Annotated in this window: 64 protein-coding genes and 2 tRNA genes (2 of these 66 only partly in view); 41 read left to right on the top strand and 25 right to left on the bottom strand. The window is 53.7% G+C overall.

Annotation, left to right across the window (positions count from 1 at the left end):
* Positions 1-132 carry the beginning of a phosphodiesterase gene (locus tag QZ383_RS02920; protein ID WP_291442862.1) on the bottom strand. 687 nt of this gene lie to the left of the window's left edge, so 132 of the gene's 819 nt are visible here — the first part of the coding sequence; it begins with the start codon at positions 130-132; the stop codon falls past the left edge of the window.
* A gap of 256 nt (positions 133-388) precedes the next feature.
* Here QZ383_RS02920 and QZ383_RS02915 point away from each other — a divergent pair, with 256 nt between their 5' ends.
* From QZ383_RS02915 to QZ383_RS02900, 4 genes are all read left to right on the top strand, one after another.
* Positions 389-1,441: an ABC transporter ATP-binding protein gene (locus QZ383_RS02915; protein ID WP_291442860.1), complete on the top strand. Its 1,053-nt coding sequence runs from the start codon at positions 389-391 to the stop codon at positions 1,439-1,441.
* Between the two features lie 156 nt (positions 1,442-1,597).
* Entirely contained in the window at positions 1,598-2,881 is a 1,284-nt protein-coding gene (locus tag QZ383_RS02910) for an ABC transporter substrate-binding protein (RefSeq protein ID WP_291442859.1), read from the top strand.
* Between the two features lie 76 nt (positions 2,882-2,957).
* Positions 2,958-3,842 (top strand): sugar ABC transporter permease, encoded by an 885-nt coding sequence (locus QZ383_RS02905; RefSeq protein WP_022660115.1) that lies wholly within the window; start codon positions 2,958-2,960, stop codon positions 3,840-3,842.
* Entirely contained in the window at positions 3,839-4,675 is an 837-nt protein-coding gene (locus tag QZ383_RS02900) for a carbohydrate ABC transporter permease (protein WP_192111709.1), read from the top strand. Before QZ383_RS02905 ends, QZ383_RS02900 begins: the two co-directional genes overlap by 4 nt.
* Before the next feature lie 93 nt (positions 4,676-4,768).
* Here QZ383_RS02900 and QZ383_RS02895 read toward each other — a convergent pair whose 3' ends face one another.
* Genes QZ383_RS02895 through dsrO form a run of 3 tightly spaced genes read right to left on the bottom strand, consistent with a single transcriptional unit; the run spans position 4,769 to position 9,612 of the window.
* A complete protein-coding gene (locus QZ383_RS02895) occupies positions 4,769-7,891 on the bottom strand; it encodes a molybdopterin dinucleotide binding domain-containing protein (RefSeq protein ID WP_291442856.1) in 3,123 nt (1,040 codons plus the stop codon).
* A 22-nt stretch (positions 7,892-7,913) separates the two neighbouring features.
* Positions 7,914-8,897 (bottom strand): polysulfide reductase NrfD, encoded by a 984-nt coding sequence (locus QZ383_RS02890; RefSeq protein ID WP_291442854.1) that lies wholly within the window; start codon positions 8,895-8,897, stop codon positions 7,914-7,916.
* Position 8,898: 1 nt separating this feature from the next.
* A complete protein-coding gene (dsrO, locus tag QZ383_RS02885; protein ID WP_365860870.1) occupies positions 8,899-9,612 on the bottom strand; it encodes a sulfate reduction electron transfer complex DsrMKJOP subunit DsrO in 714 nt (237 codons plus the stop codon).
* A gap of 501 nt (positions 9,613-10,113) precedes the next feature.
* Between dsrO and QZ383_RS02880 the strand changes: the two genes are divergently transcribed.
* Together QZ383_RS02880 and QZ383_RS02875 are read left to right on the top strand one after the other, a co-directional pair.
* The gene (locus QZ383_RS02880; protein WP_291442853.1) at positions 10,114-10,422 is read left to right on the top strand and encodes a cytochrome C; all 309 of its coding nucleotides are present in this window, start codon (positions 10,114-10,116) and stop codon (positions 10,420-10,422) included.
* Positions 10,423-10,559: 137 nt separating this feature from the next.
* Positions 10,560-10,635: transfer RNA gene (locus tag QZ383_RS02875), tRNA-Val, on the top strand.
* Positions 10,636-10,671: 36 nt separating this feature from the next.
* On the opposite strand, the gene QZ383_RS02870 is transcribed toward QZ383_RS02875, so the two are convergent.
* The 4 genes from QZ383_RS02870 to QZ383_RS02855 are packed head-to-tail and all read right to left on the bottom strand — an operon-like array spanning position 10,672 to position 12,792.
* Positions 10,672-11,751, bottom strand: coding sequence for a site-specific integrase (locus QZ383_RS02870; protein WP_291442852.1), 1,080 nt, complete (start codon positions 11,749-11,751; stop codon positions 10,672-10,674).
* An 8-nt stretch (positions 11,752-11,759) separates the two neighbouring features.
* Entirely contained in the window at positions 11,760-12,053 is a 294-nt protein-coding gene (locus QZ383_RS02865) for a hypothetical protein (RefSeq protein ID WP_291442851.1), read from the bottom strand.
* Between the two features lie 44 nt (positions 12,054-12,097).
* On the bottom strand, positions 12,098-12,364 hold the full coding sequence (locus tag QZ383_RS02860) for a hypothetical protein (protein WP_291442849.1): 267 nt from the start codon (positions 12,362-12,364) through the stop codon (positions 12,098-12,100).
* The gene (locus QZ383_RS02855; protein WP_291442847.1) at positions 12,361-12,792 is read right to left on the bottom strand and encodes an ASCH domain-containing protein; all 432 of its coding nucleotides are present in this window, start codon (positions 12,790-12,792) and stop codon (positions 12,361-12,363) included. The genes QZ383_RS02860 and QZ383_RS02855 overlap by 4 nt, the downstream gene beginning before the upstream one ends.
* A 143-nt stretch (positions 12,793-12,935) precedes the next feature.
* Here QZ383_RS02855 and QZ383_RS02850 point away from each other — a divergent pair, with 143 nt between their 5' ends.
* Both QZ383_RS02850 and QZ383_RS02845 read left to right on the top strand, forming a co-directional pair.
* Complete coding sequence (locus QZ383_RS02850) at positions 12,936-13,859, top strand: hypothetical protein (protein WP_291442845.1); 924 nt, start codon at positions 12,936-12,938, stop codon at positions 13,857-13,859.
* A 106-nt stretch (positions 13,860-13,965) separates the two neighbouring features.
* Positions 13,966-14,283, top strand: coding sequence for a BrnT family toxin (locus QZ383_RS02845; protein WP_291442843.1), 318 nt, complete (start codon positions 13,966-13,968; stop codon positions 14,281-14,283).
* Positions 14,284-14,548: 265 nt separating this feature from the next.
* On the opposite strand, the gene QZ383_RS02840 is transcribed toward QZ383_RS02845, so the two are convergent.
* From QZ383_RS02840 to QZ383_RS02810, 7 genes are all read right to left on the bottom strand, one after another.
* Positions 14,549-15,979: a hypothetical protein gene (locus tag QZ383_RS02840; RefSeq protein WP_291442841.1), complete on the bottom strand. Its 1,431-nt coding sequence runs from the start codon at positions 15,977-15,979 to the stop codon at positions 14,549-14,551.
* Positions 15,980-16,014: 35 nt separating this feature from the next.
* Positions 16,015-17,004 carry a phage recombination protein Bet gene (gene bet / locus QZ383_RS02835; RefSeq protein WP_291442839.1) on the bottom strand — a complete coding sequence of 330 codons (990 nt, stop codon included), beginning with the start codon at positions 17,002-17,004 and terminating at the stop codon, positions 16,015-16,017.
* 10 nt (positions 17,005-17,014) lie between these two features.
* Positions 17,015-17,776 carry a hypothetical protein gene (locus QZ383_RS02830; protein WP_291442837.1) on the bottom strand — a complete coding sequence of 254 codons (762 nt, stop codon included), beginning with the start codon at positions 17,774-17,776 and terminating at the stop codon, positions 17,015-17,017.
* A complete protein-coding gene (locus QZ383_RS02825; RefSeq protein WP_291442835.1) occupies positions 17,773-18,330 on the bottom strand; it encodes a PD-(D/E)XK nuclease family protein in 558 nt (185 codons plus the stop codon). Before QZ383_RS02825 ends, QZ383_RS02830 begins: the two co-directional genes overlap by 4 nt.
* A gap of 1 nt (position 18,331) precedes the next feature.
* The gene (locus QZ383_RS02820) at positions 18,332-18,466 is read right to left on the bottom strand and encodes a hypothetical protein (RefSeq protein ID WP_291442833.1); all 135 of its coding nucleotides are present in this window, start codon (positions 18,464-18,466) and stop codon (positions 18,332-18,334) included.
* Between the two features lie 364 nt (positions 18,467-18,830).
* Positions 18,831-18,907: transfer RNA gene (locus tag QZ383_RS02815), tRNA-Pro, on the bottom strand.
* Positions 18,908-19,702: 795 nt separating this feature from the next.
* On the bottom strand, positions 19,703-19,915 hold the full coding sequence (locus tag QZ383_RS02810; RefSeq protein ID WP_291442831.1) for a hypothetical protein: 213 nt from the start codon (positions 19,913-19,915) through the stop codon (positions 19,703-19,705).
* 122 nt (positions 19,916-20,037) lie between these two features.
* On the opposite strand from QZ383_RS02810, the gene QZ383_RS02805 reads away from it, so the two are divergent.
* A complete protein-coding gene (locus tag QZ383_RS02805) occupies positions 20,038-20,310 on the top strand; it encodes a hypothetical protein (RefSeq protein WP_291442829.1) in 273 nt (90 codons plus the stop codon).
* Positions 20,311-20,521: 211 nt separating this feature from the next.
* On the opposite strand, the gene QZ383_RS02800 is transcribed toward QZ383_RS02805, so the two are convergent.
* On the bottom strand, positions 20,522-20,788 hold the full coding sequence (locus QZ383_RS02800) for a hypothetical protein (RefSeq protein ID WP_291442827.1): 267 nt from the start codon (positions 20,786-20,788) through the stop codon (positions 20,522-20,524).
* 419 nt (positions 20,789-21,207) lie between these two features.
* Here QZ383_RS02800 and QZ383_RS02795 point away from each other — a divergent pair, with 419 nt between their 5' ends.
* Positions 21,208-22,110, top strand: coding sequence for a DNA adenine methylase (locus tag QZ383_RS02795; protein ID WP_291442826.1), 903 nt, complete (start codon positions 21,208-21,210; stop codon positions 22,108-22,110).
* Here QZ383_RS02795 and QZ383_RS02790 read toward each other — a convergent pair.
* The 7 genes from QZ383_RS02790 to QZ383_RS02760 form a co-directional block, all read right to left on the bottom strand.
* Entirely contained in the window at positions 22,071-23,462 is a 1,392-nt protein-coding gene (locus QZ383_RS02790; RefSeq protein WP_291442824.1) for a hypothetical protein, read from the bottom strand. The genes QZ383_RS02795 and QZ383_RS02790 overlap by 40 nt on opposite strands.
* Before the next feature lie 7 nt (positions 23,463-23,469).
* Entirely contained in the window at positions 23,470-23,916 is a 447-nt protein-coding gene (locus tag QZ383_RS02785) for a nucleoside 2-deoxyribosyltransferase (protein ID WP_291442822.1), read from the bottom strand.
* 54 nt (positions 23,917-23,970) lie between these two features.
* The gene (locus QZ383_RS02780; protein ID WP_291442820.1) at positions 23,971-24,696 is read right to left on the bottom strand and encodes a GIY-YIG nuclease family protein; all 726 of its coding nucleotides are present in this window, start codon (positions 24,694-24,696) and stop codon (positions 23,971-23,973) included.
* Positions 24,697-24,726: 30 nt separating this feature from the next.
* A complete protein-coding gene (locus QZ383_RS02775; protein ID WP_291442818.1) occupies positions 24,727-25,449 on the bottom strand; it encodes a S24 family peptidase in 723 nt (240 codons plus the stop codon).
* Positions 25,450-25,897: 448 nt separating this feature from the next.
* Positions 25,898-26,359, bottom strand: a complete 462-nt coding sequence (locus QZ383_RS02770) for a hypothetical protein (protein WP_291442817.1) — start codon at positions 26,357-26,359, stop codon at positions 25,898-25,900.
* 91 nt (positions 26,360-26,450) lie between these two features.
* Positions 26,451-26,681, bottom strand: coding sequence for a hypothetical protein (locus QZ383_RS02765; RefSeq protein ID WP_291442815.1), 231 nt, complete (start codon positions 26,679-26,681; stop codon positions 26,451-26,453).
* 272 nt (positions 26,682-26,953) lie between these two features.
* Positions 26,954-27,175 carry a hypothetical protein gene (locus tag QZ383_RS02760; RefSeq protein WP_291442813.1) on the bottom strand — a complete coding sequence of 74 codons (222 nt, stop codon included), beginning with the start codon at positions 27,173-27,175 and terminating at the stop codon, positions 26,954-26,956.
* 107 nt (positions 27,176-27,282) lie between these two features.
* Here QZ383_RS02760 and QZ383_RS02755 point away from each other — a divergent pair, with 107 nt between their 5' ends.
* A complete protein-coding gene (locus QZ383_RS02755; RefSeq protein ID WP_291442811.1) occupies positions 27,283-27,828 on the top strand; it encodes an XRE family transcriptional regulator in 546 nt (181 codons plus the stop codon).
* A gap of 85 nt (positions 27,829-27,913) precedes the next feature.
* On the top strand, positions 27,914-28,192 hold the full coding sequence (locus QZ383_RS02750) for a hypothetical protein (protein ID WP_291442809.1): 279 nt from the start codon (positions 27,914-27,916) through the stop codon (positions 28,190-28,192).
* Positions 28,193-28,492: 300 nt separating this feature from the next.
* Here the strand turns inward: QZ383_RS02750 and QZ383_RS02745 are convergent, their stop codons facing one another.
* Positions 28,493-28,666 (bottom strand): hypothetical protein, encoded by a 174-nt coding sequence (locus tag QZ383_RS02745; protein WP_291442808.1) that lies wholly within the window; start codon positions 28,664-28,666, stop codon positions 28,493-28,495.
* Between the two features lie 44 nt (positions 28,667-28,710).
* Between QZ383_RS02745 and QZ383_RS02740 the strand changes: the two genes are divergently transcribed.
* The 8 genes from QZ383_RS02740 to QZ383_RS02705 are packed head-to-tail and all read left to right on the top strand — an operon-like array spanning position 28,711 to position 33,755.
* Entirely contained in the window at positions 28,711-29,865 is a 1,155-nt protein-coding gene (locus QZ383_RS02740; protein WP_291442806.1) for a hypothetical protein, read from the top strand.
* On the top strand, positions 29,831-30,166 hold the full coding sequence (locus tag QZ383_RS02735) for a hypothetical protein (protein ID WP_291442804.1): 336 nt from the start codon (positions 29,831-29,833) through the stop codon (positions 30,164-30,166). The genes QZ383_RS02740 and QZ383_RS02735 overlap by 35 nt, the downstream gene beginning before the upstream one ends.
* Positions 30,163-30,708, top strand: a complete 546-nt coding sequence (locus QZ383_RS02730; protein WP_291442803.1) for a RusA family crossover junction endodeoxyribonuclease — start codon at positions 30,163-30,165, stop codon at positions 30,706-30,708. Before QZ383_RS02735 ends, QZ383_RS02730 begins: the two co-directional genes overlap by 4 nt.
* Positions 30,702-30,851, top strand: a complete 150-nt coding sequence (locus tag QZ383_RS02725; RefSeq protein WP_291442802.1) for a hypothetical protein — start codon at positions 30,702-30,704, stop codon at positions 30,849-30,851. Before QZ383_RS02730 ends, QZ383_RS02725 begins: the two co-directional genes overlap by 7 nt.
* The gene (locus QZ383_RS02720; protein WP_291442800.1) at positions 30,844-31,407 is read left to right on the top strand and encodes a hypothetical protein; all 564 of its coding nucleotides are present in this window, start codon (positions 30,844-30,846) and stop codon (positions 31,405-31,407) included. The genes QZ383_RS02725 and QZ383_RS02720 overlap by 8 nt, the downstream gene beginning before the upstream one ends.
* Positions 31,407-32,876, top strand: a complete 1,470-nt coding sequence (gene terL, locus QZ383_RS02715) for a phage terminase large subunit (RefSeq protein ID WP_291442799.1) — start codon at positions 31,407-31,409, stop codon at positions 32,874-32,876. The genes QZ383_RS02720 and terL overlap by 1 nt, the downstream gene beginning before the upstream one ends.
* A 13-nt stretch (positions 32,877-32,889) precedes the next feature.
* Positions 32,890-33,546 (top strand): hypothetical protein, encoded by a 657-nt coding sequence (locus QZ383_RS02710; RefSeq protein ID WP_291442798.1) that lies wholly within the window; start codon positions 32,890-32,892, stop codon positions 33,544-33,546.
* Positions 33,547-33,548: 2 nt separating this feature from the next.
* Positions 33,549-33,755, top strand: coding sequence for a MerR family transcriptional regulator (locus tag QZ383_RS02705; protein ID WP_291442796.1), 207 nt, complete (start codon positions 33,549-33,551; stop codon positions 33,753-33,755).
* Positions 33,756-33,766: 11 nt separating this feature from the next.
* On the opposite strand, the gene QZ383_RS02700 is transcribed toward QZ383_RS02705, so the two are convergent.
* Positions 33,767-34,630: a hypothetical protein gene (locus QZ383_RS02700; RefSeq protein ID WP_291442795.1), complete on the bottom strand. Its 864-nt coding sequence runs from the start codon at positions 34,628-34,630 to the stop codon at positions 33,767-33,769.
* 146 nt (positions 34,631-34,776) lie between these two features.
* Between QZ383_RS02700 and QZ383_RS02695 the strand changes: the two genes are divergently transcribed.
* From QZ383_RS02695 to QZ383_RS02595, 21 genes are all read left to right on the top strand, one after another.
* The gene (locus tag QZ383_RS02695) at positions 34,777-35,361 is read left to right on the top strand and encodes a glycosyl hydrolase 108 family protein (protein WP_291442793.1); all 585 of its coding nucleotides are present in this window, start codon (positions 34,777-34,779) and stop codon (positions 35,359-35,361) included.
* Positions 35,361-35,660, top strand: coding sequence for a hypothetical protein (locus QZ383_RS02690; RefSeq protein WP_291442791.1), 300 nt, complete (start codon positions 35,361-35,363; stop codon positions 35,658-35,660). Before QZ383_RS02695 ends, QZ383_RS02690 begins: the two co-directional genes overlap by 1 nt.
* A gap of 56 nt (positions 35,661-35,716) precedes the next feature.
* The gene (locus tag QZ383_RS02685) at positions 35,717-35,938 is read left to right on the top strand and encodes a hypothetical protein (protein WP_291442789.1); all 222 of its coding nucleotides are present in this window, start codon (positions 35,717-35,719) and stop codon (positions 35,936-35,938) included.
* Between the two features lie 14 nt (positions 35,939-35,952).
* A complete protein-coding gene (locus QZ383_RS02680; protein WP_291442787.1) occupies positions 35,953-38,070 on the top strand; it encodes a hypothetical protein in 2,118 nt (705 codons plus the stop codon).
* Positions 38,067-38,288: a hypothetical protein gene (locus QZ383_RS02675; RefSeq protein ID WP_291442785.1), complete on the top strand. Its 222-nt coding sequence runs from the start codon at positions 38,067-38,069 to the stop codon at positions 38,286-38,288. Before QZ383_RS02680 ends, QZ383_RS02675 begins: the two co-directional genes overlap by 4 nt.
* A 10-nt stretch (positions 38,289-38,298) precedes the next feature.
* A complete protein-coding gene (locus tag QZ383_RS02670) occupies positions 38,299-39,204 on the top strand; it encodes a hypothetical protein (protein WP_291442783.1) in 906 nt (301 codons plus the stop codon).
* Positions 39,205-39,225: 21 nt separating this feature from the next.
* Positions 39,226-40,257, top strand: a complete 1,032-nt coding sequence (locus QZ383_RS02665; protein WP_291442781.1) for a N4-gp56 family major capsid protein — start codon at positions 39,226-39,228, stop codon at positions 40,255-40,257.
* Positions 40,258-40,272: 15 nt separating this feature from the next.
* On the top strand, positions 40,273-40,725 hold the full coding sequence (locus tag QZ383_RS02660; RefSeq protein ID WP_291442779.1) for a hypothetical protein: 453 nt from the start codon (positions 40,273-40,275) through the stop codon (positions 40,723-40,725).
* Positions 40,725-41,435, top strand: a complete 711-nt coding sequence (locus QZ383_RS02655) for a DUF6682 family protein (protein WP_291442777.1) — start codon at positions 40,725-40,727, stop codon at positions 41,433-41,435. Before QZ383_RS02660 ends, QZ383_RS02655 begins: the two co-directional genes overlap by 1 nt.
* Positions 41,432-42,004, top strand: a complete 573-nt coding sequence (locus tag QZ383_RS02650) for a hypothetical protein (RefSeq protein ID WP_291442775.1) — start codon at positions 41,432-41,434, stop codon at positions 42,002-42,004. Before QZ383_RS02655 ends, QZ383_RS02650 begins: the two co-directional genes overlap by 4 nt.
* Positions 42,001-43,554, top strand: coding sequence for a hypothetical protein (locus tag QZ383_RS02645; protein WP_291442774.1), 1,554 nt, complete (start codon positions 42,001-42,003; stop codon positions 43,552-43,554). The genes QZ383_RS02650 and QZ383_RS02645 overlap by 4 nt, the downstream gene beginning before the upstream one ends.
* A gap of 46 nt (positions 43,555-43,600) precedes the next feature.
* Positions 43,601-45,181, top strand: coding sequence for a hypothetical protein (locus QZ383_RS02640; RefSeq protein WP_291442772.1), 1,581 nt, complete (start codon positions 43,601-43,603; stop codon positions 45,179-45,181).
* Positions 45,182-45,190: 9 nt separating this feature from the next.
* Positions 45,191-45,517 carry a phage tail assembly chaperone gene (locus tag QZ383_RS02635; RefSeq protein ID WP_291442771.1) on the top strand — a complete coding sequence of 109 codons (327 nt, stop codon included), beginning with the start codon at positions 45,191-45,193 and terminating at the stop codon, positions 45,515-45,517.
* Positions 45,518-45,532: 15 nt separating this feature from the next.
* On the top strand, positions 45,533-45,934 hold the full coding sequence (locus QZ383_RS02630) for a hypothetical protein (protein WP_291442770.1): 402 nt from the start codon (positions 45,533-45,535) through the stop codon (positions 45,932-45,934).
* Positions 45,934-47,718, top strand: a complete 1,785-nt coding sequence (locus QZ383_RS02625) for a hypothetical protein (RefSeq protein ID WP_291442768.1) — start codon at positions 45,934-45,936, stop codon at positions 47,716-47,718. The genes QZ383_RS02630 and QZ383_RS02625 overlap by 1 nt, the downstream gene beginning before the upstream one ends.
* Positions 47,708-48,325 (top strand): hypothetical protein, encoded by a 618-nt coding sequence (locus tag QZ383_RS02620; protein ID WP_291442767.1) that lies wholly within the window; start codon positions 47,708-47,710, stop codon positions 48,323-48,325. Before QZ383_RS02625 ends, QZ383_RS02620 begins: the two co-directional genes overlap by 11 nt.
* A complete protein-coding gene (locus QZ383_RS02615; protein ID WP_291442766.1) occupies positions 48,315-48,851 on the top strand; it encodes a hypothetical protein in 537 nt (178 codons plus the stop codon). The genes QZ383_RS02620 and QZ383_RS02615 overlap by 11 nt, the downstream gene beginning before the upstream one ends.
* A 3-nt stretch (positions 48,852-48,854) precedes the next feature.
* A complete protein-coding gene (locus tag QZ383_RS02610) occupies positions 48,855-49,520 on the top strand; it encodes a hypothetical protein (RefSeq protein WP_291442765.1) in 666 nt (221 codons plus the stop codon).
* Positions 49,521-49,975: 455 nt separating this feature from the next.
* A complete protein-coding gene (locus QZ383_RS02605) occupies positions 49,976-50,467 on the top strand; it encodes a hypothetical protein (RefSeq protein ID WP_291442763.1) in 492 nt (163 codons plus the stop codon).
* A gap of 35 nt (positions 50,468-50,502) precedes the next feature.
* Entirely contained in the window at positions 50,503-52,017 is a 1,515-nt protein-coding gene (locus tag QZ383_RS02600) for a hypothetical protein (RefSeq protein ID WP_291442761.1), read from the top strand.
* A gap of 14 nt (positions 52,018-52,031) precedes the next feature.
* Positions 52,032-55,454, top strand: the 5' portion of a protein-coding gene (locus QZ383_RS02595; protein ID WP_291442759.1) for a PLxRFG domain-containing protein. The gene runs 8,052 nt beyond the window's last position; 3,423 of the gene's 11,475 nt are visible here — the first part of the coding sequence; it begins with the start codon at positions 52,032-52,034; its stop codon lies beyond the right edge, outside the window.

The following is a 55,454-nucleotide window of genomic DNA, read 5'->3' as shown; positions in this document are numbered from 1 at the left end:
GCAATCGGGCAGTTGCGGCAAGGCCGCAATGTGGTTCACGGTTTTTTCCAGCAGCAGCGCACCGTCAGACACGTTGAATGCCTGGCTGCGCCCGGCACCCACATGCGGATCAGATATGTGTGCTACAAACATGTCAGCACCTCCCCTCGACATTTTCAACTATTTTTAATCACGGCAGCATGTTGCGGTCAAGTCAGCCTTTGTCACAAAACTGTAACACTGCTGCCTGTAATGTAACGAATACGAAAGCTATTGTTCTTGCCACAAGGCGCAATTAGTGGTAATTAAAATCAAATTTTCTCCATGCAGGCAGCACGGCCTTGTGTTACGCCTCTGGAGCCTGACCGACCACGCCCACAAGCGCGCCCATCCACGAAAGGAGCTGAACTTGTCCGCAATACGTCTTGAAAACGTATGTAAACAGTGGGGTGCGACCCACGCTGTAAAGAACGTATCCTTTGAGATCAATGAGGGTTCCCTGCTTGTACTGCTCGGGCCTTCCGGCTGCGGCAAATCCACCACACTTCGGCTCATAGCCGGGCTTGAGAGCGTTTCCAGCGGGCGCATCTATATTGGCGACCGCGACGTTACCGACCTGCCCCCGGCGGAGCGCCATCTGGCCATGGTGTTCCAGTCTTACGCGCTTTTTCCGCACCTCACAGTGCGCGAAAACATCCTCTTTGGGCTCAAGGTGCGCAAAGTGCCGGAGGCCGACCAGATGAGGCGGCTGGACAACGCCGTTGACGTGCTTGGCCTTTCCGGCCTGCTGGAAAGAAAGCCCTCCGCCCTTTCCGGCGGTCAGCAACAGCGCGTGGCCCTTGGCCGTGCGCTTGTGGCCGAAGCGGCAGTGTGCCTCATGGACGAACCGCTCTCAAACCTTGATGCCAAGCTCCGGCTCGAAATGCGGCGCGAAATCCGCGACCTGCAACAGCGCCTGGGCATGACCATGGTCTACGTTACCCACGACCAGACAGAGGCCATGAGCATGGCCGACACCATTATTCTGCTGCAGCAAGGGCATATCGTGCAAAACGACGCCCCTGTCGCCATGTATTCCCAGCCCGCCACCACCTTTGCGGCCAGCTTTATCGGCACGCCACCCATGAACCTTCTGAACGTTGCCATGTGCAAGGGGCAGGCGGTCATCAAGGGCAACGAATGCTGCCCGGTGCCGGGTGTTGTTGCAGGCGAATGCACATTGGGCATCCGCCCCGAACATATTCAGGTAACGCCTGACGGCCCGTGGGAGGCCGAAGTGCTGAGCATGGAATATCTTGGTGCGGATTCCGTGCTGGCTTGCAGCCTGGGCCAGCAGCAGGTGGCGGTGCAGATTGCGGGCAACCCCGGTTTTAAACCCGGCCACAAGCTGCGCCTGAACTTTGCCGCCGATGCCCTGCACTTTTTTGAGGCAGAATCTGGCAAACGCATGGGTGCGGCATAGCACAGCTGCCCCCTCAAACGCTATTGCGCCCCGATTTGGCTGACTTATGTAGCAATTCTGCCATAATCATCTAATTTTGATGCACATTTGCCCCTTTTCGGTAACATTCAGGCGATAGTACGGATACAGCCCCCAAACCCCTTTGAGGAGAAATCCATGAAACGTATTCGCTCGTTGTTTTTGGCAATTTTCTGTATCTGCCTGTGCGCTGGCAGCGCGCTGGCGGCGCAGACCAACCTTACATTTTACTTTCCCGTATCCGTGGGCGGGCCCATCACCAAGATCGTGGAGGGCATGACCCAGGAATTCATGAAAGAAAACCCCGACATCAAGATTACGCCTGTGTATTCGGGCAATTACCGCGACACGATCACCAAGGCCCTTACCGCCCAGCGCGGGGGCGAGCCGCCGCATGTGGCTGTGCTGCTCTCTACCGACATGTTCACACTCATTGATGAAAACGCCATCGTTTCCTACGACGAAATTGTCGGCAAGGACAACATGGCCTTTACCAAGGATTACTTTCCCGGCTTCATGCGCAACAGCCAGACCGAGGGCAAAACCTGGGGCATTCCCTTCCAGCGCTCGACCATCGTGATGTACTGGAACAAGGAGATGTTCAAAGAAGCTGGCCTCGACCCTGAAAAAGGCCCCGCCACCTGGCAGGAGCTGGTCGAAATGGGTAAAAAGCTCACCAAGAAAGATGAGTCCGGCAAGGTCACACAGTGGGGCGTTGCCATCCCCAGCACCGGCTATGCCTACTGGATGCTCCAGGCCCTTGCCATCACCAACGGCGTTGAACTGATGAACGACGCTGGCAACAAGGTCTTTTTCGACAATCCCAAGAACATCGAAGCCCTCCAGTTCCTCACCGATCTGGCCTACAAGTACGAAGTTTCGCCCAAGGGCACCATTGACTGGTCCACCACGCCCCGCGATTTCTTTGAGCGCAAAACCGCCATCATGTGGACCACCACCGGCAACCTCACCAACGTGCGCACCAACGCCAAGTTCCCCTTCGGCGTGGGCATGCTGCCCGCCAATACCCGCCTTGGCTCGCCCACCGGCGGTGGCAACTTCTACATTTTCAAAAACTCCACGCCTGAAGAACGCAAGGCTGCCGTCAAGTTTGTGCAGTGGATGACCACCGCCGAACGCGCCGCCCAATGGGGCATTGATACCGGCTATGTGGCCGTACGCCCCGATGCATGGAAGACCGAACGCATGGAAACCTACGTGAAGGGCTTCCCCTATGCCGCCGTGGCCCGCGATCAACTGGCCCACGCCGTGCCCGAGCTCTCCACCCATGAAAACCAGCGCGTGACCAAGGCTCTGGACGACGCCATTCAGGCCGCCGTTAACGGCTCCAAAAAGCCTGACGCCGCCCTCAAGGATGCCCAGCGCGAAGCTGACCGCATTCTGCGCCGTTACCAGAAGTAAGTGATCACTGTGCTGCCAGGGGGGATTGCCCCTCTGGCAGCTTTTTCGACTTAATCAGACGCAAGAGAGCAGCCCTATGTTCAAACCGGAAACCATGCGGCAAATCAACGCATGGCTGCTTTTGCTCCCCGGCTTTGCCCTGGTGGTGACGTTTACGCACTATCCTGCGGTGAGCACGTTTATCCACAGCTTTTTTATGGATGGCCGGGGGGGAGCGCCTGCCCAGTTCGTAGGGCTTGAGCAGTACCGCTATCTGCTGGACGACGAGGTTTTTCTCAAGTCGCTGCGCAACAACATCATCTTTGCCTGCTGCACCATACCCTGCTCCATGTCGCTGGCCATGCTCATGGCATTTCTGGTCAATGCGCGGCTGAAGGGGCAGGCATTTTTGCGGCTGTGCTATTTTGTGCCCACGGTGCTGCCCATGATCGCGGTGGCCAACATCTGGCTGTTTTTTTACACGCCAGATTACGGCCTGCTTGAGCAGCTGCGCTTTTTTCTGGGCGCGACAACGGGCATTAACTGGCTTGGCAGCGAGCAGACAGCCCTGTTCTGCGTGATCAGCGTTGCAGTGTGGAAGGACGCGGGATTTTTTATGATTTTTTATCTCGCAGCCTTGCAGCAAATCCCGCCGAGCCTTGGGGAGGCGGCCATGCTTGAAGGGGCTTCGCGCGCCTACTATTACCGCCGCGTGGTCATTCCCCTGCTCATGCCCACTACGCTTTTTGTGCTGATCAACGCCACCATCAACGCCTTTCGCATGGTGGATCATCTGTTTGTGCTCACGCAGGGCGGCCCCAACAACGCCACCTCGCTGCTGCTCTACTACATTTACGAAACCAGCTTCAAGTTCTGGGATACGGGCTACGGTGCAACGCTGACCATGGTGCTGCTGGGCTTTCTTGGTTTTGCCGCCTTTGTGCAGTTTGGCATCATTGAAAAAAGGGTGCATTACAGATGAACGAACAGCGCAATATGTACGACAGCCGCGGATTTTCGCGCGTGCTGGACACCACCGCCGCCTGGATGCTTGCCATTCTTTGGGCTTTGCCGCTTTTTTACGCCATCTGGACAGCCTTTCACCCGGCGGAGTTTTCCACTCGCTTCAGCCTGACCGCGCCGCTCACGCTTGAAAACTTTGCCAATGCGTGGAAGGCCGCGCCCTTTGCCCGGTATTTCGTCAACACCATCATGCTGGTCACGCTGACCACGGGCATGCAGCTTGTGCTCTGCACTCTGGCGGCCTACGCCTTTGCCCGATACGACTTCAAGGGCAAGGGCATTGCCTTTGCGCTTATTCTTATGCAGCTCATGATCATGCCCGATGTGCTGGTGGTGGAAAACTACTCCACCATGTCCAAGATCGGCGTGCTTGATTCCACCCTTGCCATCAGCCTGCCCTACATGGCTTCGGCCTTTGGTATTTTTCTGCTACGCCAGACCTTCAAGAGCGTGCCGAAAGAACTGGAGGAAGCCGCCGCCGTGGAGGGGGCCAACACCCTGCAAGTGCTCTGGCATGTCTACGTGCCACTGGCCAAGCCCACCTACGCGGCCTATGCGCTGGTTTCCATCAGCACGCACTGGAACAACTTTCTTTGGCCGCTCATTGTGACCAATTCCGTCAATTCCCGCCCTCTGACCGTTGGCTTGCAGATATTCTCGGCTACGGAACAGGGCGTGGACTGGACAATCATCACCGCTGCCACGCTTATGACCTCCGGCCCGCTGCTGGTGGCCTTTCTGCTGTTCCAGAGGCAGTTTGTGCAGTCGTTCATGCGGGCGGGCATCAAGTAGGCCGCACACACCAACACGCGAACCTCGCAATTAAAAAACCCCAGCGGTTGCTGTTTTGCAGCCGCTGGGGTTTTACGTCTATAACAGCGTCAATCAGGCCAGTTTTTCCATCCGCAGAGGAATACCCTGGCGCACGGCGCTGCCGGAATCACTTTCTGTCAGGGCAGAAAAACCCTTGCGGCTGGGATCATCCGGCACAAGATCATTGAGGTTGACGCCAGCGGCTGCCCCCTTGAGCGCAGGAATACGCTCGCCGTTTACCAGAATATCCCCAGCGCCCAAGGCCTTGTGTCCAAAACCGTGCTCTATCCCCACAACACCGCGCATGATGCCATCCGTTACCGTGGCCTGCGCCGTTTCCGAACCTCCGGGCGTGACCAGACGCACCATGTCTCCGTGCCTGATACCCAGAGCCTGCGCGTCATCCCTGTGCACCAACACCATATTGGTCGGCTTGATGGATCGCAGACGCGGCGAAATGATTGCGTAGGAATTTATGAGGTTGGATTTGAAGGAAACCATAAGCAAGGGATACTCTTTGTCAGACCAGCGCGAACGCAAGGAGGTACCGTCCACAAACTCCGCGTCGCGCAGCCGGGGAATACCACTGTAATGTCTGCCTGTCTGTGAATGCACAGCAGCGGCAGCTTCCTCATTATAAACGCACATGGCCCGCGTCCAGCGGCTTTTGGTCGCGTCGCCATCGTAGCTTTCGCTGGCAGGCTCGTAGCGCCCGCCACGACTGTAAAGGCAGGCCACAGGCCCCTGCTCTTCGGGCTGAAGCACAGTGGCAATGTCAGCCATGATGCGCCCGATGCCCGAGAGTTTTACGTCCTGCTCTGTAGGAGAAGGCAAAGTTTTACCCTTGAAAAAGGCCATATTGGCTGCAAGGCGCAAATAATAATCCTGCGGCGTGTGCAGCGGATGCAAGACACCTGCGGCATCAGGAATGGCCTTGTCGCCAAAGCCGGGTAAATTCATGCGTTTGGCGGCCTCAATCAAAAACAGCTCCATGCAGACGGGCTGGCCGCTGGCCGATTTTTGCTGGCGCGGCTCAATGGCAGGCCAGCGCGCCGTGGACATACGCGTGAGCACGCCGCTCCACGCCTCTGCAAAACCGCCCCATACCTCGTACAGACAGGGATCAGGCACGAGGTAGTCCGCATAGGCATTGGTTTCGTTATGGAAAGCGTCAATGCCCACAATGAGGGGCAGATCCTTGGGGTCTTTCAGCTTGGCATCCAGCGCGCGTTTAAGCCCGCCGTGACCGTAAATCACGTTGCCCGTCCAGTTAATCCAACACTTGAATGTAAAGGGATAGCCGTTGGCGTGCCCCAACAGGTGTTCTGCGGGCAGATTTGGCGCAGTGAGCGGAAACCAGGGCATATCTGCCGGATACGGGTTTTGCCCTGCCTCGACCCTTTGCTTGTAGGCTGTGGATTTTTCGTAGGCAGCCTTGCAGCGATTGGCCGGAAAGCCTTTTGGTTCCTTTTTGCCCGGAAAATCAGCGAGGTTATAGCGCGGCCCCGAAAAAGCCGGGTTATGGAAATTACCGGGGGCAACACACAAGCCCCCCTTGGCGTTAAGATTGCCGATGAGGGTGTTGAGCGTCAGCACCGCAAAGGTGGCATTCATGCCGGTAGCTGTCATCATGCCACCGTGGGCGTCCGCCACCGCCTTCTTGCCGTGAGCGGTAAACTCGCGCGCCAGACCAATGATGGTTTCGCTGGCAACGCCGCACAGGGCCGCGTATTCCTCAATAGAATGCGACAGCGCTTCTTCTTTAAGAAGTTGCAAAGTTGTGGCTGCCTGAACCCGGGCACCATCTGGCAGTGTGATTTCGCCGCTAAAAAACAATTTGGCTTCGGCGCATTTGTCGGCGGGCATCACTTGGCCACCGGGCGAAAGCACAAGCGCTTCGCCCGGCAGGGGTTTACCATCCGGCCCTTTGCTCTCGGCCTGCGGGGGCATACGCAGTATCTTGCCCTGCCCTGAACCAGAAAGGCACACTAGGTGGGTTGCGTTGGAAAAGGCGGCTTCTCCTGCATCTGTAGCGGCCTTGAGCGTGGGACGGCAAAGGAACTGCGCGTCATAACGCTCATTTTCCAGTATCCAGCGTATCATGCCCAGGGCCAGCGCCACATCCATATCGGGCCGCACCGGAATCCATCGGGCCTTGTCGCGCACGGCGTCAGTGGTGGAGAGGCGCAATACCGGATCCACCACGGCATAGTGCAACTTGCCGTTGGTGCGGGCCTCGGCCACCATGCGGGCAGAATGTTTGAAAGGATTGCCAGCCTGAGCGGGCGCAGTGCCCCAGAAGAGGGCAAATTCGCAGTTTTCAAAATCCGGCTTTCCGTGGGCGTTTGTAGCCAGATCATTCAGTACAAGGCCTGAACCCATGCGGAACGACAGCCCACAGTATGCACCGTGCTTGCCGAAATTGCGCGTGCCATAAGCCTGCACCCCAAACCGCTGAAAGAAAAACCGCTCACGGCCATCATCCAGAGCATAGGTCAGCAGCAGTCGGTTGGAGTGAGGCCCGAATTCCGGGTGCTGGGGATTGGCCGGGCCGGGCGTTTCGCGGATGGCCCGCAGCCCGTCAACATGGCCCTCCCCAAACAGGTTGCCGCCGTCAACCACTTCTTCAACAAGCTGTTCAAAAGGAATGGTCTTCCAGCGGCCTTCGCCGCGCTTGCCCACCCGCTTGAGGCAATGGGTAATGCGAAAAGGGCTCGCAGAGGCGTCAATCATGGCAGCGCCCCGCCCGCAGACGGTAGAACGGCGCTCGTGCCCAGTGGGTTCGGCATCCCCCGCTCCTCTGGCAGAAAGCCCGCGCAGCGCCTCGATCACAGGCATGCTCATGGGCACGGCGTGCGATGCGGAAAGCGGGTTGTACGGATTGCCCGCAACACGAACTACCTTGTCCTGCGCTTCGTCAATATGCAGACGCACGCCGCACATGGTGCAGCAGCCCCAGCAATGGTTAAAAGCAACGCGGCTGCCCTTGCCCAATGCCAGCGTGCCGTCTTCTGCCACAGTAAATTCCGGCGGCAGGGCATTCTTGTTGATGGGGTCGCGCACCGGCTCACCGGCGGTACCGCTCACAATACCGTTAAGAATTTTTTTCCCCGCACCGGCAGTGGCGGCGGCCACTGCGCTTGCGCCAAGAATCGCCGCGCCTGCGCCAATAAGCTTGCGTTTTTTAGTATCCATCGGCGTATCCGTTCAATTAAATTTAAGCCCTGGAAGAGGAAGGCAGCACAACTGGCAAAACCGTTGCCAGAACAACCAGCAGGCCAATGGTGCCGCCAAAAGCGGCCAGCGCATCCAGCGAGAGCAGGTCGGCAAAAGCTTCACGCGCGGGATACAAGGAAGCATTGCGCCCGAATATTTCGCCCATGTGGACAATCTTCCACAACAGCAAAATGGCGGAAAGGAGCGCAAACGATCCTCTGGCCGCAAGGCGGGCCAAACTGGCGCTGCCGAGCAGCAAGGTGCAGAGGGCCAGCAGTGCCATTATGGCCTCCGGCGCATGCCACCACATATCCACAAAGGCGGCATAGCCACGCGGAGCGCGCACCAGCAGGGCCAACACCGCGCACAGCAGGTTCAGCATCAGGCAGACGCCGCCGGCCTTCAGCAAAAGAACTGCATGCTTGCCGCCACGTTCAAAATCGTCAAACCGCAACCGCAGCCAGATCAGTAGACTAAGCCCGCTGGCGGCTATAAAGCCCGCTGCCGTCAACACCAATGACGACCAGTAATCGGCCCAGAGCGCCCGCCCTACACAGGCCCGCACCTCGCCTGTGGCGTAGGCCAGGGCCAAAAAACCAAGGCACACGGCCGCAAGTGCAGCGCCGCGGTTGACCGGCTGTTCTTTGCCGCTCTGCCAAACCAGAACCAGAGCGCACAGAAAACACAAGGGCAAAATATAGGCTCCCCAGGCTGTCCAGGAGCTGAAGGAAGGATGGGCAGCGAATTCCCACACGCGCAAAGGCTGTTCGAGCGGCACAAACACGCCCAAAAGGCCGCAGGCCAATGAGCTGATAGCAGCTACGGCAAGAACATATACCATGAATGGCTTTGCCCGGCGCAAAACGGCAATCCCCGCACCAAGGGTGCTGACGCCGCCTGCAAGGATCATGGTCAGGGCCAGCGGCTCCCAGGCGCCCCACTCCGGCGCATTGACAAACGGCACAAGATCTATGATTTCTCGCATGCTACGTCCTCTCCAGCGGTGTGATAGGCATTGGCTGCGGAACGGTATCCGAGCGGGTAAAGCACCTGTCCAACCCAAGATAAAACACATGCGGATCTGTAGACTTGTCAGGATACAAAACGGCTATCCTGCCCTTGTATGCTGCCAGCATCTTGCTGACAGCACTCTGAGGATCGCGCAGATCGCCAAAAATCCGTGCGCCACCCACACAATTTTCTACACATGCAGGCAACAGCCCTGCGGCAGTGCGGTGGGCGCAAAAGGTGCACTTGTCAGCCGTGTGTGTTTCCCGGTTCAGAAACCGGGCGTCATACGGGCAGGCCTGCACGCAGAATCCACAGCCGATACAGGTTGTGGCATCAATCAGCACCATGCCGTCAGCCCGCTTGAATGTGGCTCCCACCGGGCATACAGGCACGCACGGAGGGGTTTCGCAATGATTGCAGAGGCGGGGAATAACGGCCACGGACGGTTCTCTGTTCTCGGCAGGAACTCCAATCATGGCATACTCGCTGACTGTGGTACGAAAATTCCCCAGGGGCACGGCGTTTTCTGCTCCGCATGTAACTGTGCAGGACTGGCAGCCAATACAGCGCCGCAAGTCAATCACCATGGCGTATCGGGATTTACTCTCGCCTGCCCCTGCAAGCGCCTGCCCCGGAAGTAGCGAGGCCGCGCTTACGCAGCAGAGAGAAAGGAATGTTCGACGTTGCATCACGCCTCCAGTTTTTGCCGAAAAATATTCTGATTGCCGGGAAAAATGCCAATTTGCAGTTTACAAACCGCATCTGCCGCATAACAATATTAGTTTAGTCTTGTATGGATGTGAGGTTGCCGTGTCAACATTGGTATTTTGTGCACAATCATGCCGCAAAAAACGTTAATATTGCGTTAATATTGATTCAGCGTTCAGCGTGTACAATTATGTACTCATTGAACGACTTGCCTTTTCGCAATATAACTGTTTTTTCAGCTAGATATTCACAAGCCGCCAATTGGGGCTCAAGTGAAAGGCAATGTAGCTGGTGGCTGCAACCTTGTGATGTTGGGCGCAGGCGTGGCACTATGCTCCCCCTGTAATTATTTTTTGGTGGAACATCCACGTGATACCCCTTGTGAGGTGCAGGCCTTGGAGCATATGCTGAAAGTGACCAAAAGCCTGGCTGCTGTGCGGTCAGGCTGGTTTTTCAAACAGAGTAACCCACAGGAGGGTTCCATGACCTTTTCTGCTAACTCACTGAAAATTCTTTTGGCTGCCGGGCTGGTGCTGGCTGGCACTGCTGTTGCGGCTCAGGACAGCGCGGGTACAGGGCAGGAGATGTACAACAAGCTGTGCTCGGGCTGTCATTCGGCCACCCCTGCGGCAATGAAGGGCAAACCTGTGGATGCACTGGTGGCTGGCATGGAAAGGGTCAAAAACCTGAACAATGCCACCGGCGCTGCTGCCCGAATGCAACAGACGGTGCAGGGCCTGAGCCCCGCGCAGATGAAGGATATTGCAACGTATCTTAACGAGATGAAATAACTGTAATCGCAGCAAAGTATCAGGCTGATAATCTGGCAGCCCCGGCATTGCGACCGGGGCTGCTCTGTGTAGCGGCAAAATTGCGCTTGCAATGTGCTGAATAACAGGGCATATAGCTGCCTGTGCTACGCTGTTTCGGGCAGTTAGCTCAGTTGGTTGAGCACCGCCCTTACAAGGCGGGGGCCACAGGTTCAAGTCCTGTACTGCCCACCAAATAAATCAAGGGGTTATCCTTAACAGGATGACCCCTTATTTTTTTGGGCACATGGCTTGGGCACATGAGGGCATGATGTCGGGGAAGGATTCGATGGCCGCTCGACGCGATGCTTCGGATGTGTGCTGATAGTGGGTAAGGATCATGGTGGGGTTTGAATGTCCCATGATCTCAGCAACAGACTTCAAGTCTGCATCGTTGTCCAAGGCGTAGGTGGCAAAAGCATGGCGCAAATCGTATGGGCGCATGCGCCTGGTGATGCCAGCCGCCTTCTTAGTGTCTCGCCAAGCTGATTTCATGCTGTCTATCTGCTTGCCTTTGAAGTGGATGATAAACTCACACCCGGCCTCAGCATCAGAGCGACCCCAGACCTTCATTTCTTCCAACAAATTTTCCCGAATCGGCACGTCTCGGAATGGCATATTCTTGTTTTTGGCAGCACTCCACACTCGAATCGTTTTTCTCTCAAAGTCGACATCCTGCCACTTGAGCCGGAACAATTCAGTCGGGCCGATACGAACTCCAAGGAAAATTCCCAGCATGACGGCTCGGTACACGTGCCCCTTGGCAACCGCTAGAATTGCGGAAACCTCTGCTGGCGTCGGGGGAGCAATCCGTTCATGCTGTCCCCTGGGTAGTTTCATGCCTTGCATCGGATTGGATTCAATGAACTCTGAGTCGGCAGCCCAGGACAGGGCCGCACGGAGAATGGTAAGTCGACGGTGTGACGTGGTTGTTTTAACGCCTCGCTCAGCTTCATCACTGATGAACTTAACGAAATCCCGCTTTTCCAGGCTGGACACTTCTCGGTTCCCGAACACGGCATGCACATGCTTCAGGTGTTCGAGAATGGTACGCAGATTATTGTCGCTAAACCTTTTGGCCGAAAGGTAGAGGGCTATGACTTCGCGGACCGTGCCGCCAGTACTGATATTCTCATCCTCTGCTGGCCGGAATGACTCGCGGTCATACTTCAAGCGGTGCTGAATCAGTGAATCTTCTTTGCGGGCTTCGGCAAGCGTGGGGAATGAGGCGCTTTCCCTCTTTCCCGTGAATGGATTGTTCCAGTAGACTTGATAAGAAGATGCCCGCTCGTTACGCCTGCGAATAGCCATTTCAAAACCTATTGTTGAGGTCTGTCTGCACTCAGGATAGCCAACTGCTCTTTGACTGAGAGGTCGAACAAGTCAGTACGCTGCCGCCTTTTCTTTGGGACACGGTTTGACGACTTTGGCCTAACCTCGATTCTCGAAAGAGCTTCTTCAAGGTCACTTCGTCTATACCGTATGCCTTTGCCGCCGATGATTGAAAAATCCATTCTGGGAACACGAAGGCGCTGCAACATTTTTTCCGTGGCATCAATGGTCTTGAGGCCCAGAAACAGGCGCGCATCTTCTTTGGTTAACAAGCATTGCATATATCCAGCCTCCTTCGATCAGCGGGTTCCTTTCACCGCAGTATTCAACCGATCCGTAGCCGTGCAACTTCGTCCTCGGCGGCTTTAAGCTGCCTTTTCAGTTCTGGCACAATCTCATTGGCCATGCGGTACAGTGCTGAAAAATTGGCCCTGGTTTCCTCGCATGACCTTTCAAGGTCAGCCTCAGAGGCTTCAAGAGCCTTGAGCAGCCTCAGAATGCGTTCATCCTCGTCACTGGGCGTGCCGCACTCGTCGGTAGCTTCAAATCGCCACAGGTCACGTTCCTCTTGGGATATTTCAACCGTGCTCATTCATCGGCCTCCTGTGGCCACGAAGCTCTGTGAGGGTAATCGAATTGCCAGAATTTCAGTTTGCCAATGGCAGGCATCGGCGGCAGGGGCAAAGCCTTGCCGATCATCCACCAGAATTTTGAGGATTGGTCGGCCCATGCCGATTGCTGGTTGCCAGCGCTCGACGCCAAGCAGCCTGTGAACTGCACAGCCCCGACGATGCAGCCGCAAAGCGTTGTGGAGTGCAAAATTTCCATTGGCAAACCACGCGCAACTATTTCAAGCTGCGCAGCATGCTGATCAAATGCGGGCTTTGCGCTGGCATGCACCAGCACCGTGCAATTGCGGTATTTTTCCGGCAGACGCCAGTTGCGGTTCTCGAGGTCTTTGATGCCGTTGACGATTAGCGCCGCCCAAGGCTGTCTAATGGAAAGTACCGAGAATAGCATGTATCTCCCCGCGTGTTGGTATGTGCGGCCCACAGTTGTGACTATCGTCATGGCTGAGAAATAAAAAAACCGCCTTTGGGGCGGCTCCATGTTATTGATAGTAGTGTAAAATAATATTAGTTATTTATTAATTGGAGGAAATTATGCCAGAAAATGACCAAGTTGCCGTAGCAAATTCAGCCCCTGAAAATAATAATATTATTCCACAGTGGACATTTAAAATTACTGATATAGCAATATTTCCTCCATTGTGCGCATCATATGCTATATTACTTTCAACTATTTACACAATTATATTCTTTTACAAAATTGGAATAGATCAGCTTACAATTCCACTAACAATCTCAGACTACACGATGTCATTTAGCACATGGTTATTTCCACTTATATATACATTTCTTTGTACAGCGTGGACACTTTTTATAAAAAAGATACTAATTACTTTTAAATCAAATTCAGCTAACAACAGCAAAAATCTCAAGAGAAATACATATTATTTTATACTTGTGCTTATTTATTTCATGCACCCTTATATAATAATCATGGGTTATATAAACTTCTTCCATGAGTTTTTAAGCGTTGCTTTTGCCATTATAATTTTGGCATTAATATTTATTATATCAATTATAATATTCTACATGTCATCAATAGAAAAAATTTATTCAAATAAATATAATACAACAATAGCTATTATTATAATATCAACCACAATTTCTTTAATCGCTTTTCCTACATTTGCAAACTTAAAAATAAATCAAAGCTTACAGTACACGCAGAAATTAGATTACCGAGATAAGAAAATAAAAGTTTCACTCCTTCGCTCGCTGGATAAAGGGCTACTTGTATATACAACTTCTGAAGAATATTGCCCCGATCTGAAGCCACGCATTCTCTTTCTGCCGTATGATAAAGGGCCGACGCTGACTTTCTCGACAGGACTTTCTCAAGAAATATCAAAATTGCCACTTCGTAAATGTCATATCTCATTTTTTGCGAATATATTTCGAATTCTTCCTCCACCCAATTCAGCGGCAGACTCAAAACGCCACAGCTGCGTCACTCTTTAGCAATAGTGCTGTTTTTTGTTATTCATTTTTTGGCCTCATGAATTATATTATATTGTTACTTCTCATATAGTTGTTATGTAATTTAAGTAAAAAAGGGGAAAATTTTATGGATGAAATTATCTTTTCCGTGGGAATGCAGGTTGAATTTGACGATGATAAAGATGAAATTAACCGCAAAAAACACAAGTTTTCATTAAACTGTGCCCAAGATATTGTTGATTCGATTATTCTGTTTGGAAAAGATCATTATATAATGAGCGATGGATACATAGAAAATGAAGAGCAGAGATATATGATGCTCACTGAATATCGAGACGATATTGTTTTGATCGCTTTTACTTGGCGAAATGGTACGATGAGGGCTATATCGTTTAGAAAAGCTAACCCCAAAGAAGTTGGCATTTTCAATGATCATGTCGGGTAATTCAGTGCCCGCGTATAGCCCCACGGGCAGGGGTTGAGGTTGGCTACCGTGATATGGATGGGCCTTGCCCCCTACAGCTTTTTGAATTGCTCGCACCCGCAAATTGGGCATTTCTTCTTTCTTGAAACCGTCCCGCACTTCTTGCAGGTGCGGGACGGTTTGCCATCACTGAGCCGCTCCCCCTTACAACTGGCGTAGATATGCGCGTAGTTTTTTGATTTGCGCTTCCCACGCCATTCAGGGCGGTTTGGATCATCGAAGCCGCTCATTGGATGGCGGCTCCAGAGGCGGGCTGATGTTCACCGCCAATCAGCGGGGGCTGTTCAGCCGCTTCTTCATCAACGGGTTCCCCGGCCTGGAGTTCTTCTGCCGGGGATTCATCAATTTCAGAGGGCTCTACAACGGCTTTGTTCCCAGCAGAGATCCAGTTGTCATCCTCTGCACCTGCATCAGCCTGAGGGTTCAGCACGCAGGTATTGCACGGGGGCATGTTGACGGCAATGCTCTTGTAATTGCAGGTGGCGCATTCGCGGCGCGGCGCCCAGTTGTCCGTACCACCTTCAACGCTCTGCGCACAATTGGCGCATTCCTCGGCCTGTGTGCCGTCATCAGCGTTCGGCATATGGGCGCAATCAACGCAGGTGTGCCCCCAAGTCTGTGGCGTCGCCTCAGTCGTCACGACCCGGTGACGCGGGTCTTCGCCAAGCGGCGCGGAATGCCCCTTGCCAATGGAAGGCGGGCCGTCAAACAACGTCGGACGGCGTTCATCCGTAGTCATGGGGCGGCGCATGATCACTTCGGCGGCATCATCGGCAGTGACGTAGACGATTTCGCCGGAATCAAAGTCCTGGAACACGTCGCACTCAACGTCCTGTGGCTCCGTTTTGCCGTAGCGGAACTCTTCGGCTGCTTGGCTCAAGGTCTCCTGATGTTCTTCAATGCGGCCCTTGTAGCTCTTACGGACGCTGGCGAGTTCATCTTCAAGCTGGTCAATCTTGGCCTGTGCAGCGGCCATTTTGCTACCAAGTTCCAGCTTATCCTCGTCGGACAGCGGGAAAGCCTTTGTGCAGGTTTCTTTCTTGAGCCAGTGGACATCCCGCCCCCGCAAGCAGGCAGGCAACGCTTCGCAGTCCTTCTGCTCGTCTTCGGGGTTATCAGCCGAGGCGCAGGCATCATCATTGGGCACGTCGTCAGGGCAAAGGTCTGTTGGCTCCACCGCGCTGACCAGAACGTTGCACAAGACCGTGTCCCCCACGTTGATTTCGTCTTCACCATGAGTGAAGGAGGCTGTGGGAATGTCTGCCTTGTTGGCGTGGCGGTCTTCAACGGTGGCCGTCTCCCCATCCTCAGAAAATGCGAGGATGGTCAGGGTGATCGCCATTGTATCGTTGGGATCGGGGTCAGGCTCAGGCTCGGTTTCCTGTGGCTGTTCCTGCTGCCCGCCACTTTCACCAGCCTTAACCCCCTGGCCATCGACCAGGCCGTTGTCATCAGCCAACCAGTCGGGCAGCGTAACTTCAACATTCATGTCACCGCGTTCACCGACGTATTCAATCTGGCTCTTGGGCAGCCAGACGTCCTCGCCATCACACACAAGCAGGATGGCGTCCTCGGTTTCCTGTACGATGTCGCCGCAGACCGTAAACATTTCGGGTTCAGGGCGCGGGAGCGCCTTGGCTTTCTTCCTGGGGGCCATGTGGTTTCTCCTGTATTTGTCTTTTGGGCTGGCAATTATGCGCGGCCTGGGCAGCCTTCGCGTTCTTTGCAGTGGAAGCAATCCTCGTCATCAACAAGGGCGTTATCCTTGTTGGGGCAAGGGAAGGTACGGTCCTCTTCCTTCGCATCCTGAGGCTTGGCCGCAGCAGAGGCTTGCCCATTTTTTTGCTGCTCTGCGCTTTTGAGCCAGGCGGGGAAAGTCTTAATGAAATTGTCGGGATGGCGAACGACCTCCGCCTTCACTTCATCAATGGATGACTGAAAGTGCTGCGCGCAGACATGCAGGTACGCATCTACTTTGTCCCGCTGATCTCCGAAGCCAGCCTGTAGAATGATGCCTTCGAACTCTTCGCCGGTGGGCAGTGCCTTGGCGTCCGGAGTGATGTCGATGGAAGCAGGCATGCCGTTCGGCATCTCGACGAGGCGGGCGCTGGCAATGCGTTCGCCCTCGTCCTCGTCGTAAACACCGCCGAAGGAGAAGGCGACACGGCAGCACTGCATGAACGCCTTATGCCTGAGCATGCGTTGCGGGTGACTGTTCCAGGGGCCGGAGTTTTTTGCGCACTCTTCCAGATATTCTCTAACTCTGGTCGGGCGGGAACGGTCCTTGCGATAAATTACAGCTTCAATCCAGGCCGGGCATTTCCTGCCGCCGTGGGGCACGGTCTCCTCGGCGTAGCAGAACTCTACGCCGTCATACTGCGGGTGTTCATTGGCGATGCGTGTCCACCCGTCAATGGGCACGATGGGCACGATGCCCCGGCCGTTGGAGTCCGGAAAAGCGTAGATTTCCTTAACGAACGGGTTCAGGTTAAACTGATCGGCCACGACGAGCAGCGCGGCCATCTGTTCGTCTGTAACTCCCTGGCTGCTGGAAGTTTTGAAGGCAGTATTTTTCAGAATGCCCGAAACCTTGTTCGAATCGAGACCAAAACGAGTGGCGAAGCGGGCGAAAATAGCCTGATTGCCAGAATTGTTGTTCTGGGTGGCGGGTACATTGCTCATCGTACTACCCCTATCGAATAACGGTGCTTGTGGTTTCAAGAATTTTCAGACCGGGTATTGATCTGATACCGTTCCGTATTGCAGCGTTGACCGCCTTTTCGTTCAGAAGCATGTATTCGCGCGGCACATCGGCCAGCTTTTCAACTTCAAAGGTCCATACTTTGCGCTGGTAAGACGTGCCTGTTTCGGTACGCACGGTGGCTTTTTCAGATTTTGCCGGAAGAACTTCGGGTACGATGGGGGCTTCTACGCCAGCAGCCTTGGCTTCGGCGTCCAAGCGCTTCTGTTCGGCCTCTGCCTGGCGTCGGGCTTCTTCTTCGGCCTTGCGACGGTCCAGTTCAACCTTGGCTGCGTATTGGTTGAGCTGACCAGTGAGGTAACGCATGCCGGTATCAAGAGGAGCCGTTATCTCTTTGGCAAGCCCGTTGACGGCCTTAACGTGTTCATTGATGGGCGCAGTGTATTCCTTGCGGGCGTCTTCTACAGTTTTCGCCACTTTTTTGATGGTTCCCGCAAGTGTTGTGGCCGCGAGCTGGCTTTCCTGGTCCTGCACCTTGATGGCAGATGCCTTGGCGGCGAGGTCCTTGGCTTTGCTCCGGAACGGTTCAAGTACCGCGCGAGGGGCAAGCATAGTCAAGACGGCCGGAAGGTTGTTCGCCGAGGCAGATTCTGCAACCTTTTCTACGGGTGGGGGAACAACTCCAGGCACGAGGCCAACGACAGCGGAAAAGTCCATTCCTTGCGAAATATCTATGCTTTGCGCAGTGGTCATATCTTCCTCCCTTTGGGGGCTATGAAAGCGTTGTAAACGTTGAGCGCCGAAACATAGACGTTCCAATGCCGGCGTAGTGATTTTGTGTATTCAGTGACCAGGGGCGGGCGTCCTGTTTTACGCAGGCGCACCATACCCGCGCGCTCGACCGGGTAGCCGTCAAGATGGGCAAGGTGTGTGTATGCGGCTATTTGCGGGCCCCATGTGGGCGATACATGGTCCGGAGTTTTGTAGTCCCAGAGCGACAGCGCCGAATCACCTTTCATGCGGCAAATTATGTCCATCTGCCCGTGAAACCCGAGTGCCGTGTCCATAATCCGCAGCTCGGTCGCCACCACTTCCTCAACATCGGCCAGCCAGTGCATGAAACTGTCGAAATATCCCCGGTATTCTGCGGGTACACCCATGACGAACAGACCCTTTGCCGCATCTTCGCAGTATCCGTGTACAGCTGTTCCACGCACAGCAGCGCGTTCGATGACGGCGGGAAATCGGCGTTTCAGCTCCTCAATACCCCCGAACGGCGCGAGAACAGTTGTCACTGAGGGAAACATGCTATCCCCCCTTCTGGTCGATAAAAATATCAACAGGCATGCACATGAGGCCGAACAGAATGGCCATAAAGTCTCGTGCGCTCACTGCGCCCTCCCACGACTGAAAATTTCTATCAGCAGCCCAGACGGGCACCATGACCGAATCTGCTCCATGACTTCCTTTCTGGTCCCTCGGAGCGTGACAAGAACGCCATTGCGGTAGATGCACATTGTCATGTCAGCCCCCCAGGTGCGCGCCGATGGCAATCACAAGGGGCATGGACATGAGGCCGAACAGAATGATCAGAATGTCTCGTACACTCATTGGAAAACCTCCCTGCCCTCTTCCAAGGGACAAAAATCAGGGTCACACAACTCACCTGTGATTCTGCACCGACAACCCGGCTCATCGCCTGGGTAGAAGCATCCTTGGGCATGTCCTGGGACATCATCACCCCACGATCTGCTCCCTGGCGTGTAATCGCCCAAGTGTTCGCACATGGCAGACTCCATTTGAAATTTGGTCGGAGCGGCCGGATTCGAACCGGCGACCCCCTACTCCCAAAGCAGGTGCGCTACCAGGCTGCGCTACGCTCCGTCACTGAAAATGGAAAAGGCCGGGGGGAGAGAAATACCCCCGGCCTGCGTTACCCCATGGCGGCTGTTCTGTTGCAGCAGCTATCCCCCGCCCTTAACGGTGTGCCTCTCTGCGACAAAGCCATGGGAGGATTGTTCCCTCGATTGCCGAGGGCCGACGCGGATGACCATTGGATTCCTCCCTGGACGGGTTCACCCGGTATGTGAAATGCCGGGGCGTGATGCCCTGGCTAGATGCCATAGAAAAAGGCCGCTCCCCGATGGAACGGCCCCCTGCGCCTACGAAAAGCAAGAAAACGCGGCGCAAATTTGTTGAATCTCCTCCAATCCCGCCCCGGACGATGCCCAGAGCGGTATGAAAGAAATTCCGCTGCTATGGTCGGTCAACAGCTACCTTGCGCCCTACGGCGGGCTATGTGCCCCGCATCGGGTAACGCCGCTCCGCGCTAACGGTGTGCGACGATATCTTTTCACCCCTGCCCCTTCCGCACCGGGCCAGTTCTCATTCTTTCCAACCGCCTTATGACCTTCGGTCTAGGACTCCCTACTACTTGTTATTCGGGGCCTCGCTACTGATCAGCGGTTTGCTTCACAGTTCCGGCTTGTGGCTACTTTGGGGCTTGCCCCGTGTTCGCAGTCGTTCCCGTGTTGCAAATGCAGATTACCAAAAGGTAATTTATAGTCAACAATAAAATTGCCTAAAAGTAATTTTATGCCTATAAAAAATTACCCGCAGTTCAGCGGACAATAAAAAAAGCCCCTCTCGAAGGAGGGGCAATAAGGCTAATGTTGAGGATTAGTCTTGGCGTGGGGATTTGAGGTCAAGCTGAAAGGCTGCCACCACCTCAGCTATTCCCTGGTCAAAAAGTTCAGCACCACGAGCAAAGCCTTCTGCTCCTGGCGATTGTCGTTCGGCCAATAGCGCCGCGCAAACTCGAAACCCAGCCGCTTGGACTCCAATTTGTGCCATAATCATTCGAGATAGCTCGGCAAATTGTTTCTCCGACATAGAAACTCTTGCGATTGAATATTAATAAGACCATTAACATATCGACAGGATTAAATATTACATAACTGATTACATCGAATTATACACAAAAAAGCCCCTCTGGTGAGGGGCAGGGAGGAAGGATGCTTAAAAATTTATGGCAAACATTGCGCCGCTGGCGCGCCTGCTATATTCCCAGCATTGTTTGGCGAAGGCAGCCAATACAGGCGGGCATCCACTTTGATCTGAGCAAGGTGGACATGAAGGATATTTTTGAAATTGAAAAGCTCCTGAATAAAAATGGCATACACTTCGACACTGGGGCCGGGTGCGGCAAGAGAACTTGGGAGTGGGACTTCTCACTAAGCGGCCCCGTAGAAGTGTGCTTCAAGCGAAAAAACCAACTAATAAAGTAAAGGGAGGAATCGTAGTGAGTGCACCTATTACTGTGAAGCGCGGCATCTATATCGACATGGGGTGCAGCCACATTTGTCAGATTGACGATGGGGTTTTTATCCCCACTGGCTACGGATCTGCTGAATCAAACAAAAAATTCCAGGAAGATTTAAAAGCCTTCCTGGATAAGTGGTTTACACCGTGCGAAAGAGATAACAGCCTCAGGTAAGGCTACATACGCTCGTGCAGCCATTGGTTGCAGTCATCACCGAGATTGTACGTACCCCATTCCCCTGCTGTGCGCAGCACTGCTAATTTGTCGTTTGTGTCCATATGTCGCATTAGTTCGTCACGAACAATGATCGCATCCCTACTAGTTTCAACTATCCAGACAGATTCAAGGCAATGCCACCAGTTTCCAACATTTTTTATTGCTTGATGTAGCGAGGAATAATCCCTTCCAGGCTTTCTAAGATCGTAGGAAATCAAAAGAAGCATGAGATGTCACTCCTGCTAAATGTTGATGGTACTTCTTAATAGCCGGTTAGTTGGCTCAGGGAACACCTTGGGCCGGGAATGGATGGAGATAAGTGGGGCCGGGATATATAGCTACATAGCCCTGTTCGGTGTGGAGCGATAATGCTGCCGCACAACGACTTCCCGTCCATCAGGATTAATCCTGATGTAGGAATGAACATAGACTATTTTTTTGCCATTTCTGGTTTGAGCCATAGAACTCACCTCCTTTTTGCGCTAGATGCGTCTGCTGTTACCGCACAAGCACAAATTGCAGGGAGCTTCCCGGCCCCACTAGAAGATGCCATAAGCTCACAGCAAATGAAATGCCCCTTGGCTAGGGGAGGTAATATTTATTGCGGAGTTGAGACATAATTCGTATCTTCGCCCAGGGAGAAACTATGGCCATAACGAATTCACCACTTCGCTACCCAGGGGGAAAATCATCCATTACCCCCTTCCTTAAAGAGGTCATTCGGTTGAATGACCTTACAGGTGGTGTATACATTGAACCATATGCAGGCGGAGCGGGAGCTGCGTTAAATTTACTCTTTGATGGCATTGTAAAACGCATAGTAATCAACGATTTTGATCCATGCGTTTACTCATTTTGGAAAGCAATCCTGCACTACACAGACGACTTTATAAAACGAATTAATAGCATTCAGCTCAACATATCCGAGTGGCACAATCAAAAAAATATATTAATAAACTCTTCACAGCACACGCTTTTTAATGTGGGTTTTGCTACTTTTTATCTTAATAGATGTAATCGTTCTGGGATTTTAATGGCTGGGCCTATTGGAGGTCTACAGCAAAAAGGACAATACCCTATTAGCGCACGCTTTAACAAAAAAGCACTCATTGATAAAATTTCTCGCATTGCACAGTTCAAGAATAATATAGACGTATACAACTTGGACGCCCTTGAACTTATTAAATACATCGTTCCTTCTTTTAAAGATAATGTCCTAATCTATCTTGACCCTCCATACTATGAGAAAGGCAGCCAACTGTATTTAAATGCATACACGCATCAGAACCATGCATCCTTAGCGAATCTTTTAATTAATGAACAGAAAAATCGCGCATGGGTATTAACTTATGACGACACCAAAGAAGTGCGTCATCTCTATCACAGTGATTGGGTCGGAACTTACAATTTAAATTATTTTGCCCACCACGCAAAAAAGGGGAACGAACTTGTCATCGCCCCCCCTCAAGTGATACTTCCCGCAGAAGTGTCCATTAAATATGGACTCAATCAATCTTCTTCTTCAAGACACATCTCCACTATTGGTTGAATGTGTTTCCAAAACTGCTCCAAATCTTTTTTATCAGGCTCCTGAAATATCCCATGAACATATCCATGGAGAGTTTCAATGTGCATGTATCTTGGGTTTTCAGGATCAACAAACTGAAGAAGTTTTTTTCGGATTGAATCCTTCTCAAACCACTCTCGCTGACTGGATAACGTGCGTGCAAGCACACTCGCAGGCTTTGTCATTCCGCTTGAGTGGTAAACCTCATCCAATTTACCATGCAAATCAAAAAGCCGGATTAATGACAACTCAAAAATAGCCCTCAAAACAAACGCACCCGCGACAGGCGCATAGCCTAATCGCATTTTTTGTGCAGTAACAATAAGATGATCAAGCTTTGACAAGCCAGTGTAAAACTTCCGAGTGTCAGGAATCAGCATCTCTGTTCGTGCTCTTGGCTTCGGTTTATGCTCTGGCTCTGCAAGTTGGTCTGCCGGAGGCTTTGGGGTATAACAACTCTTTCCAGTTTCTCCTGAATATTTATCAGATATTTCTCTAATATACGGTGTAATATCTTTATCTTTTTTCCCAAAATAGCGTGAGTTAAACTCTGGATTAGTTAGATCCGTAAAAATTCTTGTTAGAATCTTCATGAACCCTTTTTGATTTATTTTTGAAGTAATAATTTTTGTCCCATCTAATTCCATCCCAGTAATATCTGTAAAAAGTTGAGATTTTACAATTCGAGAGACAGTTGAGAGCGGAAAGCTATAGTCGATAATTTTTTCGCGGATTTCCAGATCTATATCTGACTCTATTACCATTTCTCTAAGAATTGTTTCAATTGCTGCAGTTCGAACCTCGTCCCTTGAAACACCATAAGCTTCTGCAACATCCTCATATGAACGCCCTCTCAAAACCGCATCCACGAGGTAACGATTTTTCATCAATCGCTTCCAAGAAGAAGTCATATCACTCGCATGTCGTGCTATTAAAATTGGCGCGGCAGCTTCGCGTGAAGGCGCCACATACATTGGCAACTTTTGCAAAACCCCAGTATCTATGTTCTCGGCTAACTTCCTATACGTACTAATCTTTCGTGGTGGCGCGAGACTTGGATTTCGTAATAATTGGAGAGCAGCGACTCTTCTATTTCCCTCAACAACAACAAAGTGTTTTTTTTCCCTAACAACAATAACCTGTTCTGTAGGGAAGAATCCAAACTTTGCTATATTTTTTGCAATTTCGAGCACCTGAAAGTTATCTACAAGATAATGTCGAATTTTGGGCTGGGTAGAGCCCATCACGTCTTCTGGAAGTCTAGGATTGCGAGGATCAAGCTTGATGTTATCCACTGACAACTGAAGATACTCCCAGTCTTCATAGCCGATCATTTTCACCTCACTTTTTATTATACTCAAGACCTTTTTCTAACAACGCCACTAAAGTTTCGCAGTCTCTCACCAGCCGCGACAAACACCCCTCTATCATGCTGTTCACTGTGCTATGCCGGGTTTCTCCTGCATGCCGAAAATCCGTGCGTATCCCGTAAATGGGCAGCCCCTTGGCGTAGGCATAGCCGATTTCCCATGCCGTACCGTCGTCAACCTGTGTTCCATCAAGCAGGGCCACAACGCATGTGCTGCGTTCAATTCCTAGTCTACAGGTATCAAAAATTAATGCGGAGGCATTTGCCCCCGCATTTTGAATTTGCTCATCGGTCAGAAGATCACCAGGCCAGATCACCTCGTGTCCGGCGTCTCTAAGGCGCGCTGACAGGGCTTTGTGCCATGCCTGCTCAGCCTCTGTGAATAACGGGCCTGCCTGATATATTGTATATTTTTCCATAGCACTGTCTAATACGTGTTTATATTTTGCAGGTTCTGTTGAATAATTCTTTTTTTAAGGAGATTCAGCATCAAGCTGATCTTTGAATTCCTGCTCGAATGTAGATTTATAACTATCAAAGACATATAAATATATAACCCAAGAGAAAAAGAGGAATGCTAACAAAACAGTGAAACAGAGAACTCCATCAAACAACAAAGTTGCCAACAATACTGCCAACAATACTGCCAACAAACAAATGCCAGAGTAGACTAATCTGACAGGCTTAAGCTTAATAAATAAAAATTCTCTCAGTTTATTTTCTGATTCAATTTTGGACGCTTCTAACCTCTTCAAATTCTCTTCAGCTTCAAGCTCCTTACGGCTATTTTCTTTCTCAAGCCACAATAAATATTCTTGTCTTTTCTGTTCAGACAATTTTTCAAATTCTCGTTGCTTTAATTTTTCCTCCTCAGCTCTTCTTTCTGATTCAATTTTTTCTTTTATTGAAAATTCATAATAAATTTTTCCAACAGAGCATTCTCTTATCGCTGAAACGCATTTTGCATAAGAGCAGTTAAACCACTCTTTACCTTCATTATCATCTGCCAATGCAGAATGAACTTTCTGTTCAATTTCATATGGCTCATCAACCAAAGCTTCATACTCAACAACGAACGGATGAGGTATACCCGTTGTTTCAAGCTCCTCTGCCCTTATTGCAGGATCTTTTTGGGAATACCCAATTTTAAAAATATTGGGCATGGCCTTGTTGGTCATTATATAAACGAAACCTTTCATCAGGCCATCCCCCAAAGCAAAACCACAGACTTACTTATTCCTCACGTCCGACCACGCCCAGATCACCCTGCCCACAACGGCCTTAGTGATGTCGCCATCGTAATCCTCGCCCAGCTTAAAAGTCATGGGCGGATTTTTGGCGGCATTATCGCTGTAGTATTGGAGCGACCAATCACTTCCATCCTTATTGAGTGCCACTCGCTTAATCATGCCCGCACCGTCAGGATCGCGCACAAGCATGATGTGGCCGGGATGCTCCACATCCTGATCGTCACGGTCAACGAGCACGATGTCACCAGGGTTCAGCAACGGTTGCATTGACGTGGAGATGGGGCCGATTTCTACGGCTATGAGATTTCGCCTGTGCATAATGGCGGGAACATTTTTGTAGACCAAAAACCAGCTCTCCACCTCTTCCTGCGCAAAGTACCCCGGCCCGGCCCCGACCTCGCCCACTAGGGGGGCGGCAATATATTGTTCTGACTGAGGCGGTGCGATGTGCTCACCAGCAGGCATAACCTTAGCGTGGACGAAGCAAACGTCTTTGGCTGGCTCACTGGTTGGAAGCGTAAGATTAGCGCCCATGGCTTCAAGGATGGGGGCGACTTCACCCACGCGCGGAGTGCGCCCTTTTCGCCAGCGGCTTATGTTTGCCGTGGAAACCCCAGTTGCTTGTGACAAAGCTGCCGCAGTGCCATATTTTTCAATGGCCGCCTCAAGAATTTCCAGCACTGTTTCTTCGAATTTTCCCATTTTCATTCTTTATTACCGAAACGAAATCTACACAAATCTTTTTATGGTAATTTGACTTGCTCATAATATTACCTTTGGGTAATATTGCGACATGGAAAGAACACCTATTGCAACCGAAGTTGTGGAATTTCTGAAAAACCACTCCGTGACCGGAGCTCAGCTGGCTGAGGCTGCGGGCGTTAATCCTGTGCTAATCAGCAGACTGCGCACGGGGAAACGGGCTGACGTGCTTTCGGCAAATGCTGATGCCATCAGGGCCGCTATCAACGAGCTTCGATCCTCTGCGATTTCCGCATCCCCCTCAACCACTCCCCCCATACCAGCACCTGCACAGCCGCAGACAGCCAATATTTAATCGCCCGCTATCAGGAGGCAGCTAATGACAGATGACCAGAAAGAGCGGGTTGATAAGGCTATCGAGGAGCTAATTCGGAAGATTCGCAGCTACTCAAGGCTGCGTTCTAAGAAGGAAGTCCCTGACAGCCTGCCTGCCTTCCTGCGCCTTTTTCCATCTGTATTTCACAAGATTCGTGAACATTGTCTCGAGATCCTCCTGGAAGACGTTAAGTCCTTCTTCGTCCATGAATTTTGTATGATGCAGTTTGTCCTCAACATACAGTGCAAAGACAAGGTAGTCCGAGAACGTAAGATTGGGGAGATGATCTCCAGGTTCAACCTGCTGGTTCGCGCGAGCAATATCATTTTCCGCTTTTACACGAAAGGCTTCGACTTCTCTAATTATCGTGTCTCGCAAATGCCTTCTCGTTTCGGCTTCTTGCACAATTTTGGTTCTTCGCGTCTCAGCCCTCTGGGCAATGATGGTTGTCAGGGCTGTTGCAAATGCTCCCACGAGCGCACCGCCCAAGGCAGAAAACGCGGCCACAAGTGCTGGGGCAAAGTTCGGTTCCATAGGTATTTCCTCCGCAAATAGGTGTGTGTTTGGCGACAACACCATATGGAGGAAAACCCGCCGGGGGCAAGCCTACCTTGTGCCCCGGCAATTAAAGAAAAGCCATCTGCCAGGTGGTACGGATTTGCACGGGACGTTGCTGTCCTTCTGTGAGTGATGCAGCCGCATGCCCCATGGCCCTTTCAACAGCGGCATCCTGCGGCATATCGCCGGGGTAGCTTCGGTACAGAGGCGCGGGCATGAGCGGAGAGACAACGGTGACAAGCAGGCGGCCCCGTTTTGGCGTGATGTGGGCTCGGAATGAAAGTTTGGATTCTGCCATGTCACATAATGGCATGGCTTGAATGGGAAATAACTCTGTAAACACTGAGGGTAAATACACAATGAGCAAGCTGCTGCCTCCTCCCCCGTTATGCCCCAATTGTGGCGATCAAATGATTCGCCAATTCACCAGCAATGATCCAGAGGCGCGCGTCTTTTATTGCCAGAAATGCAAAAAGACCATGCCCCGCGATGGCGAGGCATGGCATGGCCGCGACATACTCTGCGGCTGCTATATTGAGTTGAAAAAGATCCGTACGCTGATGGAGAAAGCTAGCTTAAATCCATCCCACCAGACACAAGAAATGTCCCCCTCTCCCTCACTTCAAGAAGCTGAGAGTAATAGCGTTCAAGGTTACGCCATGTCTGCTCTCTTGCCTTCTGCTCACTTTCGAGCCGTGGGGAAGCGGAGGCCGTTGCTGCGGAAAGCTGCGAAGCGACAATCAAGAGTTGCTCGTTCGATAGGTCAGACAGTTTAACCTTTGAAATTTCCATGATGTTCCTCCCTGTATCAGGTTTGTGTTGTGGTGACTGAACCATACAGGAAGAACGCTGCCGGGGGCAATTAAGCCCCGGCAGCACAAAAAGTAAGGGATAAATCAATGCCAGATTACGAAACAATAAGCGCGACAGAAGCCATGCGACTTGCCAAGGATGTTTCCGGCATGACCGTAGATGAGATTTCTAAGGCGTCTGGGATCACTGTTGGCATCATACGTCAGTATTTAGAGCGCGATGGTGGCTATAATCCAGCGATTGATAAAGTCCCCGCTCTTTGCCGCGCCATGGGCAACAACATCCTCATTCAGTGGATCATGGCCCAGGCTGACACCCGCGCAGCCCACAATGACATTCCCCCTGCGACCTCTCGCGCCGAAGTGCTGACGGCTGTTGCCCGCGTCTCTGCGACCTTGGGCGACGCACAACGCCGCCTCGCAGACTCAGAACTTCGTGGCATTGACCCTGAGTGCGCCAGAGACGTGCGCGGCCTCATGTCCGATGTGATTGAAGACTGCCGAGTCGTAATGGCAAAGCTGCTGCCCATCGCCAAGTATCGAGACAGGTCGCAGTGCGAACCGCTGTTGAGCAAGGCTCACCATGATTCAGAGGCCAAGCGGCCCAAGTCATGGTGGAGGTTCTGGTCATAAGCCTCAGGCTGGCAAGAAAACAAATTTTGTTTTGGCGCGCGAGTACATACGCAGCGCCCGAAGCAGGAAGGAGGGACAAGACATTATGGATCCGCGAACAAAGGACAAGCACATGCAGGCTGTACGGCTGATGGTTCACCTGGTTGAGGGACACCTCAGCCGCCTACCGCAAGGGGCAGACCCGGCTACCATTCTGGCCAACGGCTTGGCTGCCGCGCAATGTCTGGGGCTTGAAATAGTAACCCGCGACATCACGGCCAGGGCTAAACGCTCCATGATGCCCGCTGGCAGTGGCGTTGAGATGCGTTACTGCCCCGTCCCTGCCTGCGGCATTGAACGGAGTTGCCCCACGGGGGATGCGTGATTCCACATCAGCCCCCCCGTGTACACATTCCACCCCAAAGGTTTGCGCGCCGGATGGCGTCCACATAAGTCATTTTTGAAGGATTTTTTTATCCAAGATTAAAAGACATCGAGTCATTTTTCACTGACGTTAAAGGACGAAATCAGCATGGGCGTCATACAGTTCAACCCGAATCAGGTGCGGTGCTGTAGGCACAGTCTGAAATCGACGAAAAAAATACCTTCATACTCACTTACCGAGTGCTGTGTTATGTCGCCCAAAACGAAGAAACCCCGGAGTGACCCGGGGCCCCGAAGAAAGTTACCGTCTGATAATTTGCTTGGGGATGTTCGCCCTGTGGGCTTGAATCTGCTTCTTTTGGAGTTGCGTCGTGCCTTCTAATTCAGCAATACGAGCCTCCAATCGACTAATGTAACGTTTAAGGTTTTCAATCTCTTCTTGTTCTGGTGTCCGTTTCGTTGGTTCACTGTTCATGTTACTCCTCCAATTTTATGCCTACGCATAATCGAGGCTTTTATATGAATACAGACATTCGTCTATCCGTAGGGTTTTGGCAACATCCCAAGACTCGCAAGACAGCAAAACGCCTTGGGCTTGAAGGCGTTCGCTCCCTCCAAATTCTCTGGCTATGGGCGGCGTTGAACAGGCCTGACGGTAATCTTTCCGGCATGGATTGGGAGGATATCGAATTGGCCGCCGACTGGTCAGGCGAGGAACGGACCTTCTTCGATTTCTGCCTTGGCATTTGGATTGATGAAGCGCCAGACGGCTATGTCCTCCATGATTGGAAGGCTCACAATTCGTGGGCCAGCGAAGCTGATGGCCGATCAGACAAAGCACGCTTCTCCCGCCTGGCTACTGTGAATCGTGAAGCATACGACCAGATGAAGGCTGCGGGCATCAACGCCGTCAGCAAGGATGATTACGAGCGTTTGACGACCGTTCAACGACCGTCTGACGACCGTCAAACGAACGCCGGACGAATCGTTAACGCCCCGCCGACTCCTGCTCCTTCTCCTGCTCTTACGCATAAAGACAAAGAGGGGGGAGATAACGCGCGCGCCCACGATGCACACCCCATGCCGGGGACACCCCCCGAACAATTTCGGGGTGACCCTGACGGACTGAATCCGGCAGATTCAAGAAGCGCTGTACTCGTCCAGCCTTTCTCGGAGCCTCCTGCCACGGTATCCAGTATGCCGAAGCGCACAGACTGCCCCAGCAAAGGCAACCCGCAGTGGCCAGCTTTTTCGTCTTGTTGGCAGGTCTACCCTGTGCAGCAAGGCAAAGAAGCGGCGTGGCGCGAATGGATGCGCCTGCATGACAACGGAACGCTGGCAGAGCCATACGCCATCCGTGACGCAATACTCCTGCTGGCCCAAGAGGACAGCCGTTGGCAACGTGGGAAAATTCCCAACATGGCCAAGTGGCTCAACGCTAAAGGCTGGGAAGATCAGCCTTTCAAAGAACCTGCGGCTGCTCCCGGCTGCACTCCCAGAGACGGGCCGCCTGTTGCCAGGACACAGGCACAACGAAACAAACAGAACCTTGAAGGCATAGCGGCGTTTGTGAATGCCGCCGGAAGGAGGATCGCAGATAATGGCTACGGCACAAATAGTCGCATTGGAATTGGGCAAGATGTCGGTTCTCTATCGGCATCCCCTGGACGCTAAGGACGAGCTCCCCTTGTTGGTCGAAAATTGGACGGATCTGTGTGCTGGCATCTCCGACGCGGATTTTGCCGCTGCCTGCAAGCTGCACCTGCAACGCTCAAAGTTCTTCCCCTGCCCTGCGGATATCATCAGCGTGTATGAGTCCAGCAGGCCCGCGCAGTCCTTGGTCGCGCTACCTGAGCCGCCAGAAGACAAAACGCCAGGGCTGGGAATGTTGGTTGTCGCCGCCATTCGTGGAGACCATGCGGCGCAGGAAGAACTTAAGATTATCCGGCACCAGTGCGGGAGATCCGTGCAATGAAATTTGTCATCCCCATCAAGCCCACCGCACAAATGCGAACCGCCGTCGGCGCTATCAAGCTCGGCAACGGCAAGGTGCGCGGCAATGCCCACAAGAAGAAGGAGCAGGTAAGCAACGAGGAGACCATCAAGGCGTTCTTGGCTCAGCATAAGCCAGTGCGGCAGATAAACTGCTCGGTCATGCTTGGGGTGAAGGTCTTCCTGCCTGTGCAAAAGAATGCGCCTGATTGGTTCAATGGCACAAACAGTGAGTTTCACGCTGCGGCCCTGAAACACATTGTTCGCCCCATCACCAAGCCCGACATGGACAACTTTCTCAAGCAGATCCAGGACTGCATAACCCAGATGGCTATCTGGCGGGACGACTCCCTCGTTGTGGGCTACCTCAGCGGCACAGGCAAATACTACACCGACGGCACGCCACGTTGGGAAATTGAGATTCAGGAATTGAGCCCAGACAGCTACTGCATCCCCGGTGAAAGGCAGAAAGCCTCTCGCAAGAAAACGGCCGGCACTTCTGGCCAGGGAGCTTTGCTATGCTGAGAGAACCGTTCCTCATCGCCCTATTCATCCTGTGCCTGGTTGTTTCCGCTTTGTTTGCCGCAGAGCTTTGGACAGGGCCAGAGCCTGACATCAGCGACGGTGACAGCGCCAAACAGAGCCTTGGAGATCCCCAGCATGGCTAGGCTTTCAGAAGATCAGTGGCAGGCCGCCAAAGCAGAATACGAGGTGCGTGGGATCAGCTTAGGCGATGTGGCAAAGAAGTTTGGCGTCAACGTCAGCAGCGTGTCCCGGCGTGCAAAGTCTGAGGGCTGGATTCAGGGGCAAATGCAAGAGCTCGCCGCCCGAAAAGTTGCGGCAGTCAAAGAAATTGCCGCTGTAGAAATGCAAACGCAAGAGTTGCCCTTGCGTATGCGTCACACCTTGCAAACGGTCGTGCAGGAGCGGTTACAGGCTGAGGGAATGCTGGCATCGCTGGATATAGCACTGGCAGACCGGGCTATTGCTCTGGCCATGGAAGCGACATGCCCCGACGACATTGAGACCCTCTCCCGGGCGCGCAAGAACCTTGCACCCTCGGTGCATGCTCCTGCTCCGCAGACCACGGTCACAGTCACTCAGCAGACTGAGGCCAAGGCTGGCGCTGCTGCTGATGCTGTTTCTGCCCCCGTTGCAGCCCCCACGCCTGACAGCGTTGTACGCGCGGTGCTGGCCGGGAACCTCTCTGGAGATGACGACTGATGCTGTTTGCCAAGGCGAGTGAGGTTGAACTGGACGAACTGCGCAAAGCTTGTGAAGCAGACCTGCTTACGTTCTCTGCGGTCATGTTCAAGGCCAGGATGTGTCAGCAGTTCCTGGTGAACTGGCATCATGCCCAGATTGCCGACTCGCTTATGGCTGTATACCGAGGTGAGATCAAGAACCTGCTGATAACCATGCCCCCAGGCGGCACAAAGACCGAACTCGGCGTGATCCACTTTATCGCGTGGTGCTTCGCGCGCAGCCAGTATTGCCGGTTCCTGCACCTCTCTGGCTCAAAGGAATTGGCCCTGCTCAACTCGGAAACTGTACGCGAAATCGTCACGCTCGAAGAATTTCAGGCGTTGTGGCCACGGAAGGTAAAAAACGACAGCAGAGCCAAGAACCGTTGGAACCTTGAGATCATGGGACGCACCACTGGCGGCCTGTATGCCACGAGTTCCGGCGGCCAGGTCACTGGCTTCCGTGCTGGCTACATTCGCCCGGGGTTCACCGGCGCAATCATCATCGATGACCCGCTCAAAGCCGACGACATCTGGAGCAAGGCAAAGCGTCAGACCGTTAACCGCAAGCTGACAGGCACAATCCGCAGCCGTCGGGCTACAGCGGATCACACGCCGATCATCATGATTATGCAGCGGCTCCATGAGGATGATCCGGCGGCTCATGCCATATCTGGCGACCTGGCCGTGGATTTCACGCATATCGAGATCAAAGCGGTCTTGGACGAGGACACGCCAGACGAGCGCAGCTACTGGGAAGAGAAGGAAAGTTTGGAATCGCTCCTGAAGCTCAAGGAGAAAGACCCATACACGTTCAGCGCGCAGTATCAGCAGTGCCCCACACCTGCGGGCGGCGCCATGATCAAGACGCCCTGGGTGCAGCAATACTCTGTGCTGCCAGAGGTGCATACCGTTCTGTACGTCTTTGATACCGCCCTGAAAGCAGCAGAGACAAACGACTTTTCAGTGATGAGCTTTTGGGGGCTGGCTGGAATCAACGTCTACCTCCTCGACCTCCTGCGCGGCAAATGGGAGGTGCCAGACCTTGAACCATTGGCTATCGAGTTCCTTGAAAGCCACAGGCCCAAAGGGCCAAAGCGCCCACGCATTCGTGGTGCCGTTATCGAAGACAAGGCCAGTGGAACGGGTCTGATTCAAGGACTCAGGCGCAAAACAGCCCTGCGGGACATCCCGATCATTGCCAAGCAGCGCAGCACAGACAAGGTAAGCAGGGTCAATAACGTCCTGTCCTTCATCCGCGCAGGGCAATTATGGGTGCCTGAATCTGCCGAAAGCGCGCCATGGTTGACGCCGTACATAAGCGAGCTTGCCGCTTTTTCACCAGCCATGACGCATCAACACGATGACCAAGTGGACGTAACAGTAGATGCCCTCGAAGAACTGCTGCAATCCGGCGGCGGCGTTAGCGAAGGCATGGACCTTTCTTAGGAGGAATTGGGGTATGGCATGGCTGAAATGTCTCACAGACGTGGTCACTCGTCAGCGATACTTGTGCGATATGGAAACAGGCATTTCCTACCGCAGGACGGTTGGGAGCCTTGTTTGGCCGTGCGGGAACCGAAATGGCTGCGTTACGGTTCTGGGTGAATCACGCTCGCGTCAGAACGTCCTTGGCGGGCGCCACGACGTGCGCTTGCTGGCAGAGCAATACAGCGCCGATGTGAGCAAGCTCGTAGACTTTGTCGAGCTTTATACGATGACCTTCGTCGTGCGCTCATGGGCCACGCCGCTTTCGGATACACGCGCCTTCATGCTCGATGACAAGAACGATGAGCGGCGCAGGGCGCGCAAGCCTATGATCAGATTTGACGATCCGCAGGGGTGGCATGGCAAGGGTGAAGGGCTGATGGCATTTTACCACGCCCTGGTGCAGCGCCGGACGCTTTCAGAAAAGACTCTCTTCCTTGGCAAGGATTGCGAAGGGGCGAATGCCATCGGGAAAATGCAAGCTGAGGATATGACAGACAAGCCGACTGATTACCCGGCGGCTGCCGCACTGTATTTTGCGTTGGCCGAGATTGACCTTAACGCCATGTCAGAATGGGAAGATCGAGAATCATTGGCTGGTGCGCCTGCCGATGAAATAGGAGGATATTAGGCATGGAGACGGAAAAGATGCTGCAAATCAGCTATGTGCCAAAGATACTGCGCAACATGGCTGAAATCTGCGAGGAAATGGGCGTGGGTGAGAAGACCGTTAAAGCCTGGGTCAAACGAGGTGCGCCAATCGCTGTTGAGGGCGACAGGCGCAGGGTGAGATATAGTGCGGAGGCCGCAACGTTGCAGTGCTGGAGATATAGCATATAATTACAACATATTCAATTTTTGAGGATTGGCAGAAGAGTAATAATATGACTACCATCAAAAGTTGCGTATTGTGATGTCAGATTATTTTTATTAAAAAAATCAAAATATAAATTCTTAAAATTATTTTTTTCATCTATATAGCTAACTCTTAATTTAATCATGCCATTAAATCCGTTGTCCATATTTTTCATGTGGTCACTGACAATCCGTAGCAAGCCAAACAATAAGCAAACCCTCTGGGGGATTTTATACTCAAATACATCTCCCTTTTGCAAAATAGAGACGTATTCAGAATAAAAACTGGGCACACCATAGCCAAGATTAGGCTTAAGCAAAAAAATATATGTCGAATAAAATTTTTTATTTGAGTAAATAATTTCTTCTTTTGAAATACTCAAACCAATTTTGAAAAGACGATTCTCAAAATAATCGTTTATAATTCCGCACAAATCTTCACTAAATATGAAGTCAATTGTAATATCACGCAATGCGACGTTACCAGTATTAGTTATTTTCAAAGATAGATCTTTATTTCTCCTTGAAAAAAATTCATCTGGGTCATTTTCAAATGATAAACCGTCGAGAATAATTTCACTATTATATCTTTCAATCACTTCTTTATCTAAATCATTACTTAAATCAAGATTAATAAAATTAATGTTTGATGTATCAATTTTAAATTCACCGATATGTAGTGAATTATTATTTATAACATCATTTTGATTTTTTGTTTCAATATAATTAAAAAAACTAATTATCGCACTTAGAACATAAATTATACAGCTCGTAACGGCGCATAAACCAATAACTTTTGTCCAAAAAAAAGTTTTAAGTTCAATTAAATTATTTTTTTGCTTTAGTTCAGCTTTTTTCATAATCATAATGTCCCATATTTACTAGGTAATGCTGTAAAAAGATGTCAACCCATCCCCAGACACTACTCAGACCATCTCCAGATACTCCCCAGTCTGTCCCCCTGTAAACCCCATGCTACGCTTCCCCGCAAACAGGAGCGTAGGCCATGGCCGACAATTTCAGCATTGCACACAAGTTCACCCTCTCATGGGAAGGCGGCGAATCTGATGATGCCGCAGACCGTGGCGGTTTCACCAAGTTTGGTGTCTCCACGGCATTTCTGACGGACATTGCCTCCACTCAGGCGGGGCGTGATGTCCTTGAGCGCATGGGCGTTATCCTGCCCGTCACTCGCAATACCATTCGCAATCTGACTAAATCCTTGGCTGCCAGCCTGTTCCGTTGGCAGATGTGGGATACCCTCAAACTCGACCTCATTCCCTTGCGTCCCGCCGTCGTGCTTTACGACGCTGCCGTCAACAGCGGCCCCAAGCAGTCTGTGAAATTTGCCCAGCGTGGCTACAACGCCTGCGTTACCTACGGGCAGCCGTTGGATGCCGACGGGATTATGGGCCCGGCAACTCGCAAGGCCATGCAGCAGGCTGACACGGAAAAAATCATCATGGCCATGCTCGACCAACGTGAGCAGTTCTACCGCGATCTTGTGGCAGCCAAACCCAGCCAGGAAGTGTTCCTCAACGGCTGGCTCAATCGCGTTGCTGACCTGCGCCGTTACGTCAGGGGGCTGTGATGGGACTGATCGACAGCATACTTGGCCTTGGCGGCAAGGTTATGGACAAGGTTTGGCCTGACCGCGCTGCGTCGCGCGAGCAGCAATCTCAGATCAATCAAACAGAGGTCAGTGGTGCACCAGCCAGCTTCCTGCGCCTGTGGCGCTCCTTCCTCGGCTGGATGCTCTCTCTGCTGTTTTGCTGGGAGGTGATCGGGCGCTCTATCATCATGACGTATTGGCCTGATACCAAATTGCCACCGTCAACCCTCGAAATCGTTTCGCGCCTGCTACTCGGCATGCTTGGGCTTGGGTTCTGATTATGTCTTCCGAGGCCTTCGACCACGAGTCGCGTCTTGCTCGTATTGAGACGAAAATGGACGCCCTTCACACCCGCATCGATGAAGTGGTGGTCACACAGCTCAAGGATCAGGGGAAACGTATGCGCGACCTTGAGTCAGAAGTCCGTGACCTACGGGAAGATCGGGCTAGGGAGGAAGGCAAAAAGGCGGGGAGCAAAGCTGTACTTGTGGGCATTTTTGCTGGGGTGTCAGCCGCAAGCAGTGCTTTGGGCGCAATCATCACCAGATTCTTTTAACGAGAGCAAAGAATATGGACGCACAACAGCAGCAAGCCACGAACATTGGCTACCTCACATCTCAGCTTTTGGCTGAGTTCAGTGAGGCTCAGTCCGCTCGCACAATGGTGAACGAGCGTTGGCTTGACGATTTGCGCCAGTATCGTGGCATCTATCCTGGTGACGTGTCCAGACGGCTCAAGAAGAACAAGACCTCGCGCGCGTTCTATCGCCTGACGACGGCCAAGGTTAACACCATGACCGCCAGACTCATGGACTTGCTGTTCCCGCAGCGCACGAAGAACTGGTCTATCTCCCCTACCCCAGACCCAATGCTCCCTGATGACGTGGTAATGGAGGCTCTTAAGGACGAGATTGAACCCGTCGCGCAGCAGATCATTGCCGAAATGGTGCAGCAGCTACAGGCACAAAATGTGATCCCTGACGCTTGGGCCATGCAGAATATTCAGGCTCAGGCATACAACCAGGCTTTTGCTCAGGCAGACACAGAAGCTGCCAGGATCAGAATAGCCCAGGATCGCGCCAAGGCTATGGAAAATGTGATCGATGACCAGCTTAAAGAGTGCAACTCAAACGGCCAACGCCGTCCAAGCTGGCGGCAAAATAGCCGCACGATAGTCAAAAGCTCGTGTCTCTATGGCATGGGGGTGCTTAAAGGCCCCCTGATCGAGCGTGTCGTTACAAAACGCTTCGTTCCGACCAAGGATGCCTCTGGCAACGTTTCGTGGAAGGAGCAGGAATACTCGCAGGATTTGCGCCCATATCATGAGGCTGTGAGCATCTGGGAAATCTACCCTGACCCCGGCGCGCGCCTTCCTTCCGAGCTCAGATATGTTTGGCAGATCCACACCATGGCTGACAAGGATTTGGCCGACCTGAGAAACTTCCCAGGATTTAACGCAGAGTTGATCAAAGACCACATGGCGGCCAACGAGGACGGCGACGCGCAGCTTTCTGATTGGGAAGTGCAGGTGCGCGAGCTCAATGACGACAATATTTCCAACGGCCAGCCACTTAAAAAGCGGTTTCGCGTCTACGAACGGTGGGGTTTTCTTTCCGGCAAAGACCTCGCGTCTGCTGGTGTCGAGATTGCCGCAGAGGATATGACCAAGATTTATTCCTCCTGCATCTGGATTCTCGGCAACTCCATTATCAAGGCCTCGGTGAACCCGCTGGAAGGCGTAGATATCCCTTACCACTTCTATCCCTACCAAGACGACGATTCATCGTTTTGGCCTGAGGGTATCGCCTACCAACTGCGCACGCCGCAATCCGGCATCAATGCTGCCGTCAGGGCCATGCAAGATAATGCTGGTGCCTCTTCCGGCCCAATTTATGGAATCAACACGCAGGCTCTTGACGACACTCAATCCGTTGACGAGATGCGCGCCAATAAGCTGTTCCTGTTCGCCAAGTCTGGCATCAACCTTTCTCAGGCATTCCAGGCGGTAACAGTCCCGTCAGCGATTGAACACAACATGGCCCTGCAAAACTTCTGGCAGCAGGTTGGTGACGAGGTATCCACGCCGCGCTTCAATCAGGGCGACGGCAACATCGCGGGCGCAGGTAAGACAGCCAGCGGCCTTTCCATGCTCATGGGCGCGTCCAACATCCTGCTCAAGGATCACGTTAAGGACTTTGACGATTTCGTTGTAGCGCCATTCATACGCGCCATGTTCCGTTGGAACATGCAATGGAACCCGCGCGAGGACATCAAGGGCGATTTTGAAGTGGTTGCCTCTGGAAGCCAATCACTCATTGCCAAAGAGGTGCGCGCACAGCAGGTTCCCGCGCTGATCGGCTATCTCGGAATCCCCGCCTTTGAGCCATACCTCAAGGCCAAAGAACTGCTTGAGGTTGCCCTTGAGCAAACAGACCTGCCAGCAGAACGGCTCCTGCGCTCCGATGACGAGGCAAAGCAGTATCAGCAACAGATGATGCTCGACCAGGCCAAGGCCCAAGCTCAGGCCCAGGCATCGGCGCTTGTTGAGCAGCTTGAGCACCAAGGCCTACCCCCAGAACAAATCCAGCAGCAGTTGTTGATGCTCCTATCGAAAACCGTTCCAGCCACAATGGGCCCAGGCGGCCAGCAGCCAGGCGCAGCAATGCCGCCGCAAGGAGCGATGCAATGAGCGCTCGAAGCTCAAAGGATGCGTCAATAAGAACGCTTCGCTCATGCAATGGGCAAGGCGTCTATACAGCAATCATTGATTTGCTGAGTTCGGTAATTGCCGAGGCCCATGAAGAGATGGAATCGGCAACTGACAATATCACCATTTGGCGCGCTCAGGGTAAGGCCACCGCTGCCAGAGACCTGATAGCCGCCATAAAACCGCGTGATGCGGAATAAGGAGGAGATCATGAGCCAGGTTAATGAAAACGATCTGCAGCAGGGAGTTGAAACCCCCGTTGACGACGAAGAGACCCAATTCGATCAGGGCTTTTCCATCGGCGAAGACGAAGCAGAAGCCAAGGGCAGTGCCGAAAAAGGCCAGGAGCAGGAAGCCAACAGCGAAGGAAATGAAGCCGCTGGTTCCCAGGAACCCGCCAAGGCTGATGAAGGCAAGCAGACCAATGTTCAGAATGAACAGCCACCGGCCGCAGAACAGCCCCAACAGCCGCAACCGCAGATGGAACAGCCGCGCGAAAGCGCACCGGCAGAACCTGAGCCGCCGAAAAAAATTGAAGTCCCTGAAAACCTCACTGAGGAATTTGCGACCCTCAAAAAGCTGAACCCGGCCGCAGCAGAGCTTGCGCTTGAGGACTCGCCAGAAGGCGAACGGCTCAGGAGCCGAATGGAAGAATACGGGGCCGAGATGGCCCTTGATCGCGCTGAAGTCGTTCTTGATAAGCGCAACCGGGATGTTGCCACGCGCAAGGCTGACTTTGAGCGCCAGCAGCAGGTGGTGCAGGAACACAATAATCGCTTCCTGTCCACGCTCAAGCAAACGCACCCTGACTATGCGGCCATGATTACTGACCCGGCCAGGCGCGACGAAGCGGTCAAAAAGCAGAACGAAATCATCGAATGGATCAACGGCAAGCCATACGCTGAAGGCGCAAGGCTTATGCAGGTTGCAAAGTCGGGGCGCGACCCGAACGAAATTTGCGCCCTGCTCACCCAATTTGAGAGCGAACGGCAGGCGAAGCCGAAGCCAGCTGATCCAACGGGAGCTCTCGCTGTGCCAGGAAGGGGTGCGCCCGCCGCGCCCGCAGGCATCGGAGATAAGGACGACTTCGATGCTGGATGGAACCTCGAAAAATAGTCCAAGAAAGCGAGTTCAGCTATGCCTATTACTACCACCGGCGACATCTCGTACCGCACTGCTGGTTACATGTCGAAAGAGCTTCTCAAGCGGGCTCAGCCCCTGCTCTGTGTAACCCGCCTTGGGCATCCCAAGCCGCTGCCCAAGAACTCCACACGAACCATCAAGTTCCGCGGCTATCAGCACATTGCCAGCCAGCCCAAAGTGTTGGTTGAAGGCGTGACCCCTGAGGCCAGCAAGCCTGAATTCAGGGATGTGTTCTGCACCGTTGAGCAGTATGGCGACTGGGTTGAATTGACTGACGTCATCAAGGACACCCACGAAGACCCCATTCTCAACGAATTCACTGACATGCTTGGCGAACAGAGCGCCATCATGTTGGAGCGCGTTACCATCGGCAAGGTGCTTGCCGGTACCAACGTCTACTACAGCGGGACCACCGGCGGCGTGATTGCGACGAAGCGCAGCAGCGTCAACAAGCCCCTGAACATCAACCTGCAGCGTAGCGTGCGCCGTGGCCTTGAACGGCAGTTGGCAAAGCCGATCACCAAGATTGTGAGCGCGTCTCCCAATTTCAACACGTCGCCTATTCCCCAGGGCTTTATCGCCGTTTGCCATACGGATTTGGACTCCGATATCCGCGACATGCCCGGCTTCATCCCTGTGGAAAAATACGCCCAGCAGCAGATCCTCCCTGGCGAAATCGGCACCGTGGAAAACATCCGCTACGTCGGCACCACGCTCCTTGAGCCGTTTGCTGACGCTGGCGCTGCGAGCGAAGCTGGCCAGAAGGCCGTTCTTTCTACGAGCGGCGCCTGCGCCGACGTCTACCCCATTCTCTTCTTCGGCCAGGACGCTTTTGGCGTCATTCCCCTGGCGCGTGAAAAGAGTGGTGCTTCTCCCATTACTCCCATGGTTCTTAACCCCGGCGTTCCCCGCAGTGGCGACCCCCTCGGTCAGCGCGGAAGCGTAAGCTGGAAGGCTTACCACGGCGCCGTCATCCTTTACGACTTCTACATGGCGCGCGTTGAAGTGGCCGCCTCCGCCCTCTAGGCAAAGGATCGAATCATGCCCAAGGACAAAGATATGACCAACACCCAGGAAGGAACCGAAACGGGTGCCGCCGACACCAGCGCAGAAGTGAAGGGCGTGGACGATGCCCCGTCTACCGATGCAACGGTTGCGCAGCGCGAACGGATGTCAACGAACCAGGTTCGCAAGGGACGCTGGGTAAGAATCGTTCTGGCAAGCGGCCAGGAAGAAGCCGAACGCGCCCCAGTGCCGATTGCCGTTAATGGCTACCAGTGCCTGCTCAAACGCGACGAGGAAGGGATTATTCCCGAATCCCTTCTGAACGTGCTTGAAGACGCAGTTGAAACGCGCCCGGTTGTCGTCGAAGAAGGCGGCTCCCGCAAAGTTACCTGGAAGAAGATCAAGCGGTTTTCGTACATGGTTGTCGGCACTTACGACACCAAGGCCGAAGCTGAAGCGGCTGCGGAAGCCGCGAAGGACAGCCAGTAATGCGCGCCGCCGAGGTATTGCGCTTGGTTTCTGGCGCGCTGCAAGACCTCGAACCGGGCCTCGAATCAAGATGGCCTTGGGAAGGTGGAGACGACGGACGTATTGGACTCCTTGATTTCCTCAACGAGTCCATGCGTGTTGTCGTCATGCAACGCCCAGACGCCTTTGCGATTACAGAGCCTATCCGGCTCGAGCCTGGTATGCGGCAACGCATGCCGAGCAAAAAGCGCAACTCGGCATCGCGCAACGCTGCAACGCTTATTGAGCTTGTGCGCAATCTTGGACAGGACGGGGACACCCCTGGACAGGCCATTGTGTCTGCGCAGCCATCCCTGCTGCTGGCATGGGCTGATGCCACACGCGCTGCGCGCAGTGTGGAAAATTTCGCCTATGACCGTCTCACTAACCCCAACATTTACTACGTCTACCCAGCCGTGTGCGAAGACGCTGACGTGTGGGTCGAAGCCACATACAGCGCGGCCCCGGAAGCCATAACCAGCCCAGAGCAGGAGATTGGTTTGCCAGAAGGCTACGCAGCGGCGCTGAAACACCATATTCTGGCGAGTATTTTGTCTGGGGATAACGAAAGCAGCAACGCCAGCAAGGCATCCCTCCACCTGCAGCTCTATGCACAGATCCTCGGGATCAAGTTGCAGGTGGATGCCGGATGGCCCAAGGCAAAATCAACCGCTCCTGCGGCAGGTGCATGATGAACAGAATGGAACAGCTTGGAGTCCTTATACCCAGGGTTCTGCCCCAAGTTCTGCCCTGCCCCCGCAGCATGGTCATAGATGCCCTGCAATACGTTGCGGGCGATTTTTGCGGCACTACTGGTGTGTGGTCGATGACCCTGCAAGAAGACGCGATCAAAGGTAATCGCCAAATACAGCTCAACCCGCCCGAGGGTGTCGTTGTTTCCAGGGTGAAAGAAATCAGCCTGGACGGGAACTATATTGATGCGTCCGAATACCGAGCAACCGCGAGTGATGTCCTTTTGGGATTTACCCCCCAGAAGGACGCAGTCGCAGTTGTTCAATGCGCTGTGCGCCCTTCAAGGAATGCTGAATCCCTGCCGGAAGAAATTCTTGAAGAATGGGGGGACACAATCGCCTATGGGGCACTGGCAAAGGTTAAGGCCATGAGCGGCGCTCAGATTGAATGGACTGACGCTCAGGGCGCAAGTCTTGCGCTTCAGCTCTACAGCGAAGGCTGCGGGCGCGCGAGAGCAAAAACGATACGTCTCAAGCACGGTGAAAGCCTGTTTGTGGGGGAAATATGAGCGCCTTGCCCACCGTAAAAATTACGGCACGTTTTCTTGACCAGCATGGCGATCCTGTAAGCAACGCCACTGTGACCATGCGCCTGACAACGACGGAACGCTATGCCGGATACATTGTGCCCCGAGAGGCGCGGGCCGTGACCGATGCAATGGGTGTTGCCGTACTTTCAGCCTGGCCCAACGAACTGGGAACCGAGAGCAGCGAATACACTGTGTCGGTGGCATTCCCAGATCAAAAGCTGCGGTCAATCCGCGGGACGGCGGTTGTGCCAAACGCAGATTGCAACCTGCAAGACATTATGGAGCTGCCCGCTTACGAGCCGCGCACGGCTGGGCAAGCCGTAAGCACCGAGGTAGCGGCATGGTCTGCTCAGGCCGCAGCTTCAGCTAAGGCGGCAGATAGCCATAAGGACGCAGCGGCGGCAGTAGAGACACGGCTTAACGCTGCTGCCACTTCATCGGAAGCGGCCAAAGCTGCTGCGCAGCAATCTGCCAAGCTTGCCCAGGACGCAGAAGGTCGCGCAAGTGCCGCTGCGGCCAGCGCCCAGCAGACAGCAGCAGTCTTCAAAACTACGGTGTTAGCTGAAACCTCGAATTCGGTTTCAAACCTCACGGCTCAAGCCACGGCGTCAATCTCAGCGGAAGCTGCACAAGGGGTGACCGACATCAAGGCCTCCGCTGGATCTGCGAAAACAGATGCCGTGACTGCCATAAACAAATCTCAGTATGACTCTATTGCAGCAGTACAGACGGCTGGCAGGAAGGCTCAGTCTGACCTTTCAGCCTTTGTGGTGCTGTCGAAAGAGGAATTTGCCGAAGATGGTGAGCTCTTCCGCGCGGACTTTGAAGCACTCACAGAGCGAGCAGAATCTGCGGCTGGCAAGGCCGGATGCTCGTCAGCGTCAGCTGCAAAGTCTTCCACAGAAGCAATCAATAGCGCTGCCCGTGCAGAAGCAGCGGCCCAAGGCCTTGAGCGTGTGCGGGATGAAACATTCCAGGCAGCAGAAAGAGCCCGCAATGCGGCTGACGGCGTTGCAAGGAATGCAAAGCAGGCCAACGATGCAAGTGCCGTAGCCTCTAGATCTGCGACACAAGCCAGCGCATCTGCTGACGCGGCATATGTGAGCGAAACAAACGCCGCTAAGAGCGCGCAAACGGCTCAAGCGGTCCTTTCCGCAACATCTGTCCAGGCCGCCAGGGTTGAATTAATCACGACAAACGTTGACGCAGCTTTGGTTCAGGCCGCTGCCAGAGTTGTTTCTGAAACGATTGTGAACGAGGCAACCACAATTGCCACAGCAGAAGCAAAAGCGGCTGCCCAAATCGCAGCAGATAATGCAAGCGCTTCTAGCGCTGCAGCTACCACCGCGCAAACAAGTGCTGCATTTGCCACAGAATCGGCCAACGTGGCTGCCTCCTTCGCAGTGAAAATGGAACATGACTACAACATTGAATCTGCCTTGGTGAGGCTTTCTGGTCAAATGATCACTCTTTCTGACCAGGTAACGATCCAGAAATTAAACAGCATCATGCCCAGTGTGACCCCCTAAGCCGCACGAGACGTCGTGCTGAATTATAGAAAATTAGGAGCCTACAATGGCTGATACCCCCACAAACGCAGAACTTGCTGCCGAAGTAGTTGGCGCAGTTGCAGCGGTTCGAGGTGCTCAAGGCACTGTTGAGCAAGCGGCCACCTTGCTCGCGAGCCACCTTGGCGACCCAAAGGCCCACGGTGCTGAAACCAAGGCGAATATCCTGGCCGCCGTTCCCAAGCCTGTATGGGATGGAAAGAACCTTGGCTTCAAGAATGACGACAATTCGCTGTCTGTTCCCGCCGTTGATCTTTCCGGCCCGATTGGGCCAAAGGGTGAACCAGGGCTTACGCCAAGCCACCAATGGGACGGAACAAAGCTCAAATTCCAAAACTCTGATGGCTCGTGGCCAGCGGCTGGGACTGAGCTGAAAAGTGATTCTACGTCTGAGGCTCAGGAAGCAGCAACCATAGCCGCTGGCGCGGCAGAACGCGCATCGTCGTCTGAATTGTCCGTCAGCGCGAACGCAGACATCGCGGCCCAAAAGGCAAGTGTGGCAAGCACTGCTGCTGACACGGCAACAGCGAAAGCACAGGAATCCGCCACCAGTGCAACTGCTGCCGCAACGAGTGCGACGGCTGCTGCAACAAGCGCTCAGAATGCTGCCAAATCAGCATCCGATGCTGCCACAAGTGCCACACTTACCGCAGCTTCGGTTGATGCCGTTACTGTTCAGGCCGGGAAGGCAAAGACACAGGCTGACAGGGCACAAACCGAAGCAGACAAAGCTTCAGCTGCATCTGCCGCCTATGGCATTCTTGCCCCACGCGTGGATGCCGTGGAGATGGTTGCCGCAGCAGCAAAGGCCGTTACGGATACAGCTACAGCAGTACCTACGGCTAATGCGCTCCCTAAAGCCGGGAGTAATAGCCGCCTTGATCCTGCGTGGGTCGGTACAATGCTGTGCAACAAGCGGCTGGTTATAACCACATCCGGGCCTGTTATTGCACCAAAAACTAGTTGGGCAAAAGTCACGCTTATCGCTGGCGCTGGTGCTGGCGGCGATAGCAACTATGAGCTTGGAGGACGGGGCGGCGGCAAGGGTGGCGACACCTCCCTTGCCGGGCATACCGCACGGGGAGGATCAGGCGGTGGTGCAGGGGCTTACGCCAACGGCGCTGGCGCTGGTGGAGAATCTGGCGAAGTTGTTGAATTTTATATTTCTATGACAGAAGGCGAGTCTCTTGGCACAGCGGTTGTAGGCGCTGGTGGGGTACACTCCGCATCTCCAAATGCAAATGGTGTCGGCATAAAGGGCGGAGCCGGTGCGGCATTCTCGGGTAATGCAGGTTGGGGGTCTTTTGGGCAAGGTGCCGCCAATGGTCAAAATGGGTCTAGCGTAAGTCAGAGCAATTTTACGGGTTATGGTGGAAACGGTGGAGTGAATGGCACACCATATGGCGGTGCTGGTGGTGGTGCAAAAGGATACTACGGTGGGCCGACATACTCTGGCGGCCCCGGAATCGGTGGCGCAAATGGATATAACGGAACCTTGTCTACGACTAATGGCGTTAATGCTGTAGGCGGCAACGGTGGCCCCGGCGCAATTATCATTGAGTATTTTGACCCTGACTTCACGGGTTAAGGTGGATATATGCCTACTTTTGTAAGTCCAGAAGGTAATTTTGAAGTTTGGACAGATCGTCCAGAAGGATATGTGACCGTTAATGAGTGGAAAGCAAAGCAACCAGCTGCACCAACTCCTACAAACGAGGAGCTTTTCTTAGTCTTACGCACAGTACGTGATGCACGCCTTAACGCAACAGATAAGTACCTTCTGGCTGACTACCCTATCAGCGAAAGTAATCTTGCGCTGATCAAGACATACCGCACCGCTCTGCGTAACTTACCCGACCAGCCCGGCGCTCCCTGGGACGGCGGCGGTGAAGCTACACCATGGCCCCAGATCCCTGTTTTCTAGCAGTGGAGAATCCTCATGAACTACTATGGCCTGCACTTTGTTGGTGACGACGGCATCCCAGTTCAAGTGCGGGTAAGCACTAGCAATCAGCAGATATGGGCACGTTCTGCTCAAAATGGCGAATGGACAGGATGGCGCAGGCTGGACGTAAAGCGCAATGCCGACGGGACACTTGCAGAAGAGGTCACAGAAGCCACTCATGCCAAGTCTGCCGATGCTGCCGGAAGGCTCAAGTTTCAGACGAAAATAACTTTTGGTGGTGATGTTTCAGGAAATGTAAGTTTTGACGGATCTGCAAACGTCGCATGTGTCTTGTCAATCCCTGCAATTGGCTCATTAAGTGGCAGAATTTCGAGTCTTGAAGAACGAATCAACAACATTGGAACCGGCAGCAACAACAATTCTGGATCAAGCTAATGGGCACAATAACCATCCCAACATTTGGCGGTGAGATTCCGCGCACAGCTCCTAGGTTGCTTGATGACACACAGGCAGCGGTGGCCGTGAATTGCCAGTTGCAGCGTGGCGCCCTTGAGGCGCTGCGCGGGCCGTTAAAGGTTGCCGGTCTGACAGCCAGTTCTAAAACGATCTTCAAGCACTCCCAGGACGGTTGGCTGTCATGGCCTGGGGCCGTTGACGTGGTCAAGTCTGCCGTGACCGATATATCTGGCGAGACACCGCTTGGGCATCTGTTTGTAACAGGCGACAGAGCATATCCAACACAGTACATGAGCGGTGGCAAAATACACCGCCTAGGAATTCCCCGCCCGGGTAAAGCCCCGTCTGTAGTGATAAGCAAAGGCGCGGTAGCCGCGACAGTCGCCTGTTACGCCTTTGGCGCAAATTCTGAATCTGAAATACCGCCGCGTTACGGGTATGAAGACACGCTTTCGACCATTAAGGAAGCCAACGTTAGCGTTGCCGTCACTGCTGAAATGGTTGAGGACACGACATCAACGGATAGCGGTATAGCCCGTTCATCTGCATATTGCTACACGCTTGTTCAATCCCTTGCAGACGGTATTTTTCAACAGGAATCTGCTCCATCGCCAGCATCAACCGTCGTAGATGTGCTGGATGGTGACGGCGTGACAGTAAGCGGATTTGAAATCCCAGAGCTTGAAGGTCTGTCCATTACCCACATCCGCATTTACCGCACTGTTTCTGGCACAACGACAAGCGAATTTCATTTTTTGGTTGAACTTCCGGTGCCCGTTATATCCTATACGGACACGACCAATGATGTGGATATTTCGACTGATATTATGGTCACAGCGACATGGGACGCGATCCCCGATGACGCGCGCGGCCTAATCAAGACGGACAACGGTATTTATGCCGCATTTCGGGGGAATGAACTACTTATCTCTGAGCCGTTCTTTGCCTACGTCTTCCCAGAGAGCTACCGCCTGACAACCGAAGACCCAATTGTGGCCCTTGGCCATGTCGACGGAACGATTGTTGTACTGACTACCGGGCGCCCATATCTGGCTATAGGGTCTGAGCCTGAAAGCCTTCAGTTCGTTCACCTGCCGATTGAGCAAAGTTGCGTGTCCGCGCGCAGCGTTGGCAGCCTGCCTGGCGGCGTCGTGTATGCAAGCCCTGACGGACTCATGTTGTTCACTAACAGCGACCAAAGCCTGCTCACGGCCCAGACCTTCACTCGCGACCAATGGCAGGCCATGCACCCTGAAACCCTTATGGGTACAGTGCATGACGGACGCTATGTCGCCTTCTTTGCTGGAACGAACCAAGGGATGCTGTTCAGCGTCGGTGCAAAGGATTTGGTGCGGGTGCTGCTTCCAGAAGATTGGAAGGTACGCGCCGTTTACCACCATTCGGAAGACGATGCCGTCTACCTGGCCGTGGACACGAAAGATGGGAGCCAAATCTACCAGTTAGAAGCTGGGGGCCCGATGTCCTACACATGGCGCTCAAAGCCTTTCTTCACTTCCTCGCTCCTGTGCATGTCCGTTGTTCGCATCGAGGGCGATTTCTCTGCTGGCGCTTTTGTTCGTGCTGCCCTCTTCGGCCCAAACGGGACCAGGCCGCGCGCTCGCATGAGAATAACGGACACCAGGGCAAAACGGTTGCCCACAGGCCGTGCTGAAAAACTATGGAGCATTGAACTCACGGGCACTGCCACTGTGTATGAGGCGCGCATTGGCGGGAGCATTGAGGGGGTTGAATATGGCAACTGATCGTGGCCTCCCGGCGATACCACGCGGCATAGACCGTTCACTCACAAACTACTTGCAATCGTTACAAACTATCGTCTTGCGCCTGTCCGGCATGGTGCGCGGTTCGGACGAGTCCAGAGCCGTCCGCGTTTCTGACGGCTCGGTATCCACGGGCACGGCCACTGCCAGCATAGGGCAAGGCTCCGTGCTCACCCCGCACATTGCCGACAATGCGATCACTTCAGTCAAAATTACTGATGGTGCTGTAACAGACACTAAAATCGCCCCCAGCGCCGTTACCAGCCGTGCTATCGCTTCTGGAGCAGTCGGGACTGATTCCATGGCTGGCAAGTGCGTGACGGCAGATAAAATTGCCGATGGCGTGTTGCCAACCATGATCACGGGAACGGCAGTGGATGGCGAGGAAGTTCATATCCATGGGCAATGGCTTTCACAGCCAGGAGTCATTCTTTCTTCTGTAAGCACTGTGCAGGCTGTGACCGGGGCTTTCGGGGCAATAGGGCTTCAAGAAATTTTGGCTGCTGACGGAACCGGAACAGGCGAATGGAAATTCACAGCCGCTGGCAATTTTGCCTGGCTGGCAATGGGGTATTCCAATGAGCAGTGATGATTTCTTCATGCAGTACATTAACTATCTCGACAGCCGAAACGAGCTTGTAGTTCGTTGTGTGTACATGCGAATGGAAGACGAAAATCTTCTTAAATCAACTCTTTACGGGATACACAACAGGAGCGTTGATGCCTTTGTGTCTCTAGTCCTCAGAAACGGCACCCTTCCCTATCTGCTTATGGACGGAAAAAGGCTCATTGGCTTCGCCTGGTATGACGCATTCGCAGCAAAATCCTGCATCGGCCATGTGGTGTTCTTCAAGGAAGCTTGGGGCCGCGCGCGCCATTTTGGAAAGCAGGTTTACAGGCAACTTCTTTCATACAGTGACGGAATGGGCTTCCTGTTTGACTGCGTAATGGGGCTGACGCCCATAAACAACCCACTTGCTTGGAGAGGCGCCGTTGCATGTGGCGCTTCAAAAATAGGCGTGATTCCAAAAGCCTTATTCGACGCAGAGAGCGGCGAAAGCATTGACGCTGTGCTCACAGTTGCCACGCGAGAAATCATTGGCGCAGAGGCATAATTCATGAAGATATACACCAGAGTAGAAATCAACATGGAAACCATGGCCGTCATGCACGAGGAATTCATCGAGTATGACGGATGGGTTTCTCAGTGCGGTGGTGGCAGTGGTGGCGGCAGTTCCACAACCAACACTGTGGACTATGCGTACAACTCCCGCATGGCCGCCCTATCCGAAGAACAGCAAAGCTGGGCGCGCGATTATTACGACATGTGGAAGACATACACAAAGCCGTATGAAATTGCCCAAGCTCAGGCCAATCTAGAAACGCTCCCACTTGAAACCAACCTCTACAAGCAGGCGCTTACCTCAGCCAATCAGCTTTTGCCCCAGCAGACGGCAGCCGCCCAGAAGTTTTTGGCGGCATCCACAACGGGCGTTGACGTTAATGAACGCATGGCTCTGGCAACTGCGGATGCGGCAAACGCATGGAAGGACACCACAGCGGCCAGCAACAGAGCGCAGGCCAGGCTCGGGGTAAACCCCAATTCGGGCAGGTATCAGGGCATTGCTGCTGCACAGCAAACCACGCAGGCCGCACAGCTTGCTGGTGCGCGGACGCAAGCCAGGGTTGGCGCAGAACAAGAAAACTATGACCGCTTGAAAAACGCAGCGTCCTACAATGCCACAGGCGGCGTGTTGCAGGGCATTAACCTGCTGAAAAGCTAATCCGTGAGGATCAACTATGCCTTTATATAGACCTGAAAATCCTTATGCGATGGGCCAAAAGGCCATGGGACAGGCAAGTGGAACCATGAGCCAGCAGACCAAAGAAGGCCCACGCACTGAAGTCGAGACGGCGCCAACATCCCCTGGAAGCCTGGCAATGGGTGGGCTCACGGTTGCTGGCGCTGGTGAACAAATGTGGAAATACGGCAACAAAGGCTATGACTTTCTAAAGGGCCTTGGTTCGCCCAGCGCCGCAGACCAGGCCGCACAGGCTGGCTCTGGCGCGGCGCCAGCAGGAGGGGCGGTTCAAGCACAGCAAGCCGCAGATATGGCCGCACCCAGCGTGCAGCTTCAGACAGGAGCACATGCAGCGGCCACGGATGCAACATCAGCAGCAACTGGGGCAACGGCGCAGGAAGGCATAACCGCAGGATCACAGCAGGCAATGCAGGGCATTGCGGGCACTCCTGCTGCTGGTTCCACAACGGCAACCGGTTCTTCTGGTGCCGCTGGGACAAGCGCTTCTGCTTCATATCCGTTTGCCTCAACGGCTGGATCGCTTGTTGGCGGTGTTGGCGGTGGGCTTGCTGGCCGTGAAATCGGGAAGGCCATCGGTGGTGACACTGGTGGGAAAATTGGCGGCATTGCTGGCAGCCTCGGCGGCAGCTATCTCGGCGGCCTCGCGGGGTCTGCGGTTAGCAGTGGTCTTGGCTCTGCTGCGGGTACTGCGTTGGGGACTGCGACAACTGCGGCTGCAACTTCCGCAGCTACGACTGCCGCAGGAGCCGGGGCAGGCGCTGCCGCTGGTGCAGTTGGAGGTGCAGCCGCAGGAACAGCCGCAGGCGCTGGAGCGGGCGCAGCAGGTGGCGCCGCTGCGGGTGCTGCTGCTGGCGCAACGGCTGGTTCTGTTGTCCCTGGCCTCGGAACTGCAATTGGTGCCGGTGTAGGCATCGTTGCCTCTTTCTTTCTGTAGGAGATCACCATGCCTCTTTATAAACCAAACAATGCTGCTGAGTTGGCTCAATCCTCAATGAGCAGTGCGACACAAGCCGCCGCTGCACAGACAAAGCAAGGAGGAGTGAAAGCAGAAAAAGACAGTAGCATCTGGGACGATCTCTACAAGGGGGCCGCCGCCGTCTCTTATGTTGGGCGAGGCCTGGACGGGCTTGTAAAAGCAGCAGACGGGGCGTGGGAGATGTACGATAAGTACAAACTCAAGGATGCCTACGATAACGTTGACAAGGCCTACAGTGAAGGCGGCATAGACGCCATACAAAGCAACCCCAATATGCAAGACTATTGGCACTCCAAGGCGTTTGGTCAGCTGATGATCGACAGAGCCAATAACGAAAAAGGCCGAGTCGAAATGATGCAGAACATGGATGCCGCTGCCGACAAGATGTACCAGGATTGGCGCGTGCAGGCCACTGGCGTTCGGCAGGCATATGGTTCGGGAGACATGCAAAAATTTATGCCGATGATGCAGCAGCTTTCAACCAACTCTCCCCTGCCCTACAAGCTTGAGCCCTCAGATGACGGCAACTTCAAGGTTCTGTTCCGTTCCGATGAAAAGGGGGGCTGGACAGATACCGGCAAGATGATGACCCCCCAAGAAGCTATGGGTGAAGTCGACAATGTGCTGCGTGGCGAGCAGTCAATGCTACGCGGAGTCGATGGTAAAACCGTTCCTGTAAACCTGGCGTTCAACAAAGCTGCCGTAAAGTCCTATTGGATGACCCAAATGGGAAACGCTGAAAACAGGATTGACCCAAAGAAGCAGATTCCCCTCTACAATGCAGAGGGTAAACCAACAGGCCTCGGCATCATACAGAATCCGCTTAACGACTACAGCGCTGGGCCACAGCTTATTGTGTTTGGGAAGGACGGCAAGCAGGTGGGGGCATTTGATGGCTATGAAGGCGCTATGCGTGCCGGATACTCCCCATTTGGGCAGCAAAAGGGAAAAGGGGCTGGGAACCGGGCAACAGGTGCAAACGGTGGGTACACCCTTTCTCAGGGCGACATCAGCATCCTACAGAAATACGCCACGTCAGAAAACGAAATGGGTGAGAAGGTTGTCGATCATGGTAAGGCCGCGTTCCTTGAACAGTTTGTGCGCGGCACGGGCTTATCACCACTCCAAGCTGTTGCCGCTTATGACGGGAATGTGAAGCGCGCCATGGAAATGGGTGCCACCAGAGGGCAGGCTGAGAGGGCCACAGAATCCATGCTCACACAACGAATCTCTGGGGTAACTCCTGGGAATTCCAAGCAACCAAACTCTGCAAAGAATCCTCCGTCTGATCCCCAAATGCCCTCCCATACTCAATCTGATCAGCCGAGCCCCAAAACGCGCGAAAGAATTGCTGGAGCAATACAAGGGCAAGAACTTCGCGGAATCGGCCTCAATGATGGAATCCCACAGAGTGCTCAAATCAGGGTTCCTGACAACATCCGCTTACAAAAGTGGCAAGTCCCAGGATTGGGCCAGCAATAACATCGAGCAATACCATGCCAAAGAAATCAGCACCAAGGCCCACTAATACGAATACCGGGGACTACCTGCTTAATTTTGATAATGTAGACTTCTCTCAATTCGGCGGCCAGCAGGAACAGCCTCAGCAAGAAGAACCCGGCTTTTTGAGCAAGGTCGGCAGTTCCGCGCAGGCCATTGCCGAAGGTGTGACCATGCTGCCTGGCCAGATGGCTGATACGCTCAGGGATGCCTACCATGGCGGCGATGTGGATGTTTCCGACACAGACGCTATTCGTGAGCGCCAGGCACGCGAGCAGGAACGCGCAAACTACGGTAAGAAATATGAGGGAAAAGCCTTTGAAGGCGTGACAGATGCCATGAATTCCATGGGCTATTCCCTTGGGACCATGGGGGCGAGTCTCGGCGCTGCGGCCCTGGCCTCGCCTGCCGGGCCGGTTGCCGCTGGCGCAGCAGGCATGGCCGCTTCTGGAGCTATGGCTTACAGGGCAACCAAGCAGCAGTTCTTGCAGCAAATGCTTGGTGAAACAGAAAAGGTTCTGGGCCGCCTGCCAACACAGGACGAGTGGGACAAAATCGCCACAGAGTTTGACGGCGAAGCAACCCGCTATGGTGCGTGGGAAGCTGGCCCAGAAGCACTGAGCAATCTTTTCATGGCAAAGATTCTTGGGCCGCTGGGGAAAGGCCTTTTGCGGGGAAGCTTGGGCCAGGGCATCAAGAGGGTCGGCGGCCTGTACGGCGAGGAACTTGCCACAGAAACAGTAACCCAGTTGGGGCAGGGTCAAGAAGAGGCCAATGTCGGTCTGCGCGACAGCGCGCCAGGGGTGTTGGAAGCGTTCAAGGAGATCGGCCCCGCTACTTTCTGGCAGACAACGCTCATGGCTGGCGGCAAGAAAGGCGCAGATATGCTTGCCAACCGCCTGCGCGCACGTTCGCAGCAGGTGGAAAATAACGCTGACCAGACGCAGGGGTCTGGTGCGGCAGGACAGGCGAACCAACCCGCTCTGCCAATGGCACAGGGGATATTGGCCTTGCCGCAGGGCAATGGTTCCATACCCATGGGTAGCACGGATACGGGCCGGGGGACTATTGCCGCAGGCGTTGTAGCTGGCCAGCAGCCAAAGCCTTTTGTCAGTGACGCAGATCATGCCGACACTGAGGCCTTTGTGCGTGCCTTTGAAGAACGTGAACGGCAGCAGGACGATGAAGCAGCCCTTATCGAATACGGGCAGCGTCAGGCGCGTTCACCCGCTCAGCTTGCGCTTGACCAGGGCGAAAACGTCGACCTGCTTTCGCTCCCACAGGGCAATGCGGCTATGGCCATGGGCACTGAAGAAACCGGGCGCGCGCCTATTGCCCCGCCAACTGACTATGCAGGTCAGCCCATTGCAACCCCGTATACGCCTCGCCCTGCCCTCCCTGAACAAACTTCCCAATCTGCCGGAATTGGACAGTGGGCGGGCGGGCGCTCGCAGCTTGCCTACGGGCCGAAGTCTGAGCCGCAGATGATGCAGGGCTTGGGCATCATGCCGCAGCAGAGCGCGCCAGTTCAGCCCCAGGCAATGCCAACCTCAGCGCAGATCAGCAACACCCAAGCCGCTCCCCGCTCGGACACAACGGCCGCAGCTAATTCCCTTGGCATGCCCGCGCCGCAGGCTGTTCCACAGGAGGCCATGGCCCCGCAAAAGCCGCAGGCCTTGCCCGCTATCGTGCAGGGGTTGACCGCTGCGCCTGCTCAACCAGCACCGACTCCAACGATACAGGATCCAGTGCGAGCAATACAGCCCGAACAGGGGCCAGCGAGTGCACCAGCACCTCAAAATGGCAACAATTGGCGTGCCATTGGAAAGAACAGTCGAGGACAGGAAGTGAGCGAAGACAGGAACGGTGTTCGCTCGTATGTTGATGGCGGCATGCGTATTTCGCAGAGCGTTGGTATTATACCCGACCACGGAATATCGTTTGATGCTCCTGAGGCGCTGTATAAGAACGGAAAGAGTGAATACCTAACCAATGACGAGGTAAAAACGCTTTCTGGCTCCACCGGCAGCGCTGAAAACAAAAAGCCAAGTAGGCTCGAACTTATTCGCCAGCTTCCTAAAGAAGTGCAAGCTGAAGCCCGCAAACTTCCAAACTCCAAGTTGTTGGAGCGCGTGCGCCAGCTTTCGCAGACCACTACGACTTCCGAAGATCAGCCCGGCGTGGTAGAATCCAGCCATGCCAACGAGGACGAACATGCCGAAGCAAACGAAGGAAGAACGAGCAGAAATGAAGGAAAAGCTGAATCAGGTATACGCAACCCTGACGAAGCCTCTGGAAACCAAGTTATTGGATCACATGAAGAAGTACACGCCGAACCAGCTAAAGGAATGGCTGACGGACGACGGGCCGAAGGCGCTCTCGGACTTCATTCAGGAACAGGTATCGAACGTGGAAAGCACGCGGGACGAGACGGCGCAGAAGCTGATCGAAAAGGGAATGAGCGAGGCCGAAGCGTGGCCGACGGCACGCGAAGTGGCGATGCAGGACTTTTGGCCGACAGCGGAGCCGGGGCGCGAGGGGTAAAAGATTATCGCATTTCCCCCGATGACCACATCGGAGAAGGTGGAAAGGTCGCCAAATTCAACGACAACCTTTCTGCCATTCGCACGCTCAAGGAAATTGAGCAGTCTGGCCGCCCAGCTACCGAAGACGAACAGAAAACCCTTGCCCGCTATATTGGCTGGGGCGGCATGCCTGAAATGTTTGCCGAAGGCGGCAAGGCTGACCCTGCGCTGACCCGCAGACGAGCCGAACTGCGCGAGCTTCTTTCGCCAAAAGAGTTTGAAGAATCGCGCAGATCCACTACCAACGCTCACTACACATCTCCGCAAATAATCACGGCAATGTGGGATGCCATCAAGCGCATGAGCTTCAAGGGCGGCAAAGTCCTTGAGCCTTCTATGGGCGTTGGCAATTTCATTGGCTTGATGCCCGATGACGTTTACAAAAAGTCCCACGTCACCGGTATTGAGCTTGATGGCATTACCGCGCGGATCGCAAAGCAGCTTTATCCAAAGCAGACCATTCTTTCGCAGGGATTTGAAACCGCCAAGCTGCGCGATGGCAACTTTGACCTGGCCATATCCAATGTGCCTTTCGGTGACTACAAACTGCACGACACCCGCTACGCGAAGCACAATCTCTTCATCCACGACTATTTCATCACTCGCGCGCTCGACCTTGTGCGCCCGGGCGGCGTGGTAGCCTTTATCACCACTTCCGGCTCACTGAACAGCGGGCGCTCAATGAATATGCGCCAGTTGGCCGCCGACAAGGCGCGCCTGCTCGGCGCGATTCGGCTGCCTGGCACATCATTCAGCAAGAATGCCCTCACGGACGTGACAACGGATATCCTGTTTTTGCAGCGCCTTGGTGAAGGCGAGACCAACACCAGCCCA

Origin of the sequence: Desulfovibrio sp. (assembly GCF_019422935.1) — a bacterium.
In the GTDB taxonomy this organism is placed as follows: Bacteria; Desulfobacterota; Desulfovibrionia; order Desulfovibrionales; family Desulfovibrionaceae; genus Desulfovibrio.
Note: the sequence above shows the minus strand (reverse complement) of the source record. Positions and strands in the feature narration are given on the sequence as shown.

Coding starts and splice junctions, on each gene's coding strand:
- QZ383_RS02685 (WP_291442789.1), top strand. CDS start 35,717: ATGGACGCCCTTCACACCCGCATCGATGAAGTGGTGGTCACACAGCTC.
- QZ383_RS02690 (WP_291442791.1), top strand. CDS start 35,361: ATGGGACTGATCGACAGCATACTTGGCCTTGGCGGCAAGGTTATGGAC.
- QZ383_RS02655 (WP_291442777.1), top strand. CDS start 40,725: ATGCGCGCCGCCGAGGTATTGCGCTTGGTTTCTGGCGCGCTGCAAGAC.
- QZ383_RS02750 (WP_291442809.1), top strand. CDS start 27,914: ATGGATCCGCGAACAAAGGACAAGCACATGCAGGCTGTACGGCTGATG.
- QZ383_RS02620 (WP_291442767.1), top strand. CDS start 47,708: ATGGCAACTGATCGTGGCCTCCCGGCGATACCACGCGGCATAGACCGT.
- QZ383_RS02820 (WP_291442833.1), bottom strand. CDS start 18,466: ATGGTGCCCGTCTGGGCTGCTGATAGAAATTTTCAGTCGTGGGAGGGC.
- QZ383_RS02675 (WP_291442785.1), top strand. CDS start 38,067: ATGAGCGCTCGAAGCTCAAAGGATGCGTCAATAAGAACGCTTCGCTCA.
- QZ383_RS02870 (WP_291442852.1), bottom strand. CDS start 11,751: ATGGCTATTCGCAGGCGTAACGAGCGGGCATCTTCTTATCAAGTCTAC.
- QZ383_RS02600 (WP_291442761.1), top strand. CDS start 50,503: ATGCCTCTTTATAAACCAAACAATGCTGCTGAGTTGGCTCAATCCTCA.
- QZ383_RS02810 (WP_291442831.1), bottom strand. CDS start 19,915: ATGTCGGAGAAACAATTTGCCGAGCTATCTCGAATGATTATGGCACAA.
- QZ383_RS02645 (WP_291442774.1), top strand. CDS start 42,001: ATGAGCGCCTTGCCCACCGTAAAAATTACGGCACGTTTTCTTGACCAG.
- QZ383_RS02610 (WP_291442765.1), top strand. CDS start 48,855: ATGAAGATATACACCAGAGTAGAAATCAACATGGAAACCATGGCCGTC.
- QZ383_RS02740 (WP_291442806.1), top strand. CDS start 28,711: ATGAATACAGACATTCGTCTATCCGTAGGGTTTTGGCAACATCCCAAG.
- QZ383_RS02785 (WP_291442822.1), bottom strand. CDS start 23,916: ATGGAAAAATATACAATATATCAGGCAGGCCCGTTATTCACAGAGGCT.
- QZ383_RS02795 (WP_291442826.1), top strand. CDS start 21,208: ATGGCCATAACGAATTCACCACTTCGCTACCCAGGGGGAAAATCATCC.
- QZ383_RS02670 (WP_291442783.1), top strand. CDS start 38,299: ATGAGCCAGGTTAATGAAAACGATCTGCAGCAGGGAGTTGAAACCCCC.
- QZ383_RS02770 (WP_291442817.1), bottom strand. CDS start 26,359: ATGGAACCGAACTTTGCCCCAGCACTTGTGGCCGCGTTTTCTGCCTTG.
- QZ383_RS02880 (WP_291442853.1), top strand. CDS start 10,114: ATGACCTTTTCTGCTAACTCACTGAAAATTCTTTTGGCTGCCGGGCTG.
- terL (WP_291442799.1), top strand. CDS start 31,407: ATGCTGTTTGCCAAGGCGAGTGAGGTTGAACTGGACGAACTGCGCAAA.
- QZ383_RS02745 (WP_291442808.1), bottom strand. CDS start 28,666: ATGAACAGTGAACCAACGAAACGGACACCAGAACAAGAAGAGATTGAA.
- QZ383_RS02725 (WP_291442802.1), top strand. CDS start 30,702: ATGCTGAGAGAACCGTTCCTCATCGCCCTATTCATCCTGTGCCTGGTT.
- dsrO (WP_365860870.1), bottom strand. CDS start 9,612: ATGCAACGTCGAACATTCCTTTCTCTCTGCTGCGTAAGCGCGGCCTCG.
- QZ383_RS02830 (WP_291442837.1), bottom strand. CDS start 17,776: ATGACCACTGCGCAAAGCATAGATATTTCGCAAGGAATGGACTTTTCC.
- QZ383_RS02805 (WP_291442829.1), top strand. CDS start 20,038: ATGCTTAAAAATTTATGGCAAACATTGCGCCGCTGGCGCGCCTGCTAT.
- QZ383_RS02900 (WP_192111709.1), top strand. CDS start 3,839: ATGAACGAACAGCGCAATATGTACGACAGCCGCGGATTTTCGCGCGTG.
- QZ383_RS02850 (WP_291442845.1), top strand. CDS start 12,936: ATGCCAGAAAATGACCAAGTTGCCGTAGCAAATTCAGCCCCTGAAAAT.
- QZ383_RS02775 (WP_291442818.1), bottom strand. CDS start 25,449: ATGGGAAAATTCGAAGAAACAGTGCTGGAAATTCTTGAGGCGGCCATT.
- QZ383_RS02800 (WP_291442827.1), bottom strand. CDS start 20,788: ATGCTTCTTTTGATTTCCTACGATCTTAGAAAGCCTGGAAGGGATTAT.
- QZ383_RS02695 (WP_291442793.1), top strand. CDS start 34,777: ATGGCCGACAATTTCAGCATTGCACACAAGTTCACCCTCTCATGGGAA.
- QZ383_RS02860 (WP_291442849.1), bottom strand. CDS start 12,364: ATGAGCACGGTTGAAATATCCCAAGAGGAACGTGACCTGTGGCGATTT.
- QZ383_RS02755 (WP_291442811.1), top strand. CDS start 27,283: ATGCCAGATTACGAAACAATAAGCGCGACAGAAGCCATGCGACTTGCC.
- QZ383_RS02680 (WP_291442787.1), top strand. CDS start 35,953: ATGGACGCACAACAGCAGCAAGCCACGAACATTGGCTACCTCACATCT.
- QZ383_RS02625 (WP_291442768.1), top strand. CDS start 45,934: ATGGGCACAATAACCATCCCAACATTTGGCGGTGAGATTCCGCGCACA.
- QZ383_RS02615 (WP_291442766.1), top strand. CDS start 48,315: ATGAGCAGTGATGATTTCTTCATGCAGTACATTAACTATCTCGACAGC.
- QZ383_RS02840 (WP_291442841.1), bottom strand. CDS start 15,979: ATGGCCCCCAGGAAGAAAGCCAAGGCGCTCCCGCGCCCTGAACCCGAA.
- QZ383_RS02890 (WP_291442854.1), bottom strand. CDS start 8,897: ATGCGAGAAATCATAGATCTTGTGCCGTTTGTCAATGCGCCGGAGTGG.
- QZ383_RS02650 (WP_291442775.1), top strand. CDS start 41,432: ATGATGAACAGAATGGAACAGCTTGGAGTCCTTATACCCAGGGTTCTG.
- bet (WP_291442839.1), bottom strand. CDS start 17,004: ATGAGCAATGTACCCGCCACCCAGAACAACAATTCTGGCAATCAGGCT.
- QZ383_RS02780 (WP_291442820.1), bottom strand. CDS start 24,696: ATGAAAGGTTTCGTTTATATAATGACCAACAAGGCCATGCCCAATATT.
- QZ383_RS02910 (WP_291442859.1), top strand. CDS start 1,598: ATGAAACGTATTCGCTCGTTGTTTTTGGCAATTTTCTGTATCTGCCTG.
- QZ383_RS02710 (WP_291442798.1), top strand. CDS start 32,890: ATGGCATGGCTGAAATGTCTCACAGACGTGGTCACTCGTCAGCGATAC.
- QZ383_RS02630 (WP_291442770.1), top strand. CDS start 45,533: ATGAACTACTATGGCCTGCACTTTGTTGGTGACGACGGCATCCCAGTT.
- QZ383_RS02865 (WP_291442851.1), bottom strand. CDS start 12,053: ATGCAATGCTTGTTAACCAAAGAAGATGCGCGCCTGTTTCTGGGCCTC.
- QZ383_RS02895 (WP_291442856.1), bottom strand. CDS start 7,891: ATGGATACTAAAAAACGCAAGCTTATTGGCGCAGGCGCGGCGATTCTT.
- QZ383_RS02705 (WP_291442796.1), top strand. CDS start 33,549: ATGGAGACGGAAAAGATGCTGCAAATCAGCTATGTGCCAAAGATACTG.
- QZ383_RS02720 (WP_291442800.1), top strand. CDS start 30,844: ATGGCTAGGCTTTCAGAAGATCAGTGGCAGGCCGCCAAAGCAGAATAC.
- QZ383_RS02735 (WP_291442804.1), top strand. CDS start 29,831: ATGTCGGTTCTCTATCGGCATCCCCTGGACGCTAAGGACGAGCTCCCC.
- QZ383_RS02730 (WP_291442803.1), top strand. CDS start 30,163: ATGAAATTTGTCATCCCCATCAAGCCCACCGCACAAATGCGAACCGCC.
- QZ383_RS02640 (WP_291442772.1), top strand. CDS start 43,601: ATGGCTGATACCCCCACAAACGCAGAACTTGCTGCCGAAGTAGTTGGC.
- QZ383_RS02855 (WP_291442847.1), bottom strand. CDS start 12,792: ATGCTATTCTCGGTACTTTCCATTAGACAGCCTTGGGCGGCGCTAATC.
- QZ383_RS02825 (WP_291442835.1), bottom strand. CDS start 18,330: ATGTTTCCCTCAGTGACAACTGTTCTCGCGCCGTTCGGGGGTATTGAG.
- QZ383_RS02905 (WP_022660115.1), top strand. CDS start 2,958: ATGTTCAAACCGGAAACCATGCGGCAAATCAACGCATGGCTGCTTTTG.
- QZ383_RS02790 (WP_291442824.1), bottom strand. CDS start 23,462: ATGATCGGCTATGAAGACTGGGAGTATCTTCAGTTGTCAGTGGATAAC.
- QZ383_RS02765 (WP_291442815.1), bottom strand. CDS start 26,681: ATGGCAGAATCCAAACTTTCATTCCGAGCCCACATCACGCCAAAACGG.
- QZ383_RS02665 (WP_291442781.1), top strand. CDS start 39,226: ATGCCTATTACTACCACCGGCGACATCTCGTACCGCACTGCTGGTTAC.
- QZ383_RS02845 (WP_291442843.1), top strand. CDS start 13,966: ATGGATGAAATTATCTTTTCCGTGGGAATGCAGGTTGAATTTGACGAT.
- QZ383_RS02660 (WP_291442779.1), top strand. CDS start 40,273: ATGCCCAAGGACAAAGATATGACCAACACCCAGGAAGGAACCGAAACG.
- QZ383_RS02635 (WP_291442771.1), top strand. CDS start 45,191: ATGCCTACTTTTGTAAGTCCAGAAGGTAATTTTGAAGTTTGGACAGAT.
- QZ383_RS02700 (WP_291442795.1), bottom strand. CDS start 34,630: ATGAAAAAAGCTGAACTAAAGCAAAAAAATAATTTAATTGAACTTAAA.
- QZ383_RS02760 (WP_291442813.1), bottom strand. CDS start 27,175: ATGGAAATTTCAAAGGTTAAACTGTCTGACCTATCGAACGAGCAACTC.